53 protein-coding genes (2 of these 53 running past the window's edge) are annotated in these 57,117 nt (G+C 65.1%); 23 read left to right on the top strand and 30 right to left on the bottom strand.

Annotated elements, in window-relative coordinates; translation table 11 throughout:
* From J7355_RS06545 to J7355_RS06520, 6 genes are all read left to right on the top strand, one after another.
* Window positions 1-1,718 carry the 3' portion of a VTT domain-containing protein gene (locus J7355_RS06545; RefSeq protein ID WP_209061058.1) on the top strand. 364 nt of this gene lie to the left of the window's left edge, so 1,718 of the gene's 2,082 nt are visible here — the last part of the coding sequence; the start codon falls outside the window, past its left edge; the stop codon is at window positions 1,716-1,718.
* Window positions 1,719-1,778: 60 nt separating this feature from the next.
* Complete coding sequence (ftsY, locus tag J7355_RS06540; RefSeq protein ID WP_209061056.1) at window positions 1,779-2,744, top strand: signal recognition particle-docking protein FtsY; 966 nt, start codon at window positions 1,779-1,781, stop codon at window positions 2,742-2,744.
* An 18-nt stretch (window positions 2,745-2,762) separates the two neighbouring features.
* Window positions 2,763-3,428, top strand: coding sequence for a cell division ATP-binding protein FtsE (gene ftsE, locus J7355_RS06535; RefSeq protein ID WP_247739817.1), 666 nt, complete (start codon window positions 2,763-2,765; stop codon window positions 3,426-3,428).
* A gap of 4 nt (window positions 3,429-3,432) precedes the next feature.
* Window positions 3,433-4,428 carry a permease-like cell division protein FtsX gene (gene ftsX / locus J7355_RS06530; protein WP_209061054.1) on the top strand — a complete coding sequence of 332 codons (996 nt, stop codon included), beginning with the start codon at window positions 3,433-3,435 and terminating at the stop codon, window positions 4,426-4,428.
* Between the two features lie 117 nt (window positions 4,429-4,545).
* Window positions 4,546-5,421: an RNA polymerase sigma factor RpoH gene (rpoH, locus tag J7355_RS06525; RefSeq protein ID WP_209061047.1), complete on the top strand. Its 876-nt coding sequence runs from the start codon at window positions 4,546-4,548 to the stop codon at window positions 5,419-5,421.
* Between the two features lie 65 nt (window positions 5,422-5,486).
* On the top strand, window positions 5,487-7,070 hold the full coding sequence (locus J7355_RS06520; protein ID WP_209061045.1) for a glucan biosynthesis protein: 1,584 nt from the start codon (window positions 5,487-5,489) through the stop codon (window positions 7,068-7,070).
* A 27-nt stretch (window positions 7,071-7,097) separates the two neighbouring features.
* On the opposite strand, the gene J7355_RS06515 is transcribed toward J7355_RS06520, so the two are convergent.
* The 4 genes from J7355_RS06515 to J7355_RS06500 form a co-directional block, all read right to left on the bottom strand.
* A complete protein-coding gene (locus J7355_RS06515) occupies window positions 7,098-10,544 on the bottom strand; it encodes a mechanosensitive ion channel domain-containing protein (protein WP_209061043.1) in 3,447 nt (1,148 codons plus the stop codon).
* A 62-nt stretch (window positions 10,545-10,606) separates the two neighbouring features.
* Complete coding sequence (locus tag J7355_RS06510) at window positions 10,607-10,924, bottom strand: hypothetical protein (RefSeq protein ID WP_209061041.1); 318 nt, start codon at window positions 10,922-10,924, stop codon at window positions 10,607-10,609.
* Window positions 10,908-12,026: an acyl-CoA desaturase gene (locus J7355_RS06505; RefSeq protein ID WP_209061039.1), complete on the bottom strand. Its 1,119-nt coding sequence runs from the start codon at window positions 12,024-12,026 to the stop codon at window positions 10,908-10,910. Before J7355_RS06505 ends, J7355_RS06510 begins: the two co-directional genes overlap by 17 nt.
* Window positions 12,027-12,096: 70 nt before the next feature.
* Window positions 12,097-13,158, bottom strand: coding sequence for a ferredoxin reductase (locus J7355_RS06500; protein WP_209061037.1), 1,062 nt, complete (start codon window positions 13,156-13,158; stop codon window positions 12,097-12,099).
* 183 nt (window positions 13,159-13,341) lie between these two features.
* Between J7355_RS06500 and J7355_RS06495 the strand changes: the two genes are divergently transcribed.
* Window positions 13,342-14,037 (top strand): TetR family transcriptional regulator, encoded by a 696-nt coding sequence (locus J7355_RS06495; protein WP_247739815.1) that lies wholly within the window; start codon window positions 13,342-13,344, stop codon window positions 14,035-14,037.
* A gap of 147 nt (window positions 14,038-14,184) precedes the next feature.
* Here J7355_RS06495 and J7355_RS06490 read toward each other — a convergent pair whose 3' ends face one another.
* The 3 genes from J7355_RS06490 to J7355_RS06480 all read right to left on the bottom strand — a co-directional run bounded on the left by J7355_RS06490 (window position 14,185) and on the right by J7355_RS06480 (window position 18,407).
* Window positions 14,185-14,775, bottom strand: coding sequence for a DUF2059 domain-containing protein (locus J7355_RS06490; RefSeq protein WP_209061035.1), 591 nt, complete (start codon window positions 14,773-14,775; stop codon window positions 14,185-14,187).
* Window positions 14,744-16,495 (bottom strand): assimilatory sulfite reductase (NADPH) hemoprotein subunit, encoded by a 1,752-nt coding sequence (gene cysI, locus J7355_RS06485; RefSeq protein WP_209061034.1) that lies wholly within the window; start codon window positions 16,493-16,495, stop codon window positions 14,744-14,746. Before cysI ends, J7355_RS06490 begins: the two co-directional genes overlap by 32 nt.
* A gap of 70 nt (window positions 16,496-16,565) precedes the next feature.
* A complete protein-coding gene (locus tag J7355_RS06480; protein ID WP_209061033.1) occupies window positions 16,566-18,407 on the bottom strand; it encodes an assimilatory sulfite reductase (NADPH) flavoprotein subunit in 1,842 nt (613 codons plus the stop codon).
* A 211-nt stretch (window positions 18,408-18,618) separates the two neighbouring features.
* Here J7355_RS06480 and J7355_RS06475 point away from each other — a divergent pair, with 211 nt between their 5' ends.
* Together J7355_RS06475 and J7355_RS06470 are read left to right on the top strand one after the other, a co-directional pair.
* A complete protein-coding gene (locus J7355_RS06475; RefSeq protein WP_209061032.1) occupies window positions 18,619-19,224 on the top strand; it encodes a transglycosylase SLT domain-containing protein in 606 nt (201 codons plus the stop codon).
* 51 nt (window positions 19,225-19,275) lie between these two features.
* Window positions 19,276-19,620, top strand: a complete 345-nt coding sequence (locus J7355_RS06470; protein WP_209061031.1) for a YqcC family protein — start codon at window positions 19,276-19,278, stop codon at window positions 19,618-19,620.
* A 29-nt stretch (window positions 19,621-19,649) separates the two neighbouring features.
* Here J7355_RS06470 and cyoE read toward each other — a convergent pair whose 3' ends face one another.
* The 4 genes from cyoE to J7355_RS06450 are packed head-to-tail and all read right to left on the bottom strand — an operon-like array spanning window position 19,650 to window position 22,890.
* Complete coding sequence (cyoE, locus tag J7355_RS06465) at window positions 19,650-20,573, bottom strand: heme o synthase (protein ID WP_247739814.1); 924 nt, start codon at window positions 20,571-20,573, stop codon at window positions 19,650-19,652.
* Window positions 20,566-21,570 carry a COX15/CtaA family protein gene (locus tag J7355_RS06460; protein ID WP_209061029.1) on the bottom strand — a complete coding sequence of 335 codons (1,005 nt, stop codon included), beginning with the start codon at window positions 21,568-21,570 and terminating at the stop codon, window positions 20,566-20,568. Before J7355_RS06460 ends, cyoE begins: the two co-directional genes overlap by 8 nt.
* Window positions 21,571-21,580: 10 nt before the next feature.
* A complete protein-coding gene (locus tag J7355_RS06455; protein WP_209061028.1) occupies window positions 21,581-22,156 on the bottom strand; it encodes a hypothetical protein in 576 nt (191 codons plus the stop codon).
* Window positions 22,153-22,890, bottom strand: coding sequence for an SURF1 family protein (locus tag J7355_RS06450; protein WP_209061027.1), 738 nt, complete (start codon window positions 22,888-22,890; stop codon window positions 22,153-22,155). Before J7355_RS06450 ends, J7355_RS06455 begins: the two co-directional genes overlap by 4 nt.
* Before the next feature lie 3 nt (window positions 22,891-22,893).
* Here J7355_RS06450 and J7355_RS06445 point away from each other — a divergent pair, with 3 nt between their 5' ends.
* On the top strand, window positions 22,894-23,100 hold the full coding sequence (locus J7355_RS06445; RefSeq protein WP_209061025.1) for a twin transmembrane helix small protein: 207 nt from the start codon (window positions 22,894-22,896) through the stop codon (window positions 23,098-23,100).
* Window positions 23,101-23,166: 66 nt separating this feature from the next.
* On the opposite strand, the gene J7355_RS06440 is transcribed toward J7355_RS06445, so the two are convergent.
* From J7355_RS06440 to bioB, 8 genes are all read right to left on the bottom strand, one after another.
* A complete protein-coding gene (locus J7355_RS06440) occupies window positions 23,167-24,045 on the bottom strand; it encodes a cytochrome c oxidase subunit 3 (protein WP_209061023.1) in 879 nt (292 codons plus the stop codon).
* Window positions 24,046-24,311: 266 nt separating this feature from the next.
* Window positions 24,312-25,949 carry a cytochrome c oxidase subunit I gene (ctaD, locus tag J7355_RS06435; protein WP_209061020.1) on the bottom strand — a complete coding sequence of 546 codons (1,638 nt, stop codon included), beginning with the start codon at window positions 25,947-25,949 and terminating at the stop codon, window positions 24,312-24,314.
* Window positions 25,950-25,983: 34 nt separating this feature from the next.
* Window positions 25,984-27,486: a cytochrome c oxidase subunit II gene (coxB, locus tag J7355_RS06430; RefSeq protein ID WP_209061018.1), complete on the bottom strand. Its 1,503-nt coding sequence runs from the start codon at window positions 27,484-27,486 to the stop codon at window positions 25,984-25,986.
* 41 nt (window positions 27,487-27,527) lie between these two features.
* Complete coding sequence (locus tag J7355_RS06425; protein ID WP_209061016.1) at window positions 27,528-27,983, bottom strand: DUF2244 domain-containing protein; 456 nt, start codon at window positions 27,981-27,983, stop codon at window positions 27,528-27,530.
* A 94-nt stretch (window positions 27,984-28,077) separates the two neighbouring features.
* Window positions 28,078-28,761, bottom strand: a complete 684-nt coding sequence (gene bioD / locus J7355_RS06420) for a dethiobiotin synthase (RefSeq protein WP_209061015.1) — start codon at window positions 28,759-28,761, stop codon at window positions 28,078-28,080.
* Entirely contained in the window at window positions 28,758-29,540 is a 783-nt protein-coding gene (gene bioH / locus J7355_RS06415) for a pimeloyl-ACP methyl ester esterase BioH (RefSeq protein ID WP_209061014.1), read from the bottom strand. The genes bioD and bioH overlap by 4 nt, the downstream gene beginning before the upstream one ends.
* Window positions 29,537-30,760 (bottom strand): 8-amino-7-oxononanoate synthase, encoded by a 1,224-nt coding sequence (gene bioF / locus J7355_RS06410; RefSeq protein WP_348523003.1) that lies wholly within the window; start codon window positions 30,758-30,760, stop codon window positions 29,537-29,539. The genes bioH and bioF overlap by 4 nt, the downstream gene beginning before the upstream one ends.
* Window positions 30,757-31,830: a biotin synthase BioB gene (gene bioB / locus J7355_RS06405; protein ID WP_209061013.1), complete on the bottom strand. Its 1,074-nt coding sequence runs from the start codon at window positions 31,828-31,830 to the stop codon at window positions 30,757-30,759. Before bioB ends, bioF begins: the two co-directional genes overlap by 4 nt.
* Before the next feature lie 67 nt (window positions 31,831-31,897).
* On the opposite strand from bioB, the gene J7355_RS06400 reads away from it, so the two are divergent.
* A complete protein-coding gene (locus tag J7355_RS06400; protein ID WP_209061012.1) occupies window positions 31,898-32,602 on the top strand; it encodes a ComF family protein in 705 nt (234 codons plus the stop codon).
* Window positions 32,603-32,617: 15 nt separating this feature from the next.
* Here the strand turns inward: J7355_RS06400 and J7355_RS06395 are convergent, their stop codons facing one another.
* The 4 genes from J7355_RS06395 to J7355_RS06380 all read right to left on the bottom strand — a co-directional run bounded on the left by J7355_RS06395 (window position 32,618) and on the right by J7355_RS06380 (window position 39,346).
* Window positions 32,618-34,555 carry a hypothetical protein gene (locus J7355_RS06395; RefSeq protein WP_209061011.1) on the bottom strand — a complete coding sequence of 646 codons (1,938 nt, stop codon included), beginning with the start codon at window positions 34,553-34,555 and terminating at the stop codon, window positions 32,618-32,620.
* A 43-nt stretch (window positions 34,556-34,598) separates the two neighbouring features.
* Complete coding sequence (gene recG, locus J7355_RS06390) at window positions 34,599-36,731, bottom strand: ATP-dependent DNA helicase RecG (protein WP_209061010.1); 2,133 nt, start codon at window positions 36,729-36,731, stop codon at window positions 34,599-34,601.
* A complete protein-coding gene (locus J7355_RS06385; RefSeq protein ID WP_209061008.1) occupies window positions 36,709-37,104 on the bottom strand; it encodes a RidA family protein in 396 nt (131 codons plus the stop codon). The genes recG and J7355_RS06385 overlap by 23 nt, the downstream gene beginning before the upstream one ends.
* A 79-nt stretch (window positions 37,105-37,183) precedes the next feature.
* On the bottom strand, window positions 37,184-39,346 hold the full coding sequence (locus tag J7355_RS06380) for a bifunctional (p)ppGpp synthetase/guanosine-3',5'-bis(diphosphate) 3'-pyrophosphohydrolase (protein WP_209061007.1): 2,163 nt from the start codon (window positions 39,344-39,346) through the stop codon (window positions 37,184-37,186).
* 101 nt (window positions 39,347-39,447) lie between these two features.
* On the opposite strand from J7355_RS06380, the gene J7355_RS06375 reads away from it, so the two are divergent.
* Window positions 39,448-39,705 (top strand): hypothetical protein, encoded by a 258-nt coding sequence (locus J7355_RS06375; protein ID WP_209061006.1) that lies wholly within the window; start codon window positions 39,448-39,450, stop codon window positions 39,703-39,705.
* A gap of 229 nt (window positions 39,706-39,934) precedes the next feature.
* Here J7355_RS06375 and rpoZ read toward each other — a convergent pair whose 3' ends face one another.
* From rpoZ to J7355_RS06360, 3 genes are all read right to left on the bottom strand, one after another.
* On the bottom strand, window positions 39,935-40,264 hold the full coding sequence (gene rpoZ, locus J7355_RS06370; protein WP_209061004.1) for a DNA-directed RNA polymerase subunit omega: 330 nt from the start codon (window positions 40,262-40,264) through the stop codon (window positions 39,935-39,937).
* Window positions 40,265-40,325: 61 nt separating this feature from the next.
* A complete protein-coding gene (gene gmk / locus J7355_RS06365) occupies window positions 40,326-40,946 on the bottom strand; it encodes a guanylate kinase (protein WP_209061003.1) in 621 nt (206 codons plus the stop codon).
* An 8-nt stretch (window positions 40,947-40,954) separates the two neighbouring features.
* Window positions 40,955-41,818 carry a YicC/YloC family endoribonuclease gene (locus J7355_RS06360; RefSeq protein ID WP_209061000.1) on the bottom strand — a complete coding sequence of 288 codons (864 nt, stop codon included), beginning with the start codon at window positions 41,816-41,818 and terminating at the stop codon, window positions 40,955-40,957.
* A gap of 169 nt (window positions 41,819-41,987) precedes the next feature.
* Here J7355_RS06360 and rph point away from each other — a divergent pair, with 169 nt between their 5' ends.
* The 9 genes from rph (at window position 41,988) to J7355_RS06315 (ending at window position 51,036) form a co-directional block, all read left to right on the top strand.
* Window positions 41,988-42,710 (top strand): ribonuclease PH, encoded by a 723-nt coding sequence (gene rph, locus J7355_RS06355; protein ID WP_209060998.1) that lies wholly within the window; start codon window positions 41,988-41,990, stop codon window positions 42,708-42,710.
* A gap of 10 nt (window positions 42,711-42,720) precedes the next feature.
* Complete coding sequence (gene rdgB / locus J7355_RS06350) at window positions 42,721-43,332, top strand: RdgB/HAM1 family non-canonical purine NTP pyrophosphatase (RefSeq protein ID WP_209060996.1); 612 nt, start codon at window positions 42,721-42,723, stop codon at window positions 43,330-43,332.
* Complete coding sequence (gene hemW / locus J7355_RS06345; protein WP_209060994.1) at window positions 43,316-44,503, top strand: radical SAM family heme chaperone HemW; 1,188 nt, start codon at window positions 43,316-43,318, stop codon at window positions 44,501-44,503. Before rdgB ends, hemW begins: the two co-directional genes overlap by 17 nt.
* Window positions 44,504-44,526: 23 nt before the next feature.
* Window positions 44,527-44,715, top strand: coding sequence for a CPXCG motif-containing cysteine-rich protein (locus tag J7355_RS06340; protein WP_209060991.1), 189 nt, complete (start codon window positions 44,527-44,529; stop codon window positions 44,713-44,715).
* 128 nt (window positions 44,716-44,843) lie between these two features.
* Window positions 44,844-46,106 (top strand): malic enzyme-like NAD(P)-binding protein, encoded by a 1,263-nt coding sequence (locus tag J7355_RS06335; protein WP_209060990.1) that lies wholly within the window; start codon window positions 44,844-44,846, stop codon window positions 46,104-46,106.
* Window positions 46,107-46,151: 45 nt separating this feature from the next.
* Entirely contained in the window at window positions 46,152-47,447 is a 1,296-nt protein-coding gene (locus J7355_RS06330) for a citrate synthase (protein ID WP_209060989.1), read from the top strand.
* An 84-nt stretch (window positions 47,448-47,531) separates the two neighbouring features.
* On the top strand, window positions 47,532-48,797 hold the full coding sequence (locus J7355_RS06325) for a paraquat-inducible protein A (RefSeq protein WP_209060988.1): 1,266 nt from the start codon (window positions 47,532-47,534) through the stop codon (window positions 48,795-48,797).
* Entirely contained in the window at window positions 48,794-50,440 is a 1,647-nt protein-coding gene (gene pqiB, locus J7355_RS06320; protein ID WP_209060987.1) for an intermembrane transport protein PqiB, read from the top strand. The genes J7355_RS06325 and pqiB overlap by 4 nt, the downstream gene beginning before the upstream one ends.
* Window positions 50,437-51,036 (top strand): ABC-type transport auxiliary lipoprotein family protein, encoded by a 600-nt coding sequence (locus J7355_RS06315; protein WP_209060985.1) that lies wholly within the window; start codon window positions 50,437-50,439, stop codon window positions 51,034-51,036. Before pqiB ends, J7355_RS06315 begins: the two co-directional genes overlap by 4 nt.
* A gap of 97 nt (window positions 51,037-51,133) precedes the next feature.
* Here the strand turns inward: J7355_RS06315 and rho are convergent, their stop codons facing one another.
* Complete coding sequence (rho, locus tag J7355_RS06310; RefSeq protein ID WP_209061244.1) at window positions 51,134-52,390, bottom strand: transcription termination factor Rho; 1,257 nt, start codon at window positions 52,388-52,390, stop codon at window positions 51,134-51,136.
* A 359-nt stretch (window positions 52,391-52,749) separates the two neighbouring features.
* On the bottom strand, window positions 52,750-53,076 hold the full coding sequence (gene trxA, locus J7355_RS06305) for a thioredoxin TrxA (RefSeq protein ID WP_209060983.1): 327 nt from the start codon (window positions 53,074-53,076) through the stop codon (window positions 52,750-52,752).
* 353 nt (window positions 53,077-53,429) lie between these two features.
* On the opposite strand from trxA, the gene J7355_RS06300 reads away from it, so the two are divergent.
* Together J7355_RS06300 and cysQ are read left to right on the top strand one after the other, a co-directional pair.
* On the top strand, window positions 53,430-54,740 hold the full coding sequence (locus J7355_RS06300) for a DEAD/DEAH box helicase (RefSeq protein WP_209060981.1): 1,311 nt from the start codon (window positions 53,430-53,432) through the stop codon (window positions 54,738-54,740).
* A gap of 94 nt (window positions 54,741-54,834) precedes the next feature.
* Window positions 54,835-55,635 carry a 3'(2'),5'-bisphosphate nucleotidase CysQ gene (cysQ, locus tag J7355_RS06295; protein WP_209060980.1) on the top strand — a complete coding sequence of 267 codons (801 nt, stop codon included), beginning with the start codon at window positions 54,835-54,837 and terminating at the stop codon, window positions 55,633-55,635.
* A 19-nt stretch (window positions 55,636-55,654) separates the two neighbouring features.
* On the opposite strand, the gene J7355_RS06290 is transcribed toward cysQ, so the two are convergent.
* Both J7355_RS06290 and J7355_RS06285 read right to left on the bottom strand, forming a co-directional pair.
* On the bottom strand, window positions 55,655-56,119 hold the full coding sequence (locus tag J7355_RS06290; protein WP_209060979.1) for a universal stress protein: 465 nt from the start codon (window positions 56,117-56,119) through the stop codon (window positions 55,655-55,657).
* Window positions 56,085-57,117, bottom strand: partial view of a DHA2 family efflux MFS transporter permease subunit gene (locus tag J7355_RS06285; RefSeq protein ID WP_209060978.1) — the 3' portion only. Its footprint extends 437 nt past the window's final position; 1,033 of the gene's 1,470 nt are visible here — the last part of the coding sequence; the start codon falls outside the window, past its right edge; the stop codon is at window positions 56,085-56,087. The genes J7355_RS06290 and J7355_RS06285 overlap by 35 nt, the downstream gene beginning before the upstream one ends.

The following is a 57,117-nucleotide window of genomic DNA, read 5'->3' as shown; positions in this document are numbered from 1 at the left end:
TGATCGGCGCCCTGCGGCCGATCATGCCGACCGTGGCTGGCGCGGCCGGCCTGTCGGTGAGCCGTTTCATCGCCATGGATCTCGTGGCGACCGCGATCTGGGCCCCCTGCTATATCCTGCCCGGCGTGGTGTTCGGCGCGTCGCTGGATATCGCGGCCCAGGTCGCCACCCGTCTCGCGGTTCTGCTGCTCGCGGTGGTGGCGATTCTCTGGGCCACCACCGTTGGGGTGCGCTTTCTGCTGGCGGGCGGGCGTGTGGTGACGCGCCGCTATGCCGTGCGTCTGATGGCGTGGAGTCGTCGCCATCGCCGTCTGGGTCTGCTCGGCCCGGCACTGGCCGATCCGCGCCAGCCGGAAATACCCGCCCTCGCAGTAGGCGCCGGTCTGCTCATGCTCGCGACCGGGCTGGCCTACCTGCTCATGTGGGGCTGGCAACGGCCGGTTTTTCCCGGGCGCTTCGACGCACTGGCGTTCTATATCGTCCAGAGTCTGCAGACACCGATCTCGGACCACATCGCCTTCGCCATCGCCCAGATGGGCTCGCCGCTGATCTACCTGCCATTCGCGGCGGTGCTGGCCGGCGTGCTTGCGCTGATCGGCAACATGCGGGCCGCCGGGCACTGGATCGTCGCGCTGGGCTTCTCGGCGCTGGTCGCGCTGATCCTGCGCTGGTGGCTGGCGATTCCCGCACCGACAGGCTATTTCCACGGGGGTGTGACCGACCCGCTGTTTCTGGCCGGCGGCGGCCAGGATCTGTTGCTATGCGCCACGGTCTACGGCCTCGCCGGCATCATGATCGCGGCCGGGCGGCCACCGACCGAGCGCCCCTATTACCACTCGATCACCGTCGCGGGCGTGGTGCTCATCGCGCTCGCGCGGCTGTATCTCGGCCTCGACTGGGCCAGCGACCTGCTCATCGGCCTGGCCATCGCTTTCGTGTGGCTGAACATGCTGGTGATCAGCTACCGGCGTCAGCGCCCGAGCCCGGTACGCGGCGGGCCCGTGCTCGGCGTGCTGGCCGGTTTCGCGATGGTTGCCGTCGTCGCCGGCATTCTCCCGGACACCACCTATCGCGCCTGGGCCCGGGCCGAGGCCGCGCGCACGCCGCCGCTGGTACACGACTGGCCGGACACGGGCTATGCCGGCCTCGATCAACGCATCAAGGACATCGCGGGGCGCGAGAGCGCGCCGCTGAACGTGCAGGCGGTCGGCAGCCTGGCCGAGGTGCGTGCCGCGCTCGGGCGCGCCGGTTGGCTCGCCGCACCGAATCTCGGCGTGAGCCAGCCGTTGCGCTGGCTGGTGGCAGATACGGGTATCGACGAGCTCGCCGTACTGCCGCGAATTCACGACGGGCGCCAGCCGGGCATCACGCTCGTACACGAGATACCCGCACCGGGCGACGCCGGCGCAGACCGCACGCGCCGACGGGTGCTGCGACTGTGGCGCACCGATCGGCGGCGCGCCGAGGACGACCGGCCGCTCTGGGTCGGCAGTACCGATGTGCAGCGCGTAGAGCAGCGCCTGCAGCTGTTTGCCACCGCGACCGACCAGCGCCGCTATGGCGGGGCCCTGCAGGCACTGGCCGGCGATCTCGACGAGGCCGGCGTGATACATCGCCGGCGCGGCAAGCCTGACGAGCCCGTGCTCCTGATCGACGCGCTAGAGACCGAGGTCGATGCTAAAGTAGCGCCCGATCAGCGCCGCCTGCCCGCGCCGTGAACCCACGGCCGCGCCGGGCCGTTCGTTTCATTCAAATCCATCGCAGCCGACGCAGACTCAATGGCCAACGATCCGCAGCCGCGCAAGACCTCGAAGCTCAAGCAACCCGGCTTCTTCACCCGTATGCGAGCCAGCCTGAACAAGGGCGACTCGTGGCTGACCTATGACCTGCGCAACCTGCTGCCCGGCGAAACCGTCGACCAGGACGCGCTCGACGAACTCGAGACCCAGCTGCTGCTTGCCGATGTCGGCGTCGAAGCCACGGGCCAGGTGATGGCGCGCCTGCAGACGCTGTACGACGGCGGCCGCCTGCGCACCGGCAAGGATCTTGGCAAGTCGCTGCGCGAGCATCTGGGCGCGATCCTGACACCCTGCGAGGAACCGCTCGAGATCCCCGCGCATACCCGCCCCTATGTCATTCTCATGGTCGGCGTGAACGGTGTCGGCAAGACGACCACGATCGGCAAGCTGGCGAAGAAATTCCAGGATGCCGGTCAATCGGTGATGCTCGCCGCGGGCGATACCTTCCGTGCCGCCGCGGTCGAACAACTACAGGGCTGGGGCGAGCGCAACCACGTCCCCGTTGTCGCCCAGGGCAGCGGCTCCGACTCGGCGTCGGTGGTCTTCGACGCGTTCTCGAAAGCCAAGGCGCGCGGCATCGACGTGCTCATCGCGGATACAGCGGGGCGCCTGCATACGCAGGGCCATCTCATGGACGAACTCAAGAAGGTCAAGCGCGTGCTGGGCAAGCAGGACGAGTACGCGCCGCATGAAGTCATGCTCGTGGTAGATGCCACCACCGGCGGCAATGCGCTGCAGCAGGCCGTGGCCTTCCACGAGGCCGTCGGCCTGACCGGCATCACCATCACCAAGCTCGACGGGACCGCGTCGGGCGGCATCGTATTCGCGATCGCCAAGCGGCTCGGCCTGCCATTGCGCTTCATCGGCATCGGCGAGAAGGTCGAGGATCTGGGCGTGTTCGAGTCCGAGCACTTCATGGACGCCCTGTTCGATCGCAAGCAGTAACCGGCCAGCCGCACGCCCATGACCGATATCGTCGCCTTCAAGAACGTGATCAAGCGCTATCCCGGCGGCAAGATCGCGCTGGATGGCGTATCGCTGCATCTGCGGCGTGGCGAGATGGCTTTTCTGACGGGGCATTCCGGGGCCGGCAAATCGACCCTGATGAAACTGATCGGGCTGATCGAGCGCCCCACCCGCGGTCAGGTGGTGATCAACGGCACCAACCTTGGCGCGGTCAAGCGCAGCCAGATTCCCCGTTATCGCCAGCGGCTCGGGCTGATCTTCCAGAACTACAATCTGCTGTTCGATCGCACGGTGTTCGACAACGTCGCCCTGCCGCTGGTGATCCGCGGACTTGGCCATGCGGACATCGCGCGCCGGGTACGCGCGGCGCTCGACACCGTCGGCCTGCTCTCCCACGAGCGCAAGTTCCCGGTCACGCTGTCCGGCGGCGAGCAGCAGCGGGTCGGCATCGCCCGCGCGGTGGTCGATCGGCCGTATCTCATACTCGCCGATGAGCCCACCGGCAATCTCGACCCGGCGCTCTCGGCCGATATCATGCGCCTGTTCACGCGCCTGAACGAAGCCGGCACCAGCATCATGATCGCCACGCACGCCATCGATCTGGTCGAGCGGCTGGGCTACCGCCGTATCCGGCTCGATCACGGCCATCTGGAAAACGGCTGACGCCATGGCCCGCCGTAGTCAATCCCCGCAACGTGCCGCGGTGAATACCAGCCGCCGGCGGATCACGCCCAGCACCCTCGCCGCGCCGGCCCAGGGCTGGGCCAGCGCTCATGCGCGGTGCCTGATCGAAAGCCTGGGTCGGCTGCACCGGCGCTGGGTGGCGAGCCTGCTCACGACCTTTGTCATCGGTATCGCACTGGCTCTGCCGGCCGGCTTGTACGTGCTGATGACCAATCTGGACACCCTGTCGCAGAGCTGGCATCGCGCTGTCCAGGCATCGCTTTATCTCGAAGACAGCGTCGATACCGCAAGCGGCGAAGCGCTGGCCGAAAAGATCGCCGACCGCGACAGCGTCGCCGAGACGCGGTTCATATCTGCCCAGGCAGGCCTCGAACAGTTTCGCGAATCCTCCGGATTCGGGGCCGCGCTTGACGCCCTCGAAGACAACCCGCTACCGGCCGTCATCGTGGTCACGCCCCGGCCCGAGATGCCGCGCGCCGAAGTCGGCGAACTGCTGGTGGATCTAGAGTCGCAGGCGGGGGTCGCGCGTGCGGAACTGGATCAGGCCTGGCTGGCCCGGCTTTATGCCATCCTGTCGGTGATGGAACGCTCGGCCTGGGTGATCGGGCTGCTGCTGTCGGTAGCGGTGCTGTTCATCGTCGGCAACACCATCCGGCTGGACATCGAGAATCGTCGCGAGGAGATCGAGGTGATGAAGCTGCTCGGGGCCTCCGACGCATTCATTCGCCGCCCGTTTCTCTACAGCGGTTTCTGGTACGGGCTCGTGGGGGCGATTCTGGCGCTCCTTCTGCTGGGGGCGTGCTTCATCGCGCTGGCCGAGCCGCTCGGCGCGCTGACGCGATCCTACGATGGCGCGCTCGCCCTACATGGTCTGAGCTTCAAGGGCGTACTGGTCATGCTCGGCACGGGCGTCGGCCTCGGCTGGGCCGGCTGTGCACTGACCGTGAACCGGCGCCTGGCCGCGATTGAACCACGATAGGCGGAACCTAACGGCAACGTTGCGGTCATACCGTTGCGCCTATAATCGATCCCTCGTAATCCGCGATTTTTTGTTAGACTGGATGCAACTAGCAAAAGTCCCAAGGAGGCTTTGCACATGGCTAACGATATTTCTCTTTCGCCGTCCAAGATGAACCTGCCGACGCTTGCCTCGGGCAGCATCGACTCCTATCTGCAGGCGGTTTCGAATATCCCGGTTCTTGATGTCGACGACGAGCAGAAGCTCGCGCGCCAGCTGCGTGACGACGGCGATATCCAGGCGGCCCAGAAGCTGATTCTGTCCAACCTGCGTTTCGTGGTGCACGTTGCGCGCGGCTATTCGGGCTATGGCCTGCCGCTGGCCGATCTGGTCCAGGAAGGCAACATCGGCCTGATGAAGGCCGTCAAGCGCTTCGACCCCGACGTGGGCGTGCGCCTGATCTCGTTTGCGGTGCACTGGATTCGTGCCGAAATCCACGAGTTCATCCTGCGCAACTGGCGGATCGTGAAGGTCGCGACCACCAAGGCGCAGCGCAAGCTGTTCTTCAACCTGCGCAGCTCCAAGAAGCGTCTGGGCTGGATGAACGACAAGGAAGTCAACGCCGTGGCCGGCGATCTTGGCGTCAAGCCCGAGACCGTACTGCAGATGGAACGGCGCCTGTCCGGCGGCGACACCTCGTACAACGCCCTGCCCGGCGCTTCCGACGAGGAAAGCTATGCGCCGGAGGACTATCTGTCCGCCGACGAGGGTTATGATCCGGCCTCGGATATCGAGAACGGCGACTGGGAAACCTACCAGCACGCGAATCTTTCGCGCGCCATGACCCAGCTCGACGAGCGCAGCCGCGACATTCTCGAAAGCCGCTGGCTACGCGAAGACGGCAAGATCGGCCTGCAAGAGCTCGGCGACAAGTATCAGGTCTCGGCCGAGCGTATCCGCCAGCTTGAGGTCGCCGCGATCAAGAAGCTGCGTGGCGCCATGGTGCCTGCCTAGCCGATAGCCACTCGGCCTGACGGCCGGCGCCTATGGAAACAGACCTCGGTAGACGACGCCTGCTTGTGTCCACGACGGCACTTGCAGGCGTTTCTGCGTTGGGCGGCTGGAGCCGGCTCGCGCACGCGGCGCGCCCCGGCGATGGCCAGCCGTTCAGTTTCGACGCCCTCGTCGCCCATGCGCGTACGCTGGCCGGGCAACCCTATACGCCGCCATCCGACCACTACGAGAAATTGCTCGACGATCTGGGCTATGAATCCTTCATGGGGATCGATACCCGCAAGGAGGCCGCCCTCTGGTCGGATTCCGATACGCCGGTACGGCTCGAGTTCTTCCATCTCGACCAGAACGCGCGCGAACCCGTCGATATTCATGTCGTGGAAGACGGGCGCAGCCGGCATATCGCCTACGACGCCGACCTGTTCAGCTACGAGGACCCGGAACTCGCCGAACGGCTGCCGGACGATCTCGGCTTCGCAGGTTTTCGGCTCGTGGATCGCAGTGGTGACGAGCTGGAATGGCTGGCGTTCAAGGGCGCGAGTTATTTCCGCAGTCCTGGCGGGCTCAACCAGTACGGTCTGTCCGCGCGCGGAATATCGGTGGATACCGGCTACGGCGAACAGGAAGCGTTTCCGCGCTTTTCTGCCTACTGGCTGATCAAGCCTGCCCCGGGTGATCGTGAAATCACCATCTGCGCGCTGCTCGAGGGCGAAGCGCTGACCGGCGCCTATCGCCTGCGCGTGCGCCGCCCGGGCAACGTGATCATGGATATCGAGTCACGGCTTTTCCAGCGCAATGCCGTCCAGCGCCTGGGCATCGCCCCGCTGACCAGCATGTTCTGGTTCTCCGAGACGAACGCGCGCCGCGGCGTGGACTGGCGTCCCGAAATCCACGACAGCGACGGCCTGGCCATGACCACAGGCAAGGGCGAACGCCTCTGGCGCGCACTCAGCAACCCGCCGCGGGTACAGTACAGCGCCTTTCAGGACCAGGATCCGAAAGGCTTCGGCCTGCTCCAGCGCGATCGGGCGTTCGACCACTATCAGGACCCGGAAGTCGGGTTCGAGAAGCGCCCCAGCCTCTGGGTCGAGCCGCGCGGCGGCTGGGGCGCCGGCCATGTCGGTCTGCTCGAGCTGCCGACCGATGAAGAGGTCTACGACAACATCAACGTGTTCTGGGTCCCGCAGGACAAGACGGTCGCCGGGCAGGAATGGCGGTTCGATTATCGCCTGCACTGGTGCAGCGAAGAGCCCTACCCGCCCGAACTCGCACGCGTGGTCTCGACACGCACCGGCCGCGCCGGCGGGCCCGGCACCTACGAGGATCAATCGGTCCTTGCGCGCAAGTTCGTGATCGATTTCGCCGGCGACGCACTTAGCGGCCTCACGCCGGACGACGAACCCGAACCCGATGTCGCCACCACCCACGGACGAATCGACAATCCCTACGTGCAGCACGTGGAGGATACCGGCCGCTGGCGCGTGATCTTCGACTGGCAAGGCGAACTCCCGCCCGACGATAAGCCCGTCGAACTGCGCGCCACGCTCGGCCACGAGGGCCGCATACTCACCGAAACCTGGCTGTACGCCTACTATCCGCAGGCGCTACCGCGCCGGCTCACCGCCGACGAGGACGACGGCAAGGCATAGCACAACGCCCGCGGCGCGAATGCGCGCCTAGCGGGCCGGCGACGGCGTCGACGATCCGTCGCCCCCATCGTCCTGCGCGCCGCGCGCGTTTCGCTTCGCACCCAGCACCTCGCCGAACGACTCGTCGATCGAGCGCAGGTGGAGATCCTGTTGCGGAAACGACACCACCACGTCGTTGGCTCTGAACGCCGCGTGCATACGCTTGTAGATGGCGTGCTGCAACGGCAGCAGGTTGTACAGATCGTGATAGAAGATGCGCGCCTCGTAGATCAGCGCGCTGTCGTCGTAGCCGACGAAAAACACGGTCGGCGCCGGGTTGTCGAGCGCCACCGGCTCGTCGCGAATCACGTCCATGATCAGTTTTTCGGCGAGCTCGGTATCCGTGTCCAGCGCCAGATGCACGCGGATGATCAGGCGCGTGATGTCGTCGGTGAGCGTCCAGTTGATCACCGTTTCGGTAATGAACGTCTTGTTCGGGATCACCACTTCCTTGTTGTCCCAGTCGGTGACCGTGGTCGCGCGGATACGGATACGCGACACCGTGCCGGTGAGCGTGCCGACCGTGACCGTATCGCCCACCCGCACGGGGCGCTCGAACAGAATCACGATGCCGGAGACGAAATTGGCGAAGATCTCCTGCAGGCCGAAACCCAGACCCACGCCAACCGCGGCCACCAGCCACTGGATCGAGGACCAGCGAAAGCCGATCAGGGCCACCGCGCCCAGCAGACCGATGATCACGATGGCGTACTGGAACAGCGTGGCCATCGCGTAACGACTGCCGGCGTCCATCGAGAAACGCCGCAACACCGTGATCTCGAGAAAGCCCGGCAAGTTGCGACCGGCCAGTGCCGTGACCACGCCGAGCGCGAGCGCCAGAAGCAACGCGCCCAGGGTCACGCGCGTGAGCTGGGACTTGCCGTCGATCTCGGTCGCGTACTGCCAGAGCGTGACGTTGTCCAGCAGCTGCAGGGCGGGCAGCGTATCGGACCAGATGATCCACAACACCGCGACCGTGATCAGCGCGATTACGACCTTGATCAGCCCGCGCGTCTGCTCGCTGATCTGCATGAGATCGATCTCGAGCGTGTCGAGATTTTCCGGCGTGCTCTCGCCCGCGGCGGCGGCCGCATCACGCGTCGCGCGCGCCTCGCGTGCCTCCTCGCGCTTGCGCAGCGCGCGGGTGAGCGCGAGGCGGCGCTCGGCAACCGTCAGCCAGCGCACGATCAGCGCGTAGAGCACAAAACAGCCGCCCAGCAGACCGGCGGAATAGAAGAAACGGCTCTGCAGCTGCAGCGCGGTGTAGTAGTACCCCCAACCGGCCAGCCCGAACAGCAACAGGGGCACGCCGACCGCTATCGGCAGCCAGAGATAACCCAGCCGCCAGTGCGACTCGTCCTCGGCGTTGATCACGCCGGCAAGCTCGCCGCGCACCGGGTGCAGCAATCGCCACGAGAACACCGCGATCACCAGCGATCCGAACATGAACGCCCCGCGGCCGATGGTTTCGCGCTTGGCGTCGTCGTCGAACGCTTCCGTGAAGGTCACGAGAATCGTGGGTATGACGAGCATTGCAAGCAGCCAGCGCAGCATGCGGTGTAGACCGTGGCGCGCCTCGTCGCTCCACAGAAAATGGCTGTGTGCCAGGCCGAACTTGCGACAGACTTGCGCAAACGGCTCCAGAAACAGCGCCAGAATGGCGAGCTGGACAAAGACCTGGGACACGGCCTGGGTAAATACGCCGGCATCCCCCGGCGCGCGCGCCAGATAGCCGGCCAGCAGCAGCACCGCAACGATGGGGATGAACAGCAGCACGGTAATCAGTGCCGCGCGCAGGGTCAGCCACGCCGTGTCGCGGCGCACGTTGCCCACCGGCTCCGCCAGCTGGCGCAGACGATGGCGCAGCGGCCGCCGCACGCCAAGCAACGCGGCAATGAACAGCAGCACCGCCGAAGTGACGATCGGGCGCGTGCGCGCGCCTTCCACCACGCTCAGGAACGCCTTCTCCCAGGACTGGGGCTCGAAGGCCCAGGGCAGGTCCTGACCAGTACGCGCAAACCAGTCCAGCTGCATGGGGTTGAACGACGGCAGCCAGAACAGTCTTTCGTCGAGCAGACGGTTGAACGAGTCGACGGTCTCTTCATGCTGCTGCGAAAGCCCGCGCAGATCGCGGCCGATCTCGATGAAGCGGCCCTCGGCATCGATCAGCAGATCGAGAATATCGCGCCGCTGCTCAAGCAGCGCCCGCAGCGAGTCGATCTGGCCCGGCTCGAGCGTCTGCTCGGCCGCGTCGCGGATATCGCCGACACGCCGGGAGATATCCTCGAGTTCCACCCGCTGCTGCTGCAGCTGAAACCGCATGAGCTCGGCCGAGGCGATCTCCGGCTCCTCGGCACTCGATTCGCTGCGTGTTTCGAACAGCCTGGGTTTGGCCAGATCGCGCCGCTGCGCGCGCAGCACGTCACCCAGCGCAACCGACGAGCCACCGATCTCGAGCTGGCGCTGCACCAGATTCAGCCGTCGCTGGATATCCTCGACGCGCTTGCGCTCGCGCACCTGCCGGGTCGCCAGCGCTTCGCTTTCGCGGGTGACGTCGGTGAGCTGATTGGCCAGTTCGACATTGCGCTGCGCGGTCGAGGCGATCGGTTCGACCGCAGTGCGCAGCTCGCTAAGCTTGGCCTGGCTGGCGCTGCGCAGCTCGATCGCGGTTTCGTTCTGACGCTCGCCGAGGGCACGCTGCAGCGCGGCCAGAAGTTCGGTGTCGTGCGCCAGCCGTGCTTCGGCCAGCGCGCGACGCGCTTCGAGTTCACGCTGCCGCGGATCCTGGCTACCGAGCTCCTGTTGCAGCTTTTCGATCTCGGCCGTGAGCGCCTCGCGGCGTGCCAGGTTTTGCGTGCGCTGGGCCTCCAGCAGCAGGGACGACTGCCCGGTATCGTCTGCCGACGCCGTATCCAGGGCCTGCAGCGCGGTACGCGCATCCGCGAGTTCCTGGCGCGCGGCTTCCGGGCGCTGTGCCAGGCGCGTGAGCTGATCGCGCAGATCGGCAAGGCTGGATTGACTGTCCGCCAGCCTGGAACTGGTTGTATCCACCCGCGACGCCAGCGTGCCGCCGGACAGGGCACGCAGTTCGTCGATCGGCGGCGGCGCCTCGATCCCGGCAAGTTCGGCCTTGAGCTCGCGAATGCGGGACGGCGCCTCACCGGCCTCTTCCCGCAATTCACGCGTGCGCTGGCGTGCGTTGCGCGCCGCCTCGAGAGATGCGATGGCTTGCTGGTAGGTGTTGCGTACGCGCTCGCGTACCGCAGACTCGACATCGTCGCGCGCGCCAAGCGCATCCACACGCTTGCGCAGATCCGAGATCTGCGCCTCGGCGTCGCCGTTCGACAGCTGGGCGTGGGCTGTCGCTGCCACCGCGACGAGCAGCACGACCAGAGCCCAGGCCATGCTTCGACGTATGAAATCGGCTACCGCCATGCGCGCCCTAGTCGGCTGGATGCACAGCGATTCTACGCGCTCACGCAGGGTGACGGCGAGCGTCAGTCGCGCTTGTCCGGGTCACCCTCCTTGTCGACCGCGCGGCGCGCCCGCGCATCGTCGATGATCTCGAACACATCGGTGCCGAATTCGCCGATCTCGCGGTTCACGCCGCGCAGCACGTCGTAGATGGTGCTGTCCGCGTTTTGCGCAGGGCTATCGACGTTCGGTGGCGCGTCCGCCCTGGACCGCCCACGCAGCCTGCGCGCCTGGCTGCCGACATAACCGCTGATCAGGCGATGCACGTTCTCCACGCGCGAAGCGGCCGAGTCGACGGTCGACTCGGCCGAATCCTTGAGGGTTTCAAGCAGCTTCAGCATAGACCGGGGCATCCGTGGATGTCTCAAAGGTCAGCGTATTGCGTTTACGCCGATGCGGCAACGACATGCGCAGGATGCGCTTGACCACGCCGCCGAACTGCTTGGAGAGCGGGCCGGTGTTGTAGTTCAGGCCGTAGCGCTCGCAGATCTCCTGAATCTTCGGCGCCACTTCCCGATACCGGTGCGACGGCATGTCCGGGAACAGATGATGCTCGATCTGATAACTCAGATGGCCCGACAGGATATGGAACGGCACGCTGCCGGTCAGGTTCGACGAACCCAGCAGCTGGCGCAGATACCACTCGCCGCGCGTCTCGTCGGCGGTTTCCGATTCGTCGAACATCTCCACTTCGTCGGTGAAGTGGCCGCAGAAGATGATCAAAAACGACCACAGGTTGCGGTTGAGATTGGCGCTGAAGTTGCCGGCGAGCACGGGCGCGAACATCGGGCCGGCAAGGGCCGGGAACAGCAGATAGTCCTTGAGCACCTGCTTGCGCGCCTTGCCCCATATGTCGCGCAGCTGCACCGCTGCTTCCTTGAAGGTCTTGTCCTTGCCCAGGCGTTCGACCTCGAGGTCGTGCAGCGCCACACCCCACTGGAAGAACGCCGCCAGTGTGGCCGCCGTGAGCGGCTGGGCCAGATGCTGCGGACGCCAGTCCTGGTCCTCGCTCATGCGCAGGATGCCGTAGCCCACATCGCGATCGAGATCCACGATGTTGGTGAAGGTGTGGTGCATGTAGTTGTGCGAATGCTTCCACTGGTGCGCGGGGCAGGTGTTGTCCCACTCGTAGGTGGACGAGTCCAGCGCCGGATCGTTCATCCAGTCCCACTGCCCGTGCATGACGTTGTGTCCGATCTCCATGTTCTCGAGGATCTTGGACAACGACAGCAGACCGGTACCGGCCAGCCAGGCCGGCGGCAGAAAGCCGGCCATGAGCAGCGCCCGGCCCGCGACTTCGCTGTAGCGCTGCGTCTTGAGCACGTTGCGGATATAGCGCGCATCGCTCTCGCCGAGGTCGTTCATGACCTCGTCACGGATGGCGTCGAGTTCGCGGCCGAATTCGGCAATGTCGGCCTTGCTCAGATGTGTGGGCTTACCCATGTCTTCTACTCCCGGACGCCGCTGGGCGTCTGTGATGAATTTCGTTGATCGACCGGCTCGAGAACTGCGTCTAGAGCTCGACCGCCACGTCACCTGCGGCGGCGTGGATACAAAGCTGGATGTCGGTGTCGCGCACGTCGCGGACCCGGTTGGTGCGCAGATCGCGCACACTGCCCTCGGCAACCCGGCACTTGCAGGCATGGCAGATGCCCATGCGACAGCCGTAGTTCGGCTTGAGGCCGGCGCCTTCGGCGACTTCGAGCAGCGAACCGCTCTCGCCCGAGGCCGCGACATCACTGTTGAGAAAACGCACGGCGCCTTCACCATGGGCGGCTTCGCGACGCGTGGCGGCGAACTGCTCGCGGTGCAGGGTCTCGTTGCTGCGCGCGGCAATCAGCGGTTCGGCCGCGTCCATGAAGCCGGCCGGGCCACACAGCCACGTCGGCCGCTGCGCGAGATCCGGAACCAGCACGTCGAGCGTGGCATCGTCCAGACGACGACCGCCATCCGCGGTAAACACGGTCTCGACGCGCAGCCCGTCGTGGCGCTGGGCCATCGCTTCGAGTTCGGCGGCATAGATCATGTCGTCGCGGGTACGCGCATAGTGAACGAACACCACGTCGGCGACCTCGTCCCGAGCGATCCAGTGCCGCAACACGCTCATCACCGGGGTGATGCCGCTGCCCGCGCTGAGCAGCAGCGCCTTGCGCGGCGCCTCGGCATGCGGGTAGAAGTCGCCTTCGGCCGGGCTCAGGTGCACGAGCTGACCGCGCTCGGCGTGATCGACCAGGAAATTGCTGACCCGACCATCGCCGTTGCGTTTGATCGTGACCTCGATCATCGGCTCGTTGGGCGCGCTGACCACGGAAAAGCAGCGGCTGTGACGTACGCCGTCGAGGTCCACGCCCAGCAGCACGTGCTGACCCGGCCGGTGGCCTTGCCAGTTGTCGTTGGGCTCGATTTCCAGCGTGACGCTGTCCGACGTCTGGCGCACGACGTGGGTGACACGCCCGCGCGGTTCGCTCAGCGACAGGCGGCTGTCGATCAGCGATAAATAATCATCCACCGACAGCGGGCTGGCGAGCGCGCCGACAAAGGAGCTACCGAGCAGTTTCTTCACGACTGGCTTCATCGCCGCTTCCTCATGAATGTGAACACGTGTACACTTTAGGGGTATCGCAACGCCCAAGTCAACACTTGTTCACAAAGAATGTCTCGGCGCGCTGTGGGCGCAATGTGCGGCCGCCGGCCGCGCCACGTATTTTCTTCCGGCACACAAGCGGCTAAGGTCGCTACCCATGCCCGTGACACCCGAATGGCAGCACCCTCCACGCCCATGAGTTCTCGCGAGAGCAAGACGCGCGCCACACAGCGGCGCGGCGCCCCGCGGCGCGGCGAAGCACGCGAGGCCCTCATGCAGGCCGCGCTCGAGCTCGTGGCCAGCGAGGCGAACTTCTCCGCCATATCGCTGCGCCGCATCGCGCGCCAGGCCGGCGTGGTGCCGACTGCGTTCTATCGCCACTTCGAGGATCTGGACGCGCTGGGCCTGACGCTCATCGAGAACACGTTTCGCTCGCTGCGCCAGATTCTGAGCGATGCCTCGCTATCCGCGCTGCCGCTCAAGGGCCTGGTCCGCTATTCCGTGGAACTGTTCGCCCACTACGTGCGCGACAACCGGCTGCTGTTTCAGTTCGTGGTCAAGGAACGCTTTTCGGGCACGGTAGCCATGCGCGAGGCGATCCATAACGAGATCCTGCTCGTGACCGATGCCCTGGCGGCGGACCTCGCCCGTTTCGACGAGTTCTCGCACATCTCGCACGACGACCTGCGCACCATCTCGGATCTGGTGGTCAACACCGTCATCACGCTCTCCGAGCGCATTCTGGACGTGGACCCGGATAACGCCGAGGACGACGCGCTCATGCTGCGCGCGGAGAAACAGCTGCGCCTGATCTTCATGGGTGTGGGGCGCTGGGAAAGCCGCCCCGCCGATGCCGATACGACGGCATAGACCGGTCCAGATCAGCCACGAGCGAAAAACGCCGCTGGCGCCGCGTTCGATCAAGTCGACCGGCAGGTTCATCGCTCGGGTGAAAGGCCCAGGCACGATAAGGCCCGACAGGGCCTGAGGAAGCCCAAGCGTCGCGGCGATGGCGCGCTAGTTCGTCGCGTTGAGACGTGTCTGCACCCGCTCCATGATCTCGGGCACGAGCGACAGCCCCCATTCGCGCCCGAGTGCGAGCGACTCGGTCAGCAGTTCCGGCGACACCCGCACCAGCTTCTGGCCGACCGGCGACTGGTAGAACTCGACCAGCTGGTTGAGCTCGAAGATATTGAAGTGCTTCTCGTAGACGGGATAGAGCACCGAATACAACGCGTCGCCGGACTCGATCCGCTCGCGAATCACGGACGTGGCTTCCTGGCGGATCACGCGCATGGTCTGCGGGTCGAGATCGGGCCGAAACAGCGCCACGGCATTGGCCACGCGATCGATGAACTGACGCGAGAAGATCGCCTCCAGCTGTTCCGCGTCGGTGAGCGCGATCAACTCGCGAATCACGTCGTCCTTGCGCGCGGCGTTCGTGTTCGCCTGACGGGTAGCCGCCGCGCCCTGCCCCGCGGCGGGCGTGGCCTGGGTCTGGCCGAGCGGTGGCCAAGTCAGCAAAGAGGAGGCCAGCAGCGCGAGGCCCAACCCCGCGCCGTTTCTATTCAGGCAATCAAGCCGCTTCGGGCGAACCGACGTTTTCATGGAAGTATCGTCCTTCGGTGGTTTCGGCAATGATACCGGCCCGAATGACGAAATCGCCGAACGGTTCACTCTTGTTCCGCTCAGCGGCGTACTGCTCGATGATCGGCGTGAGTTCGGCCAGAATCTCCTCCTCGCCGATGTTCTCGCGATAGAGCTTGTTCAGCCGCGCCCCGTCGAAACCGGCGCCCAGATACAGGTTGTACTTGCCCGGCGCCTTGCCGACGAACCCGATCTCGCCCAGGAACGGCCGCGCGCAGCCGTTCGGGCAGCCGGTCATGCGGATCACGATCGGCTGATTCTCGATGCCGGCGTCGGTGACGATCTTCTCGATCTTGGTCACCAGCTCCGGCAGATAGCGCTCGGACTCGGCCATCGCCAGCCCGCAGGTGGGGAACGCCACGCAGGCCATGGCCGAGTGCCGCAGCGTCGAATACTTGTTGCCGTCGTCGAGACCATAATGCTCGACCAGTTCCTCGACCTTGGCCTTGTCCTCGGGCTTGACGTTGGCAACGATCACGTTGTGGTTGCCGGTGAGCCGGAACTCGCCGGTATGAATCTTGGCGAGTTCGCGCAGGCCGGTCATCAGCTTGTAGCCGGCCGGGCCGTGGTACTGGCCGTAGTGCGCAGTGCCGTTGTCGTCGAAATCGGCAATGCGCCCGTTCTCGATGAACAACGTCAGGTGCCAGTTGCCGTTATCGCCCTCGACCCAGCCCAGCGGATCGCCGTTGCGCTCGAACTTGTATTCGCGCGCCGGCTTGAGCTTGATACCGGCACGTTCCTCGAGCTGTTCGTGAATCCAGCCCAGGCCGTGGTCGTCGATGGTGTACTTGAAGCGCGCATGCTTGCGGTTCGCGCGATCACCATGATCGCGCTGGATTTTGACCAGCTCCTCGACCGCCTCGAGCGTGTTCTCGGGCGTGGCGAAGCCGATCACGCTGCCCAGGCGCGGATAGGTCGCTTCGTCGCCATGGGTCGAGCCCATGCCGCCGCCGATGGCGATATTGAAGCCGACCAGCTTGTCGTTTTCGACGATCGCGATCAGGCCGATGTCGTTGGCGAAAACATCGACATCGTTCTCCGGCGGAATGGCGATGGCGATCTTGAACTTGCGCGGCAGATAGGTCTTGCCGTAGATCGGCTCGTGATCCTCGCCCTGCGGCTTCTGCTCGAGAAAGATTTCCTCGTAGGCGCGCGATTTCCACGCCAGATGCTCGGAGATCTTGATCGACCAGTCGTGAACTTCCTGGTGCAGCGCGGACAGATCGGGATTGGCCGTGGCCATCACGTTGCGGTTGACGTCGCCACAGGCGCCGCGGGCGTCGACGCCGACCTGGTAGGCGTCCTGCAGCAGCGGGCGCAGATGCTTCTTCAGCACGCCGTGGTACTGGAACGTCTGACGCGTGGTCAGGCGCAACGTACCGTTGGCGTACTGGTGGGCCAGTTCGTCGATCTTGAGCCACTGCTCGCCGGTGACCACGCCCGCCGGCAGGCGCAGGCGCAGCATGAACTGGTAATGCGGCTCCAGCTTCGAGGTCTTGCGCTCGGAGCGCAGGTCACGGTCGTCCTGCTGGTAGAAGCCGTAGAACTTGGTCAGCTGGGTGTCGTCCTCGGCGATCGAACCGGTGAGTTCGTCGGCCAGCCCGTCGGCGATCGTGCCGCGCAGATAGTTGCTGGCGATCTTGATGTGTTCGACCGGGGAAAGTTCTTTGTCGTCGCTCATGGCTCTGGCTCGAAATCGTTGTTTGAGCAGCGTGCGCTGTCTATGAATCTGGCGTTGCGATGGCCCGCAATCAATAGACGTCGCGCTGGTAACGCTTTTCCTTCTGCAGATTCTTCAGGTACCCGGCGGCGCCCTCTGCGTCGAGGCCGGCGTGTTCGCCGATCAGCTCGAGCAGCGCTTCGTGAACGTCGTGGGCCATGGCATTGGCATCACCGCAGACATACACCGTCGCGCCGCGCTCGATCCAGTCGAACAGTTCCTTGCCGGCCGCCCGGATCTTGTCCTGTACGTAAACCTTCTCTTCCTGGTCGCGCGAGAACGCCACGTCCATGCGCGTGAGCAGGCCGTCCTTGCGCCAGCGCAGCCAGTCGGTCTGGTAATAGAAGTCGGTCAGGAAGTGCTGGGCACCGAAGAACAGCCAGTTGTCGCCGCTGGCCTCGCGCTCCTCGCGTTCTTCGAGGAAGGCGCGAAACGGCGCGACGCCGGTCCCGGGGCCGACCATGATGATCGGCGCCTCGTCGTTCTCGGGCAGCTTGAAGTTCTTGTTGTGGTCGATATAGATCGGCAGCTTCACGTCCTCGCTGCGATCGGCGAGCTGGATCGACGCCACGCCGTGGCGTGCCCGGCCCTGGCTTTCATAGCGCACGGCCGCCACGGTGAGATGAATCTCGTCCGGGTTGGCAGCATGGCTGGAGGCGATCGAGTACAGCCGCGGCGGCAGCTTGCGCAGCAGCCGCACGAAGTCCTGACCGGTGATGCCCTGGATCGGATAGTCCTCGACCACGTCGATGATGAAACGCCCGTGCATGTAATCCGCGAGGGCTTCGCGCTGGTCTTCGGAGAGCAGCTTGTCGAGCGCCTCGTTCTGGGCCTGCACGGCATACTTCTCGATCAGCGGCCGCGTCAGCGTGGTGATCTCGTACTGATGGGTCAGCGCATGCTGGAGGGTGACCTCGCCGTCGATACCGGTGACCTTTTCCTCCGGCGACAGGCCGAGTGCGGCGATGAGTTCCTCGACTACCGACGGATCGTTCTCGGGGATGATGCCCAGCGAATCGCCCGGCTCCCAGACGAGCCCCGATTCCTCGGTGTCCATCTCGATATGGTGGACTTCCTTGTCGGAGCCGCGACCGTTGAGCACGATGTTCTCGAGCACCTCGGCTTCATAGGGGTTCTTGCGCGAGTAGGCCTCGGCCGCCGGCGCGGCTGCACCGCCTGCGCTGGGCATGGCGGTGACGGTCGGATGCGGCTGGTCGCCGCCGCCGAGTTCGTCCTTGTAGGTGTCGATAACGGCCTCGATCCAGGCCTCGGCCGCCTCGTCGAAATCCACATCCAGATCGACACGATCGGTCAGGCGCTTGCCGCCGAGCTTTTCCAGCTGCGCGTCGAAATCCTTGCCGGTCTGGCAGAAATGCTCATAGCTGGTGTCACCGAAGGCAAGCACCGAGAACTTCATACCGTCGAGCTTGGGCGCCTTCTTGCCGTAGATGAAGGCATGCAGCTCCTCGGCGTTGTCCGGCGGATCGCCCTCCCCGTGCGTGGACACACAGACGATGACGTTCTTTTCCTTTTTGAGATCCTTCGGCTTGTAGTCGAGCATGTCGTGCGCGGTGGCATTCAGCCCCGCGGCTTCGGCACGCTCGCGCAGCGTCTCCGCGATATCCTCGGCGTTGCCGGTCTGCGAACCGTAGAGAATGGTCAACGGTTCACTGGCCTCGCTCTGCGCCGCGGGCGCGGCCGCCTGTGCCGGCGCGGCCACTTCGCCGGTCGCCGCCGACGCATTGATGCCCGACAGATAGCCGCTGATCCATGTCACCTGCATGGGGGTGAGCGTCTCGATCAGCGCCGTGAGCTGCTGCGCCTGCTGCGCATTCAGCGGGCTCGTATGTTCTTGGATGGGGGTCGCCTTCATCAACAATCCGCAAAAGGTTGGTTCGCCAGACCGTCGGCCTGCGACGGCGCAGGTTATCGGGCGGTTACCTGCGTGAAAACGTCTGTTTTTTTCTTTTATTATAACTTTTTTACATATCCTGGCGGATATGGAGGCGACGTACCTCGGTGCCCGGGCGGCGCATTATACCCTGCACGGGCGTTTCGGTTTCAGCCTCTGCTAGTCTTTACCCATGCACCGCTTCGTACTGCTTGTCCTCGCAGCCTTTATCGGCGGCTGCGCCACGGCGCCGCCGCGCGCAACCAGCAATGTCTGCGACATCTTCTACGAAAAGGACGGCTGGTTCGATGCCGCGGACGCTGCCTATGATCGCTGGGGCGCGCCCATTCATGTGCAGATGGCGATCATCTATCAGGAATCGCGCTTCGTCGGCGATGCGCGCCCACCGCGCAAACGCCTGCTGTGGTTCATCCCGTGGACCCATATCACCTCGGCCTATGGCTATACCCAGGCGCTGGACAGCACCTGGGACTGGTACAAGCGAGACAGCGGCAACGGCTGGGCGGATCGCGACGATTTCGACGACGCCACGGATTTCGTCGGCTGGTATGTGGCCAAGAGCAACGCCATGCTGGGCATCTCGAAATGGGATGCCTACAGTCAGTATCTGGCCTATCACGAGGGTCAGACCGGCTATAAGCGCGGCACGTACAAGCGCAAGGCCTGGCTGCGCCGCACGGCCGGCAAGGTGAATGCACGTGCCGGCCGCTACGCGACCCAGCTACAGGGGTGTCGTGTCGATCTGGAACATCCAAACCCCTGGTGGTGGCCGTTCTAGGGCTCGCCGCGCCGCTGTTCATCACCCATCCGACGCATCAAACGGGATCTCATGTCGCCGACACACGCGCAACTGCACGCCCTGGCCGATCTTCTGCTTGCAATCGAGCAGGCCATGCGCGAGGCCGATTTCTGGCACGCCCAGGTGCCCTCGCCGGCCGCGATGGCAAGCCGGACACCGTTCTGCGCCGACACACTCGCGTTCAGCGAGTGGCTGCAGTTCGTGTTCATTCCGCGGATGCGCGCGCTGATCGAGGACAACGCCACGTTGCCGGGCGCGAGCGCGATCGCGCCGTTGGCCGAGGAAGCGCTGGACGAGCGCCGCGGCAAGCAAACGCTGGTCGATCACCTGCGCCGGTTCGACCGCATGATTGCCGACGGCGAAGCGCCGAGCTAGCGACCGGCTGCTAGCGCCCGGCCCAGCGGTCAGCTACCGAAGACCGCCGGCACGTAGTGGTCCACGAGCAGTGCCGTGAACAGTGCCATGAGGTAGAGAATCGAGTAGCCGAAAGTGCGCATCGCCAGGCCCGGCTTCGGCGCATATTTCAGGCGAATCGCGTAGATCAGAAACCAGCCCGACAACCCGATCGCGCTGATCAGGTACAGCGGGCCGCTCATGCCGGTCGCGAACGGCAACAGCGACACGATGAACAGCAGCACCGTGTAGAGCAGCACCTGGGTGCGGGTGTACTCCAGGCCATGCGTGACCGGCAGCATCGGAATATCGACTTCGGCGTATTCGCGATGACGCTCGATGGCCAGAGCCCAGAAATGCGGCGGTGTCCAGATGAAGATAATCAGGAACAGGATCAGCGCGTGGGCGTCGACCGTGCCGGTCACCGCGGCCCAGCCGAGCACTGGCGGCGCGGCACCCGCGGCGCCGCCGATGACAATGTTCTGGGGCGTGGCACGCTTGAGATAAACGGTATACACGCCGGCATAGCCGACAAGCGTAACCAGCGTAAGCCAAGCGGTGAGCGGGTTGACCAGCCAGAGCAGGATCGCCATGCCGATCAGGCCGATAGCGGCCGCAAAGCGCGCCGACTGCATCATGTCCAGATGACCGGTCACCAGCGGCCGCTTGCGGGTGCGGGCCATGCGCTGATCGGCCTTGCGGTCGAGCATCTGGTTAACCGCAGCGGCAGACGCCGCCATCAGGCCGATGCCGAGCGTGCCGAACAGCAGCGCATCGATCGGCACCATGCCCGGCGTGGCCAGAAACATGCCCACCATGGCGGTGAACACGATCAGCAGCACCACGCGCGGCTTGCAGAGCTCGTAGTAATCGGTCAGACGCTGTGACAGCGTCGGCCGATCGAGCGCCGCGCTCGAGCCGTGCCCGCTAGACATGGTCGCTAGCGCTCCAGACTGCATGGTTGATCGCCATAAGCGCCAATAATAACAGGGCGGCGCCCCCGTTGTGGGCAACGGCCACCGGCAGCGGCAGGTGGAATACGACCACCGAAATACCGATCGACACCTGTAGCGCGAGAGCCGCCAGCAGCGCCACCGCAAGCCCGCGCCACCGCCGGTCGACCCCGGACTGGCGCCAGAGAACCGCGGCGAGGCCCGCCAGCGCGAGCGTGACCACGATCGCGCCGAGGCGGTGTGTCCAGTGAATGGTCGCGCGGGGAATGCTGTCGAGAATGCCGTATTCGTAGTTGATCCCCAGCCCGTGCCAAAGCGTGAACGCGGTGCTGAAGTCGGTGGGCGGCCACCAGTAGGTCTGGCAGGTCGGGAAGTCCGGACAGGCCAGCGCGGCGTAGTTGGTCGAGGTCCATGCGCCGAGGAATATCTGCCCGATCAGCAGGACGAGCGCCGCACCGGCCGCCAGCCGCAACGCGCCGCGCTTTACCGCCTGATAACCGCGGAACAGTCCGCCTTCGCGAAACAGACACCAGCCCAGCAGCGCGAAGGTGGCCATGCCGCCGAGCAGGTGCGCGGTCACGATCAGCGGCTTGAGCAGCAGCGTGACCGTCCACATGCCGAGCAACGCCTGGAATATCACGAGCACGACGAGCACCCAGGGCAAAACCCGTTGCTGATTCGGGTCGCTGGTGCGCCGGATCGAAACCAGTGCCATGGCCAGAATCAGCAGCCCCAGAGCGCCGGCCGCATAGCGGTGGATCATCTCCTTCCAGGCCTTGGGCACCTCCACCGGCCGATGCGCGAAACGCTCGTTGGCAGCGGCCACATCGGCTTCCGCCGTGGGCACATCGAGATGCCCATAACAGCCAGGCCAGTCCGGGCAGCCCAGACCGGCGTCGGACAGCCGCACGAAAGCGCCGAGCGTGATCACCACGAACGCGAGGCAGATCGTCAACAGGTTCAATCGGAAACGAGTCACGGCGCAGTCCTCAACCGATATGCGACAGCTTGAGCAGGTGCTTGACGTCCTTGAACAACGCCCCGCCGTCACCGCCAGGCGGATAGTAGAGCATCCAGTTGCCCAGAGGATCCACGAGATAGATCATCCCCGGCGCCGTCGCGCCCTGACTTTCGAAAATCTCGTCGATCGGGGCCAGCGGCGCACGATAGATCGCGAGGTCCGGCTGGCGCTCGATCTGCGGGTGCGCGCTATCGATGTCGGTCAACAACACCCGCTGTACGCGCGCAGCACGACGATGCAACAGCGCACGGATCTGGCGCGTCTCTTCCAGACTCTGGATACAGGCCTCGCCACAGCCATCGGGAGCGACCTGCAGGATCGTCCACTTCTGCTCGAACAGCGCGCCACTCGGGCGTGTTTCGCCCTGTGCATCCGTAAGCGCGATATCGGGCAGACGCATGGCCGGGTCCACCAGCTCGCCGCCATTGGTACCGGCGCCACCGTAGGACAAGCCGTAGTAGAGCAGATAGGCCAGCGCCAGTGGCCCCACGAAAATCATGAACACGCCCACCAGCTTGAGGCGGGCGCGAGTCTGTGTCTTCATCGAATTCGCCTGAGGTTGATCACGAGAAAAATTACCGCCACGGCCACCGCCATGGCGAACCACTGCAGGGCGTAGCCGAAATGACGCACCGGCGGCATACGAACGAGCTGCTGGTTCCAGTCACGCACGAAGCCACGCGCGTCGGCCGCGTCGAGCAGCAGCAGCCCGTTTATCACCCGCCCGGCGTACTGGCAGCGCAGCTGTTCGATCGTCGGGTAGTTCAACACGCGGGGCCAGCCTTGCGTATCGCAAGCCGCGGTGTCGCCAAGGCGCATGCCTGGACGCGGCAGATCCCGCCAAAGCCCCGTCATGGTCACCTCGCCCTGCGGTGCCGACGGCTCGGGCGGCTCGGTACGGCCCTGCGGGCCAAGTGGCACCCAGCCACGGTCGACAAGCACGCGCCGGCCGTCGTCCAGCACCACAGGCGTCCAGACGCGGTAACCGATCCGCTCGTCATGCACCTGGTTGTCGAAAAGTATCTGGCGGTCTGCATCCATGCGCCCGCTAACCGTGTATCGCTGACCATAGGCGGGCGTCGCATTGGTCGGGTCGTTTGCGCTGGCGAAATCCTTCGGGGCGCTTTTGCTCGCAGCCTGGCGCTGCGCTAGCATCACCTGCTTGCTTTCACCCCGCTGGATCTGCCAAAGGCCCAGACCGGCCATCGAGCCGATGGTCACCAGCGCAAGCACCACACCCCACAACGGGGGCGCGAACCGATAGCGCCCTAAGCGCATATGATGCTCAAGATCTTCATCGTCGTGTTTCTGATCGCCATTATCGCCGCCCTGGGGTCAGGACTCGTGTTTCTCGTACGCGATACCGGCGATACGCGACGCACGGTAAAGGCGCTGACATGGCGGATCAGTCTGTCGCTGCTATTGATCGCCCTGCTGGTGATCGGCTATCTGACCGGAATTGTGCAGCCGCACAATCTCGGGCAGTAGCGCGAGGAGATGTCCGGCTTTTAACGCCCGAAACGGCGCGGCCGGGCTAGAACCCGGCCGCCAGCGTCACAGAATGTAGACGAAGATAAACAGGCCGAGCCAGACCACGTCCACGAAGTGCCAGTACCAGGCCACGGCCTCGAAGCCGAAGTGGTCGTGGGAGCTGAAGTGGCCTTTCAGACAACGCAGCAGGATGATGATCAACATCAGTGTGCCGAGCGTCACATGCATGCCATGGAAGCCGGTGAGCAGGAAGAACGTGGAGCCGTAGATACCCGAACCCAGGGTCAGGCCCAGATGCTCATAGGCTTCGACATACTCCACCGCCTGCCAGTACAGGAAGAACGCACCCAATGCGGCCGTGGCCGCGAGCCCCAGGCAGAGCTTCCAGCGGTTGTCCTCCTTGAGGCCCCAGTGTGCCCAGGTGATGGTGACCGAGGAAGTCAGCAGCAGAAGTGTGTTGATCAGCGGCAGATGCCAGGCATTGACCGTTTCGAAGTCGCCGCCTATACCGCCGGGCCCGTTGGTCGGCCAAGCGCCCTCATACTGCGGCCACAGATAGACGTTCGTGAAGAATTTCTCGCCTTCACCGTTGAGCCAGGGCAGCGCGATCATGCGCGTGTAGTACAGCGCACCGAAGAACGCGGCGAAGAACATCACCTCGGAGAAGATGAACCACATCATCGCGTAGCGATAGGTGCGGTCCTCCTGCACACCGTAGGCGCCGGTGCGGTTCTCGTGCACCACGTCGCGAAACCAGATGAACACCATCACCAGCACCATGGCGAGACCGATCGCCGAGATATACGGTGCGACCGTGGTGCTGCCGTTCAGCCAGAAGCCCGCGCTACCCAGCATGAGGAACAGGGCCACCGTGAGCATGAACGGCCATGGCGACGGTTCCGGTACGTAATACTTGTGGTGTTCGCTGGTATGCGTGGCCATAACACTCGTTCCTTGCTTTTACTTTCGCTGCTTCACGCCCGCGTCGGCAGGCGATCCGGCGTCGTGACACGCAGTGCGCGCCCCTGTACCCCTACGCGTCCGGACGGTAGCGCTCGCACACCCCAAGCATGCGAGCGCCACTCGGCCGGCTATCTGGCCGCCATCTCGAAAAAGAAGGCGACATAGACGCCGACTGCTATGCCCGCGAGGGCGAGCGCAAGCAGCGTGTTCTTTCGTTTCGGCGACATCTGAACCTGTGCTCCAGCTTACGCCAGTTCACGCGGGTCGATCTTCGGCGGCGTTTCGAAGGTGTGATACGGCGCCGGCGAGGCCACCGTCCACTCCAGACCGCGTGCGCCTTCCCATACCCGGCCTGTCGCCTTCTTACCCGAGCGGCGCATGCACATGATCATGTTGTAGATGAACACGAACTGCCCGAGGAAGAACATCAGCGCGCCGACCGAGGAAATCATGTTGAAGTCGGTGAACTGGACGGCGTAGTCCGGGATACGACGTGGCATGCCGGCCAGACCGAGGAAGTGCTGCGGGAAGAACAGCACGTTGATCCAGACCGCGCTCCACCAGAAGTGAAACTGGCCGAGCTTCTCGTTGTACATCACGCCGGTCCACTTGGGGATCCAGTAGTAGATCGCGGCGATGATCGAGAAGATCGCGCCCGGAACCAGCACGTAGTGGAAGTGCGCGACCACGAAATAGGAATCGTGATACTGGAAGTCGACCGGGGTCAGCGCCAGCATCAGGCCCGAGAACCCGCCGATGGTGAACAGCACCACGAAGCCGAGCGCGAACAGCATCGGCGTCTCGAAGGTCATGGAGCCGCGCCACATGGTCGCGACCCAGTTGAACACCTTCACGCCCGTCGGCACGGCGATGAGCATGGTGGCGAACATGAAGAACAGTTCCGCCGAGACCGGCATGCCCACGGTGAACATGTGATGGGCCCATACGATGAAGCTCAAAAAGGCGATGGACGCCACGGCGTAGACCATCGAGTCATGCCCGAACAGCGCCTTGCGCGCGAAGGTCGGGATGATGGTCGACACGATGCCGAACGCCGGCAGGATCATGATGTAGACCTCGGGGTGCCCGAAGAACCAGAAGATATGCTGGAACAGCACCGGGTCACCGCCACCGGCCGCGTCGAAGAACGTGGTACCGAAGAAGTGGTCGGTCAGGATCATGGTGACCGCACCGGCGAGTACCGGCATGACCGCGATCAGCAAATAGGCGGTGATCAACCACGTCCAGACGAACAGCGGCATCTTGAGCAGCGGCATGTCCGGCGCGCGCATGTTCAGAATGGTGACCACGATATTGATCGCGCCCGTGATCGACGAGATACCGGCCAGATGGAGCGCAAACACCATCAGCGGCAGCGCGTTACCCGTCTGCATGACCAGTGGCGGATACATCGTCCAGCCCGAAGCCGGCCCGCCGCCCGACAGGAGCAGCGTGCCCAGCAGCATAGTGAAGGCGAACGGCAGGATCCAGAAACCCCAGTTGTTGACACGGGGTAGCGCCAGATCGGAGCAGCCGATCATCATCGGCACCATCCAGTTGGCCAGACCCACGAACGCGGGCATGACGCCGCCAAAGATCATCACCAGCGCGTGCAGCGTGATCATCTCGTTGTAAAAGCCCGGGTCGACGAACTGAATACCCGGCGCGAACAGCTCGGCGCGGATCACCAGCGACATCAGACCGCCGATAAACAGCATGACGAACGAAAAGATCAGGTACAGCGTACCCAGATCCTTGTGGTTCGTGGTGCCGATCCAGCGTTTCATCCACGGCCACACGCCGTCGGCCAGCGTCACCGGACCGTGGTGGTGATCGTCGTGACCGTGATGGTCGTGGGAATGGGTCGGATTGACAGTGCTCATCACAAACTCCTGGGGCGCCCGTCAGGCGGCCTACTTATCGCTGCTCGGCAACCTGGGAAGGCTGTACCACGTCGCCGGTCTCGTTGCCGAACGCGTTGCGTTCGTACGTGACCACGGCGGCAATCTGCTTGTCGTCCAGAGTCCCCTTGTACGGCGGCATCGCGCCCTTGCCGTTGAGGATCTGGCTGATATGCGTCGAGACATCGCCGGTGGCAACCGCGCTACCCTTCATCGCGGGGAAACCGGCGGCGGGCATACCGCTGCCATCTGGCTGGTGGCAGGCCGCGCAGAGGTTGCCGTAGACCTCCTCGCCCTGGCTCATCAGTTCGTCCTTGGACATCTCGCCACCGGCGCTGTCGTCCGCGGCCTGATCGCCACCAGCCGGCGAGTCGTTCTGACTGTCGCCCTGCTGCTCTGCGTTGTCGGCGCCGTCGCCGGAATCCGAGCCGTCCTCGGCGTCGGACTCGACGGACTCGTCCTCGACCTTGGGCGAACCGCGATCGGACGACGCCTGCGCCGCATCGGTGTCCCGCTGATCGTCGGGCGAGCCACCCTGGTTGTTCTCTTCGCCTTCGCCGACGAGCGTCTCGCTCGTCTCGTCGGGCTCGACTTCGCTGCCGTCCTCGGTGCGACCCTCGGTGGCGTTACCCGCCGTCGGGCTGCTGTCGGCCTCGGTCTGGGCCTGGGCGTTGGCGGCATCCGTGCTCGGCTGGCCCTGTGCCAGCTGCGAGTCGGCGCCGGCGTCGCCGCCCTGGTCGGTGACCCACTGGTCGTACTCGTCCTGCGATACGACCTTCACCACGATCGGCATGAACGCATGGCCACGACCGCACAGCTCGGCACACTGACCGCGATAGGTGCCGGTCTCGTTGGCCTTGAACCACATGTCGTTGATGTAACCGGGGATGGCGTCCTTCTTGCCACCCAGATCCGGCACCCACCAGGAGTGGATCACGTCGCCGGAGCTCAGCAGCAGACGCACTTTCTTGTCGACCGGCACGACCATCGCCTTGTCCACGTTGCGCAGATAGTGCTCGACGGTATTGGGGTCGATCCCGGAGTTCTGCTGGCGTGCCTTGTCGCTGTCGCGGTCGAGGCGGCTGAAGAAATGCACGCCCTGGTCGACATAGTCGTATTCCCAGAGCCACTGGTGGCCGGTCACGCGGATCGTCATGTCCGGATCGCTGGAATCCTCGATCTGGAGCAGCGTGCCGGCGGCCGGGATCGCCACCACGATCAGAATGATGAACGGCACGGCTGTCCAGGCGATCTCGACGACCGTGGACTCATGAAAATGCGAGGCTTCGAACCCGCGGGACTTGCGGTGCACGATCACCGAATACAGCATCGCGCCGAATACGCCGATGCCGATGACCACACAGATCCAGAAAATCAGCATGTGAAGGCCGAAGACTTCACTCGTCAGATCGGTGACGCCCTCGTTCATGTTGAGCGTCCATTCGGCGTAGGCCGGCGACACAAAAAGTGCCCCCAGCGCCACCAGGCCCGATCGAGACAGAATGCTGATTTTATTCATAGTCACTCTCTATAAAACACGTTGCCGGCCGTCGCGCGCTGTCACGACAGTTCCGGCGCGGTCACCCAGGCCTTGAGGCGTTCGGCGACCTTCTCACGCTCTTCCTCGGTCAGGCAGCGGCCCAGCTCGCAGCCGCGACCGTGGCGGGTCAGCAGCAGGCGTGACGGGCTGTTCCGATAGACCCCCGGACTCAGCCGAACCTGGGTCAGCAGACGCGGAAACTCCCAACGACGCTGCGGTTCATTGAGACCGGCCTCGACCTCGATTCGATCTTCGTAAACCGATATGACCTCGCGGTAACCGTTATCGCGAAGGCTCAGGTAGAGACCGGCTCCGAGCGCAGCCATTTCCAGCCCTGCAAAAGGCCAGACGAGCCATAGCCCGAACACGGTCATGAACCCCGCAATCCCGAACGACACGGCACACATGCCGACGAAGAACCACTGTGCCTGCGCGACCGACAGCGACCCGTTCGGGGCGATGACCAGTCGACGCATGTGTTCGGTAGTTTCGTGTCGGCTCGACATCCCGCCGTGTCCTCCGGCCGAGAGTTTATGCGAAGCACTAATGCGCTGGCAAACAGTTAAGCCCTCATTCACGAGGCTTTATACGCGCCACCCACGGCTCGGGATTCAGGGCCAGATCGGCCGGCGGGTCGCAGTCGACCCGCGCGCATAGCGGCGCATCGATCATGCGTTCGAGACAGGACAGATTCTCTTCCAGGCGCGGCTGGACGGGCGGCAGCGTGTTCGCGACCCAGCCCACCAACGCCGTTCTCGCAGCGATCGCACGGGCGCTGAGTACCGCGTGATTCACGCACCCCAGCCGCATGCCGACGACGAGGAGCGTCGGCCAGCCGTGGGCACCGGCCCAGTCGGCGAAATCGGCCTCGTCGGAAAGCGGCACATGCCACCCGCCGGCGCCTTCCACAACGACCCAGTCGCTGGCCGCGGCGAGCCGCGCATGGCCGGCGTCTAGCACGCCGGTATCGATGGCGACCCCGGCATCGGCCGCCGCGATATGCGGCGCGATCGGGTCGACCAGCGCGATCGGATTGATGTCGTCGTAACCCCAGCCCGGCGTACTGGCGCGCCAGAGCGCCAGCGCGTCTTCATTGCGCAACCCGTCGGGCGTGGTTTCGCAACCACTGGCCACGGGCTTGTAGCCCACCGCGCGATGGCCCGCCGCGCGCAGCCCGTGCAGCAGGGCCACGGCGATGCGTGTCTTGCCAATACCGGTGTCGGTCCCGGTAACGAACAGCGTTTTTGCCGTCATTCTGCTGCTCCCGCAACGCGATGCGTGATGAATTCGCGCAGACGCGCGGCAAACGGTTTTTCATGCGAGATGAACGGCGCGTGCGCCGCCCGGTCGATACGCCATAAATCGGCCTGCGGCATGCGCTCGGCCATGGCCGCCATGCCGTCGGGGTGTGCAATGCGATCACGCGCCCCGGCGACCGCCAGACAGGGCACATGGACGGCGGCGAGCTGACCACGGAAATCGGCTTCGAACAGGATGTCCAGCCCGCGTTCCAGCCCTTCCCGGGCCGGCGGCTGATCGATCAGGTCGTTGCGCAGGCTGCGCACCGCCTTCGCGGCCCCGGGCTCGCCAAGCACCTGCTGCATGAGAAATTCGCTCAGCGTGGTCGAAAAATCGCCGGCCAGACCGGCGCGGGTGGCCTCGATCGCATTCGCTTTCATGCCGTAGTCGTTGCCGGCCTCGCGGATGAAACGCGCCAGCATCGCGACCAGCACCAACCCCCGAACCTGGTCCGGATGACGCCGCGCGGCCCCCAGCGCGACGAGCCCGCCGAGCGACCAGCCGATATAGATCGCCGGCCGACCGATCGCGGTCACCACTTCGTCGACCCAGTTGTTGAGCCCCGCCGCGCCGGGCGCGCTTTCGCCATGCCCGGGCAAATCCACCAGGTGACAGCAAAAATCCTGTTTCAGGCGCGACGCCAGCGGCTCCCAGATGCGCCCGGACAGCCCCCAGCCATGCAGGAAAACCAGATCCGGGCCCTGCTCGCCGACGCGACGCACATGCAGCGTCATGCCGAGCACCGGGCGGCAAGGTCATGCCGGATGGGCGCAACCACCGCACCGAGCGCGTCCAGGAGGCCGTCCACCTGGCACTCGTCGTGGCCCGCCGTAATCGTGACGCGAAGGCGTGCCGTACCCGGCGCGACCGTGGGCGGACGGATCGCACCGACCAGGTAACCGCGCTCCAGAAGCCCCTCGCTGGCCCGGAGCGCCGCGCTCTCGGCCCCGAGCACGAGCGGCTGGATGGGGCTGTCGGAGTCGGTGACCGGCAGGCCCAGCGCCCGCGCGCCTTCTCGAAACCGTTCGATCAGGCGCATGAGATGACGGCGCCGGTCATCGCCCGCACGCGCCAGGGCGACGCCCCGCCGTGCCGCCGCCGCCACGGCGGGCGGCGGCGCGGTGGAAAAGATCAGCGAGCGCGCGCTTTGCAGAATGACCTCGATCACGTCGGCATCGCCGGCGACGAACGCGCCGGCCGCGCCGACCGACTTGCCCAGTGTGGCCATGAGCAAGGGCACCTCGGCGCTGCCCAGGCCCGCCTCGGCGACACGCCCCGCGCCTTGTGGGCCGAATACACCAAGGCTGTGCGCGTCGTCCACGGCAAGCCAGGCGGCGGGTTCCGCGTTGCGGGCCCCGGCCAGCTTGGCTAGCGTGGCCAGATCGGCCAGCGGCGCGGTATCGCCGTCCATGGAGAACACACTGTCGGTGACCAGCAGCCGATTGCCATGGCCGCAGCCGGCGAGTTTTTCCGCGGCATCAACGGCGTCGGCATGGGCATAAACATGCTTGCGCGCACCGGAAAGGCGCGCGCCATCGATCAGCGAGGCATGATTGAGCGCGTCGGATACGACATCGTCGCCCTTGCCCATCAGCGCGCTGATCACGCCGACGTTGGCCGCATACCCGGTGGCAAACACCAGCGCCCGCTCGCGCCCGACCCAGTCGGCCAGTTCTGCCTCCAGCGCGGCATGTTCCGCGTTATGGCCGGTGACCAGCTGGGAGGCGGCACTGCCCGTACCCACGTCGGCCGCAGCACTGGCAAGCCGATCAGACAGATCCGGGTCGGATGCGAGACCGAGATAGTCGTTGCTGCAGAAATTCACGCAGCGCTGGCCGTCGGCCGTGACCACAGGGCCATGCGCCCCTTCGATGACTCGCCGACGGCGAAAGCGGTCCGCCGCGCGCACCGCCGCCAGCCGGTCGCGACAATGGGCGGCCAGCGACCGCGTCACGAAGCGCCAGCGGCTGCCGTATTCCGGCCGCACCGGCTCGAGCGCGCCTGGGGCGCAGCCTCGGGGCTGGGCGCGGCTGCCGGCTCCAGATCGCTGTATTTCGGCGAGGCTTCCGGCGCCATGCCGAGTTTTTCCAGCAGGGCCAGATCCTTGAGATGGGCGGGATTGGCCGTGGTCAGCAGCTGATCGCCATAGAAGATCGAGTTCGCGCCGGCGAGAAAGCACAGCGTCTGCACCGCTTCCGACATTTCCTCGCGGCCGGCCGAGAGGCGCACATACGACGCCGGCATCATGATCTTGGCAACCGCAATGGTGCGCACGAAATCCAGCGGGTCGATCGGATCGACACCGTGCAGCGGCGTGCCTTCGACCTGAACGAGATTGTTGATCGGCACGCTTTGCGGATGCTCGGGCAGATTCGCCAGCTGGCGCAGCAGTTCGGCCCGATCCATCGGCGACTCGCCCATGCCGACGATACCGCCGCAGCAGACCTTGATGCCGGCGTCGCGCACGTGCTCCAGCGTGTCCAGCCGGTCGTCATAGGTGCGCGTGGTGATGATGTCTTCGTAATATTCGGGCGAGGTGTCGAGGTTGTGGTTGTAGTAGTCCAGCCCGGCTTCCTTGAGTTTTTTCGCCTGCTGGGTCTTGAGCATGCCCAGCGTCACGCAGGTCTCCAGCCCTTCGTCGCGCACGGCCTGGACCATGTCGATGACCTTTTTCAGGTCGCGGTCCTTGGGGCTGCGCCAGGCCGCGCCCATGCAGAACCGCGTCGCACCCGCGGCGCGCGCGCGCTGGGCGGCATCGCGCACCTGCTCCAGCGGCAGCAGCGCTTCGCGCTCGAGGCCGGTATCGAAACGCACGCTTTGCGGGCAGTAGGCGCAGTCCTCCGGACAGGCGCCGGTCTTGATCGACATCAGCGTGGACAGCTGTACCGCGTTGGCATCGAAGTGGGCTCGATGCGCGCTCTGGGCACGAAAAATCAGGTCGGCAAAGGGCAGCGCAAAGAGTTCGGCGACTTCTTCGGCGCGCCAGTCGTGACGCAGCGGCGCGGCACCGATGGATTCGGTCATGGCAGTATCGGCTTGGAATTCGAACCCCAAGCTTTGGTCAGCCCCGACCCGCTGTCAAGGTGAAAACGTGTCTGTTCTTGACGGATGGTTAAAAAGTGCGCAACACGCCCTGCTCGGGCCCCGTTGCCTGCTGTGTGCCGCCCCGGCACCGCTGCGCCGCGAACTGTGCGACGCCTGTCTTGCCGACCTGCCCTGGCTCGAAGCGGCCTGTCGTCATTGCGCGTTGCCCCTGAGCAACGACGCGAGCAGCCGCGCATGCAGCGACTGTCGCCGGCGCGCCCGTTTTGATCGCGCGGTCGCGGTATTCCACTACGCGCCGCCGATCGACTGGCTGGTCACGCGACTGAAGTTCCAGGGTCGGCTCAACCATGCCCGGCTACTCGGCGATCTGCTGGCCACGCGTGTCCATGCCGCCGATCTTGACCTACCCGACATGCTGGTTCCGGTGCCGTTGCACCCGGCAGGCTATCGCCGCCGTGGCTTCAACCAGGCCGAGCGTATCGCCGCGCGCCTGGCGGGCTCGATCGGCAGCCCCGTCGCCAGCAACCTGCTGCGACGTACGCGCGACACTGCGCCACAGAGCACCCTGGCGGCCAACCGGCGCGCCGCCAACGTCCGCGATGCGTTTACTGTGCGCGCACCGCTGGCCGGCGAGCATGTCGCCATCGTCGACGATGTGGTGACGACCGCCCATACGGCCACCGCGGTCGCTCGGACACTGCTGGGCGCGGGCGCGGGACGTGTCGATCTCTATTGCGTAGCGCGGGCCTGATCCGACGCGCCGCACTCAGCCGATGGCCAGCACCACGAGTTCGTCGCGGGCCGATAACGCGATCGGGGCCCACTTGTCCTCGGGATTGAGTAACAGCCGCGGCATCGACTCGTCGCTGCGATGCAGTGTTCCCAGAAGCACCTCGCCGTGAGCGGCGCGCGCACGACGCAGCGTATCGAAACTTTCGGACGTGTCGGCCAGACCCAGCCGGTCGACGTGGCGGAACTCGATCTCGGCACCGCCGGCACTGAACAGTTCCTCAAGCACCCAGTGAAGTTCGCGGCGCAGCGCCACCTGGGTCAGCATGCTGGCCTGCAGATCCGGCGATACCAGGCGTTCCACGTTGGCCTGATCGAACAGATTGGCGTTATCCGTGGACATCGATTCGACCACCACAGCAGGCTTGGTCTCGACGTTCTCGAGCACCTGCGACAACACCAGGTAACCGAGCAGCATGCGCGCATCGGCCGCGTCGGCGGAACCGAGCCAATCGCTGGCGACGAGCACGATGCTGTCGTAGCCGGACACGTCCAGCCGCGTCATTTCGTAATGCGAGGTCAGATCGCCCTCGATATGGCGGACCCGGGCGTGATTCAGCATGACGCCCTTGCGACGCAGGATGGTCTCGCGCTCGTCGACCGCCAGGAGCGAGAACACATCGACCTCGACACGCTCGCGGGTATAGGCATCGAACTCCGCCAGCAGGGACGGAACCTTCTGGTTCCAACCGAGCACGAGCACGCGCCGACGACGCGCCTCGACCTCGGCGTCGGACGCCGCATGGATACGCCCGGAGGCGTTGCTTTCGGGTTCTCGCGTGGGCGTGCAGTCCTCGAACTCGCGGGCGATGAAGGCCAGCCGGTCGGCGGCAGCCACGGTTTGTTCATTATCCGCATACAGCGCATCGAGGCGGCCATCGTGGGTGACACCGAGCAGCACGGCCTGGTCGAAACAGGCCGCGATATCGACCAGGCGCCGACCCTCCAGGCTCGGGCATTCGCGCACATAGATCTGCTGGCCCGCCCCGCTGAGCAGCTCGTTGTATACCGACGATAGCCCGCGATGCCGCGTGTTCTGGGCCAGCAGGCGACTGATGATCTGCGGCGTACCGATGAACTCGGCCGGGCCGGGATAGGCGCGGCGGGCGGTTTCGAGCCGGTCGGCGTCGAAGATTTCCGCCACCACGAGGGGCATGTCGGCCGCCTCGATGTCGTCGTCGGGATGCGCCGCGCTCATCAGCGTCTTGATGGTGAGCTCGTCGGGCGCGCTGCCGGCCTCGAATTCGCGCGTAGGCAGCAGAATCACCGCCGCGTGCTGATAGTCGACCCGGCGCAAGTGGTCGAGCCGCAGCGGCGTGCCGGAACGCAAGGTGATGCGGCGCATGTCGAAACCACGACCGAGCTTGTCGCGAATTTCCTGCGCGAGCGCGGGCGTGACCCGTTCAGCCAGGATCACGATATGCAGGCTGCGCCCACCGTGACGGCTGAGAAATCGTGCCACCCGCCCTTCGGACTGGACCAGATCCTCCACCATCGCGGCGGTGCGGTTGTTCCAGCCCAGAATGAGCACGTGGTTGTTCTTGGCGATCGGCGTATAGCCGGCTTCCAGCGTCTCGATGGTGTCGTTAAGCCACTGCGTCATGGTCGCGATCAGCGCGCCGACAAACAGCACCACGCCGGCGACCGTGAGCAACGTCGAGACCACCCGCAGCACGCTGCCTTCGTCGTCGCCGAGATAGCCCGAGTCGGTCAGGCGCAAGAAGGCCCACCAGATCGCCGACCAGGGGTCGTCGTAGTCCTGACCGGTCGGCGCGTTGTAGACCAGCAGCCCCGCGCCGAGTGCGATCAGCGCCATGGCCAGCGCGATCACCATCAGGCGCGACAGCGGCCCGCGCAGGATGAACTGCTCGAGCTGAAACTGAACGAGATTGCGGATACGGGCCAGAAGCTTCATGCAGGTCTCCTAGGAGCGCAGGGAATACGCGAACCGCGACGCGCTAGACGCCGGCATAACCGCCGCCGCCACCGGCCCAGCGTTCCACGAGCAGCTCCGCCTCGCGCGGGTGATAGGCCAGTACGTCGTCGGCCACGGCAAGCGCTCTTTCCACCCATACGCCGTCGCGCACAAGATCGGCGATACGAAAGCTGGCCGCGCCGGTCTGGCGCGTGCCCAGCACTTCGCCGGGCCCGCGCAGCTCGAGATCGGCGCGGGCGATGGCGAAACCGTCGCCGGTATCGCGCAATACCGACAGCCGGCGGCGCGCGGTCTCCGAAAGCGGCGGTTGATAAAGTAGCACGCAGTGGCTTTCCACCGAGCCGCGCCCCACCCGGCCGCGCAACTGGTGCAACTGGGCCAGACCAAGCCGCTCGGCGTTCTCGATGATCATCAGCGATGCGTTGGGCACATCGACGCCCACCTCGATCACCGTCGTGGCGACCAGCACGTCGATATGGCCCGCCTTGAAGGCATTCATCGCCTTTTGCTTGGCGGCCGGCTTCATGCGGCCGTGGGCCAGCGTGACCTGGACATCGGGCAGCGCGACCGATAGCGCTTCGGCCGCGGCCTCGGCGGCCTGGGCCTCGAGCTTGTCGCTCGTCTCGATCAGGGTGCACACCCAGTAGACCTGCCGCCCCCCGGCCACCGCCCGCCCGATACGCGCGATGACCTCGTCGCGACGGGTGTTGGGTACCGCGACCGTGACCACCGGTGTGCGCCCGGGCGGCAATTCGTCGATGACCGATGTATCCAGATCCGCATAGGCACTCATCGCCAGCGTGCGCGGGATAGGCGTCGCGGTCATGATCAGCTGGTGCGCGCTCAGGCCATGCCGCGCCGCCTTGTTACGCAGCGCCAGACGCTGATCGACGCCGAACCGGTGCTGTTCGTCGATGACGCACAGGCCCAGACGACCGAAATCCAGCGATTCCTGAAACAGCGCGTGCGTGCCGACCACCACGGCCGGTGTTCCATCGCGAATCGGTGCGAGCACGGCATCGTCACGCCGGCGCCGGCCGGTCACCAGCAGCACCGAGATCCCAAGCGGCTCGAGCCAGCCGGCGAGATTGGCATGATGCTGCTCGGCCAGCAGTTCGGTCGGCGCCATGAACGCGGCCTGCCAGCCGTTCTCGATCGCGGTGAGCACGGCCGCGGCCGCTACCACCGTCTTGCCCGAGCCCACGTCGCCCTGGATCAACCGCAGCATGGGGTGGCGCGTCGCCATGTCGGCCAGAATCTCGCCGATAACCCGTCGCTGGGCGTTCGTCGGCGAAAAACCCAGCTGCTCGAACAATGGCGCCAGACCCTGACCGGCATCGCCCAGCGCGGGCGCTCGTTCGGTCTTGATCCGCCGCCGCCGGCTGCGCAGGCCGAGCTGGTGGCCGAGCAGCTCCTCGAAGGCGAGACGCGTGACGGCGGGATGGCTGCCGTCGATCAGCGCGGCCAGGTCCACGTTCGGGCCGGGCCGGTGGATCATCCGCAGGGCCGCATCGACAGCCATCACGGGCCCGCCCGCGGACAGCTCGGCAGCGATATCCGGCGGCAGTGCGTCGGGCCAGAAATCGGGCATCTCCAGCATGGCAAGGGCCTGGGCGGCCATGTCGCGCAGACGATTCTGCGTTACACCGGATGTCGCCGGGTACACCGCGCGCAGTTCGGGCACGAAATCGTGCCCCGCCGCGGCGTCGGCGACCACCTGATACTCGGGGTGGACGATCTCGGTGCCATACACACCGCCGCGCGGCTCGCCGAACACGCGCAACCAGGCACCCGGCGCGAACTTCGCCTGCTGGGCCGGGGCAAAGTGAAAGAAGCGCAGCCACAAACGACCACCCCCGTCACTGGTGCTGACCAGCAGGCTGCGCCGCCGGCCGTGCCGCACCTCGGCGGCATCGACACGCACCACGGCAATAACCGGCATCCCGTGCGGAATGATCTCGGCCACCGGCGTGACCCGGCTGCGGTCTTCGTAACGTAGGGGGCGATGCAGCAGCACATCGCCGATCGACTCGATGCCGAGCGTGGCCAGCTTGTCGGCCAGTTTCGGGCCGACGCCCTCGAGACGCCGGCAGGAATCGCCGGCCCGGCGACGTTCGCGCCTGGGGGCCGCCTTAGCCGAGCGCGAGGATGGCATCGGCCTCCACGCCTGCGCCTTTCGGAAGGGCGGCCACGCCGACCGCGGCACGCGCCGGGTACGGCTTGGCGAGCTTGCGCTCCATGACCTTGTTCACGACCGCGAAGTTATCCATGTCGGTCAGATAGATCGTGAACTTGACCGCATGCGTGAGCGTGCCGCCTGCCGCGCGCGCCACCGCATCCAGATTGTCAAACACGCGCTCGATCTGGGCCTCGATGTCGCCGTCGATGAGGGTGCCGGTTTCCGGATCGAGCGGAATCTGCCCGGAGATATACACGGTGTTCCCGGCCTGCACGGCCTGGGAGTAGGCGCCGATCGCATCCGGCGCTTCCTTGGTGTTGATGATCTGATGGCTGGCGGGCTGGATCATGATATCGATGCCGTTGAAAGGGTTGGCGGCATTGTCACACAGCGCGGCCCGGCCATGGCAGAGGCCGCGTACCCGTTTTTCAGCAGCGTTCGACGCGCTCCACAGCGCTGATGCGACGCAGGCGGCGGATCACGTTCGCCAGATGATGACGATCGCGCACGTCGATGAGAAACCGGATGGTGATCAACGCGCCGCTGCTTTCGGGGAAGGTGATGTTCTCGATATTGCAGTCGGCGTCGGCAAATTTCGCGGTGAGCGTCGCCAGCAGGCCGCGCTTGTTGCTGGCCGTCACCCGCAGTTCGACATCGTAGTCGCCGGTGACGTTGTCAGCCCAGGTCAGTTCGACCCGATCCGCCGAGGCGCCCTTGCGGGTCGAGTACGCACAGCCAAACCGGTGCACGACCAGCCCGCGCCCCAGGCTCGCCTGGCCGTGGATGGCGTCGCCCGGCACCGGGTGACAGCACTTGGCGAACTCGACCACCAGCCCTTCGGTACCCTCCACCGCCAGCGGCTTGGCGCGACGCCCCTTGGCAACCGGCGCATCGCTTTCCAGGAAATGGCGGGCGACCAGCGGCGCCAGCCGACGCCCGAGGCCGATGGCGGTATACAGATCCGGCAGACTCGGCTCTTCCATCTCGGCCAGGCCACGCTCGATATCCGAGCGCGACAAGCGCCGCAGCGACATGCCGAGGTCGCTCAGCGACTTGTCGAGAAGCCGCTCGCCCAGACGCTGGGCCTTGTCCTCGCGCTGATTCTTGAGGAAGTTGCGCACGCCCGTACGTGCTTTCGCGGTCTTGAGGAAATGCAGCCAGGCAGCGTTCGGCCGCGCGTGCTTGGCGGTGATGATCTCCACCGTCTGGCCAGATTCGAGCTGGCTGTTCAGCGGCGCCAGATGGCCATCCACACGGGCCGCCACGCAGCGATCCCCCAGTTCGGTATGCACGGCATAGGCAAAGTCGACACAGGTCGCGCCCTTGGCCAGCCGGATGATCTGGCCCTTGGGCGTGAACACGTAGACCTCGTCGGGAAACAGGTCCATCCGCAGGTTGTCGACGAAACGCAACGAATCGCGCTCGCCCTCGTGCATCTCGGCCAGATGACCGAGCCATTCATCGGCATCGAGATTGCCGAGCTTGCCGGCCTTTTCCCCGAGCTTGTACTGCCAGTGCGCCGCGATGCCGGACTCCGCGATCTGGTCCATCTCGCGGGTCCGGATCTGCACCTCGAACTTGATCCCGCCGCGCGCCATCACCGTGGTATGCAGCGACTGATAGCCGTTGAGCTTGGGATTGGCGATGAAATCGTTGAACTGCTCGGTGATCGGCCGATAGCGGTGATGCACAATGCCCAGGCCGCGATAGCACTCGTCCACGGCATCGACGATCACGCGCACGCCATACAGATCGAACACGTCGAGAAAACGCCGATGCTTTTCGCGCATCTTGCGGTAGATGCTGTACAGATTCTTGCGCCGGCCCTTGACCATCGCGCCGATGCCCTCGGCCGCCAGCGCGCGCGAGAGTGTTTCCTCGATTTCACGCAACAGGCTGCGCCGGTCGCCGGTCACAGACTGGCTGGCGCGGCGCAACACCTCGTAGCGACGCGGGTAGAGGTTCGCGAAGCCGAGTTCCTCGAGCTCCTGGCGCATGCTGTTGATACCCAGCCGCCGCGCGATCGGCGCATAGATCTCGAGGGTTTCGCGCGCGATCGCGGCGCGTTTTTTCGCGGTCATGCCCTCGAGCGTGCGCATGTTGTGGAGGCGGTCGGCCAGCTTGACCAGGATGACGCGAATATCGTGCGTCATCGCCAGCATCAGTTTGCGAAAGCTCTCGGCAGTGGCCTGCTCACGGCTGTGGAACTGGGCCTTGTCGAGTTTGCTTACGCCGTCGACGAGATAGGCCACCTCCTTGCCAAAGCGCTTGGCGACCTCTTCACGCGCGGCGTCGGTATCCTCGATGACGTCGTGCAGGATGGCCGCGATCAGCGTGGTCGCATCCAGGCGCATCTCGGCCAGGATTCGTGCCACCGCGAGCGGATGGTAGATATAGGGTTCGCCGGTCTTGCGGAACTGCCCACGGTGCTGGTGTTCACCGAATTCGTAGGCTGCGCGCACGCGCGCGATCGCCGGCTCCGGCAGATAACTCTCCAGATGCTCGGCGAGCGTATCGATACCGAACTCGCGCGAAATACGCGAGGTCCGGATACGCGTCTGTAGTCGGTTGATGCCGCTGGTCAGTTCCATGGCTCAAGCGTACTGCGAAAACACGGCCTTGACGACATGGACGACCGAATCGTCCCCCGGTCGGCCGGGCGTTCGAGCTCGCCCCTGGAAATCGTCCGCAAATGAGAAGACAGATAAAGAAGGAAACAGACGCGAACGAGACTGAATATATTGAGTCGCTGGATTTACTGTCGCACGCGAGGCGGTTAATGGCTTGCGGCTATATCGCTACAGCACCGCATTCAGCCAGTGCCAAGGCCCCATTGGCCCGCAAACGAAACGCGAAGACGACAGAAGACGGAAAATCCGGCGACAGCGTCATTGCATTTGGCTCACGCGAAGGCGCCAAGAAGACAGTCATTTTCTACTTTGCGCCTTGACGCCTTTGCGCGAGGCGTTTTTTAGTGGCTAATTGCCATTCATAAAGAGGAGCGATGATCCTGCCGCAAGACCGCTGCGGCCAAACCGCCCTCACCCTATATCTGTCTTATATTCGCGTTCATTCGCGGAAGACGGCCTTGAAGGATTTTACGACGCGCACAAAAAAGCCGCTGTCGCCAGCGGCTTTTCGCGGTCACAACGCCAGCCGAACAGGCCGATAACGTGCCGTTATTCGTCGGTGTCGGCGTCCGCGTCGGCGGCCGGCTTGGCGGCTTTCTTCTCGCCCTCGGCTTCCAGCTCTTCCTCGCTCGGCTCGGCCGGCTGGGGCGCGTCCATGCCGGTGCTCACCGGCGGCAGATCCGGCTCTTCGAGAATGGAGATGTCGACTTCGCCGGCCGCGATTTCGCGCAGGGCCATCACCGTGGGCTTGTCGTCCTCCCAAGCCAAGCGGGCGTTGGCCCCGCGAGCCAGCTGGCGCGCGCGCTTGGCCGCGATCGTGGCGAGCTCGAACTTGTTGTTTACGTGCTCAAGGCAGTCTTCGACGGTAACTCGGGCCATGGCGGTACTCTCGCGACGAGGTTGGCAAACCGCGCAGTATAACGACTACATGCGCGCCCGGCTAGGCCTGTGAGCGCGGCGCCGACGGCCCTTGTGCGGCCGACAGAAAGATCCGCTCCAGCGCGTCCAGTGCATCGTCGAAATGATCGTTGATGATCTGATGATCGTATTCGTCGGCACGGGCGAGCTCGTCGTCGGCTTCGGCCAGGCGGCGCGCAATCTGCGCCTCATCGTCGGAAGCGCGCGCACGCAGCCGCCGCTCGAGTTCGTCGCGCGACGGCGGACGGATGAAGATGCTGATCACCCCTGCCGCGCGTTCGCGCACCTGACGCGCGCCCTGCCAGTCGATGTCGAGCACCACGTCCTGGCCGTGTGCGAGCCAGCGCTCGGTTTCGGCAGCGGACGTGCCGTAATAGCGATCGAAGACCCGCGCATGTTCGAGAAAGGCGCCGTCCTCGATCATGGTCTCGAACTCGGCGACAGGCACGAAATGGTAATCCTCGCCGTCGACCTCTCCGGGGCGCGCGTCACGCGTGGTGTAGGACACGGAAAAGCGCGCCTTGCGGCCATGACGGGCGAGGCGTTCGATCAGGGCATGGGTCAGACTCGTCTTGCCGGCCCCGGAAGGCGCGGATATGACGTAGAGCTGACCGCGGGATGATGGACAAGCGGAATCGTTCACGCGCGTCGCTACTCGATGTTCTGAACCTGTTCGCGCATCTGTTCGATGAGCACCTTCATTTCCACTGCGTGGGCGGTGAGCTCGGCATCCTGGGACTTGGAGCCGAGCGTGTTCGCCTCGCGGTTGAACTCCTGCATGAGGAAATCCAGCCGCCGGCCGATGGGCTCGCTTTTCTCGAGCGCGCTTTCCAGTGCCGCGACGTGGCTGTGCAGGCGGTCGATTTCCTCCGCAACGTCCATGCGCTGGGCGGTAAATATTAGCTCCTGTTCGAGCCGGGCCGGATCGGTTTCGGTGTCCAGCTCGTCGAGCCGGCTGCGCATCTTGGCATGCCAACTGTCGCGCACCTGCGGTACGCGCGCGGCCGCGGCATCGGCATGCTCGCCAATATGGCGTGCCCGCTCCACGAGCATCTGGGCCAGTCGGCTGCCCTCGTCGTCGCGCATGGATTGCAGCTGACCGAGCGCATCGTTCAACGCCGTCAACGCATCGCGATGAATGGCGTCCATGTCGGGCTCGACCTCACGCTGCACGCCAGGATAGCTGAGCAAACGCAGCGCATCCGGCGCCTGACAGTCGATCACCGTGGCGCGCACCTGAGACAGCGCATCGGCGAGCGCCGTGAGCCGCTGCTCGTCGATCTCGATGGTCTGGGTATTGTCCGCCGTCTGCAGTTTGGCCGCGACGTCGACCTTGCCCCGCGACAGCACGCGGGAAATCGCGTCGCGGATTGCCGGCTCGAGCGCGCGCAGCGGCTCGGGCAGACGCAGATGGATATCCAGATAGCGGTGGTTGACGCTGCGCAGTTCCCACACGAGCTCGCCCCAGTCGCCTTGGGTCTGGCTGCGCGCGAAACCGGTCATGCTGCGGGTCATCGGCTGAGTCCGTTACGTTGTATGGCACCGGGCTTGGCGGCGCAGTATCGCACAGGCACGGGTGGATCAGGCCAGGCCGAACCGAACAGCGCGGGTGGCGGCAGATCGGCTGGCGGGCCGCTGTTACACTCTGCGGCCTCATACACTCGACGATGAAAGGCCAGAAACCTTGACCACGCGACCCAGCGGACGAGCTGCCGATCAACTGCGCGACGTGCGCTTCGAACGCAATTTCACCAAACACGCCGCCGGCTCCGTGCTGGTGAGCTTCGGCGATACGCGCGTGATCTGTACCGCCAGCGTGGAGGAACGTGTGCCGCCGTGGCTGCGCGGCCAGAACACCGGCTGGCTGACGGCCGAATACGGCATGCTTCCCGGCTCCACCGGCAGCCGCAACGGGCGCGAGGCTGCGCGCGGCAAGCAAGGGGGTCGCACCGTCGAGATCCAGCGCTTGATCGGGCGCAGCCTGCGTGCGGTCGTCGACATGAACGCGCTGGGCAGCCGCACGGTAACCGTCGACTGCGACGTGATTCAGGCCGACGGCGGCACCCGCACCGCCTCCATCACCGGCGGCTATATCGCGCTGGTGGACGCCATGGACACCCTGGTCAAGGCCGGCAAGCTCAAGTCCAACCCCATCCACGGCCAGATCGCGGCGGTTTCGGTCGGCATCTACGACGGCACGCCGGTGCTCGATCTCGACTATGCCGAGGACTCGCAGGCCGAAACCGACATGAATGTCGTCATGAACGAGGCCGGCGGCTTTGTCGAGATTCAGGGCACGGCCGAAGGTCATGCGTTTGCGCGCAGCGAACTGGATGCCCTGCTCGGCCACGCCGAGAAAGGCGTTGGCGAGCTGATCGCCCTTCAGCGGGCCGCCCGCGAAAGCTAGGCGCGTGGGCATGTCGTCACGACGCTGGGTCCTGGCTTCCGGCAATGCGGGCAAGCTCGCCGAAATGCGCAGCCTGCTGGCCGGCCTGGACATCGAACTCGTTGCCCAGAACGAATTCGACGTCCCCGCCGCCGAGGAGACCGGCATCGGCTTCGTCGACAACGCGCTGATCAAAGCGCGCCACGCCGCCGCCCATACCGGCCTGCCCGCGATCGCTGACGATTCCGGGCTTGCCGTCGATGCCCTGGCGGGCGCCCCCGGGGTCCACTCGGCGCGCTATGCCGGCACGCACGGCGACGACAACGCCAACAACGACAAGCTGCTCGCCGCGCTTGAAGGCCTGCCGGCCGAACAGCGCGGCGCCGCCTTCCACTGCTGCCTGGTCGCCACCCGCGGCGCCGAGGATCCGGTGCCGGTGATTGCACACGGCGTCTGGCGCGGGTGGATTCTCGACGCAGTGCGCGGCGACGGCGGTTTCGGCTACGACCCGCTGTTCTGGGTCGACAGCGAGAACGCCAGTGCCGCCGAGCTGACCGCAACGCGCAAGAACGAAATCAGCCACCGGGGCCGGGCGATGCAGCAGCTCGTCGAACAATTGCGTGCCCATGGCCACGGCGACTGACAACGCCACCCCGGCCCCGGCGGTCGCACGCCGCGAAGCCGTACCGCTATCGGCCTACGTGCACTTGCCCTGGTGCGTGCGCAAATGTCCCTATTGCGATTTCAATTCGCATCGGGCGCCGACCGATCTGCCGGAAGAGGCCTATATAGACGCGCTGCTCGCGGATTGGGCTCTGGCGTGCACACAGGAAAACCGCACCGTGGACACGGTGTTCTTCGGCGGCGGCACGCCGAGTCTGTTCTCGGCCGCCGCGATCGGCCGCATTCTGACCGCGATCGATGATCGCCTCGGGCTCGCCGCCGACTGCGAAATCACCCTGGAAGCCAACCCCGGCACCACCGAACACGCGCGTTTCGCCGATCTGCGTGCGGTCGGCGTGAACCGGCTGTCGCTGGGCATTCAAAGTCTCGACGAGGATTGCCTGCGCACACTCGGGCGCATTCACGGCGCGGCCGAAGCACTCGCCGCGATCGACGACGCGCGCGCCGGCGGCTTCGACGCGCTCAACTGTGACCTGATGTTCGGGCTGCCCGGACAAGACGTCGAGCGCGCGATGCGGGATCTCGACCCGATCATCGCGCGCGATCCCGGCCATATCTCCTATTACCAGCTGACGCTGGAACCGAACACGCCCTTCTATCGCCACCCCCCGGCCCTGCCCGACGAGGACACGGTAGTCGAGATTTTCGAGCAGGCCGGCAAGCGTCTGGTTGCTGCCGGCTATGCACAGTACGAAGTGTCGGCCTGGGCGAAAGGCGGCGCGACGTGTCGACACAACGACAACTACTGGCGCTTCGGCGACTATCTGGGCATTGGCGCGGGCGCGCACGGCAAGCGCACTCGCGCCGACGGGCGTATCGAACGCACGGCGCGTCAGCGCTGGCCCACGGGCTATATGAGCGTGGCCGGCCGGCCTGCGTCGATCACGGAAACACGCGTGCTCACCGCCGACGACGCGCGTTTCGAATACCTGCTCAACGGCCTGCGCCGGCGGGCGGGCGTATCGCGCGAGGAATACGAACAACGCAGCGGCCTGTGCTGGGCCGAACTGGGCGACGCCCTGGCCACGCCGATCGCCCGGGGACTGGTGGCGTTCGATGCGCGAGGGCTGCGCGCGACGGATCGTGGCTGGCGTTTTCTCGATACCATTCTCGCCGAACTGCTGCCCTGAACCACCGCCCGAACGAAACGCGCATGCTCGAAGAAGCGACAGTGACCTGCCCCTACTGCGGCGAACCGATCACCCTGCTCATCGACTGCTCGGCGGGCGATCAAAGCTATATCGAGGACTGTTTCGTGTGCTGCCAACCGATCGCGGTCAGCGTCGAGACCGATCCGGACGGCGCGCTGCTCGGGGTCGACGCACAGCCGGAAAACAGCTGAGCCACACAGGCATCGCTAGTCGCAAGGCGAGACCGCCGGTATACTCGGGTATTCGTTGATAATCGCCCTAGCGCCGCGAACCGCGCGCTGACGGGCCCCTCTGCCGGAACGCAAAGCCGCAAAACTGCATGGCCGATTACTCGCGCAAACAGGAAGCTCTGGACTACCACGCAAAGCCCAAGCCGGGGAAACTTGCGATTTCGGTCACCAAGCCCTTTACCACGTACGAAGAGCTGTCGCTGGCCTACACGCCGGGTGTGGCCGAACCGGTCAAGGCGATCCAGAACGACCCCGAGGACGCCTTTCGCTATACCTCCAAGGGCAATCTGGTCGCGGTGATCTCCAACGGCACCGCAGTGCTCGGCCTCGGCGATACCGGCGCGCTGGCCAGCAAGCCGGTGATGGAGGGCAAGGCGGTGCTTTTCAAGAAGTTTGCCGACGTGAACGTCTTCGATATCGAAGTCGACGCCGACGACCCGAAGGACTTCATCGATACGGTGATGCGCATCGCGCCGACGTTCGGCGGGATCAATCTCGAGGACATCGCAGCGCCGCACTGTTTCGAGATCGAACAGACGCTTATCGAACGTCTCGATATTCCCGTCTTTCACGACGACCAGCACGGTACCGCGATCATCGTCGCGGCCGGCCTGATCAACGCGCTCGAACTGCAGGGCAAGCAGCTCGCCGATGCGAAGATCGTGTGCATGGGCGCGGGCGCGGCAGGCGTCGCGTCGATGAACCTGCTGCTGGAGATGGGCGCGCAGCTCGAGAATGTGTTCATGTGCGATCGCAAAGGCGTGATCCACGCCGATCGCGACGACCTGTCCGAGCAGAAGGCGCAGTTCGCGACCAAGACCGACCTGCGCACCGTCGACGACGCCATGAAGCAGGCAGACGTGTTTATCGGCCTGTCCGGCCCGGAGACGGTATCCAAGGAACAGATCGGCATGATGCCGGCCAAGCCGGTGGTGTTCGCGCTGTCCAACCCCACGCCCGAGATCACGCCCGAGGACGCCAAGAGCGTGCGCGACGATCTCATCATGGCGACCGGCCGCAGCGACTATCCGAACCAGATCAACAACGTACTGGGCTTCCCCTATATCTTTCGCGGCGCGCTCGATGTGCGCGCGCGGCGCATCAACATGACCATGTGCGTCGCCGCAGCCCGCGCCATGGGCGAACTCGCCCGCCAGCCGGTGCCCAACAGCGTGCTGGAAGCCCACGATCAGGACGCCATGTCGTTCGGCCCGGACTACATCATTCCGAGCCCGTTCGACCCGCGCCTGATCGATTTCATTCCGCCCGCCGTGGCCCAGGCTGCCGTGGAAACCGGCGTGGCACGTACCGAATACCCTTCGCATTATCCGCAACCGGTGATCGAGGTCTGACAGGCCTGATACCGGACATGACGGACTAAACCCGGGAGATCGTAGATGACGAGCGAAGCTTTCAAGATCAGCAATCCGCAGGGCGACAGCAGCACCGAGCTGCCGGTCGTCGACGGCACCCTCGGTACGCCGGGCGTGGACGTACGCGGCCTGAACACGAAACAGGGCGTATTCACCTACGATCCCGCGTTCACCGCGACCTGCAGCTGCAAGTCGGATATCACCTTCATCGACGGTGAGAACGGCATCCTGATGTATCGCGGCTACCCCGTCGATCAGCTGGCCGAGCACTCGAGCTATCTCGAGGTGTGCTACCTGCTGCTCAACGGCGAACTGCCGAACGCCACCGAGATGGAAGACTTCCGCCACGCGATCACGCATCACACGATGCTCAACGAGTCGCTGGTGAAGTTCTATGACGGCTTCCATTACGACGCCCACCCGATGGCCATTCTCACCGGCATCGTGGGTTCGCTTTCGGCCTTCTATCACGACACCACCGACATCCGGGATCCGGAGCATCGCGCGATCTTCGCTCATCGCATGATCGCCAAGATGCCGACGATCGCGGCAGCGGCCTACAAGCACTCCATTGGCCAGCCGAAGATCGGCCCGAAGAATCATCTCGACTACGCCGCCAACTTCCTGCGCATGTGCTTTGCCGTGCCGGCCGAGGAATACGAAGTCGATCCGGTGGCCGCCAAGGCGCTGGACGTGCTGTTCATCCTGCACGCGGACCACGAACAGAACGCCTCGACCTCGACCGTGCGCATGGCCGGTTCCACCGGCGCCAACCCCTACGCCGCGATCTCTTCGGGCATCGCCGCGCTGTGGGGGCCGGCCCACGGCGGGGCCAACGAGGCGGTGCTGAACATGCTCGGCCAGATCGGCGACGTCTCGCAGGTGCCGAAGTACCTCGAAAAGGCCAAGGACAAGAACGACCCGTTCCGTCTGATGGGCTTCGGCCACCGCGTGTACAAGAACTTCGACCCGCGCGCCAAGATCATTCGCGGCTACTGCCACGAGATCCTCGAGCACTACGGGATGCAGAACAACAAGCTCTTCGAACTCGCACTCGAGCTCGAGCGCATCGCTCTCGAAGACGACTACTTCGTCGAGCGCAAGCTGTATCCGAACGTCGACTTCTACTCCGGCATCATCTACCAGGCGCTGGGCATTCCGGTGAACATGTTCACGCCCATGTTCGCCATCGCGCGCACGGTCGGCTGGGCGGCGCACTGGTCGGAAATGATGGCCGATCCGGGCATGCGCATCGCGCGTCCGCGTCAGGTCTATACCGGCTACCAGCTGCGCGACTACGTCGACATCAACAACCGCTAGCACGCGGCGGCGAAAAAGCGGGCTGCGGCCCGCTTTTTTTTGCCCGGTGCACCTGTAACCGCCTGTCCGCGCTATGGCACCACGATGAACGCCCGACCCCACGCAAGCACCGATCGTATCGCGCTATGTCGCGAGTGCGACTGGGTGATGCGTGTGCCGCCGCGTGCCGAGGGCGAATCCGCGCACTGCCCGCGCTGCCACCACCACGTGGCGGCGCCCGCGCAGCGCGATATGCAGCGCCCGCTGGCGTGGGCGCTGAGCACGCTGATCATGCTCGGGCTGGTCTTCGCCTTCGATTTCCTGAGCTTCTCGACCCAGGGCATAGGGCATACGATGTCGTTCGTGGACGCTGCCGGCGCACTCGCCGGTTACGCGTATCCGAGCCTGGCAACGTTGCTGCTGCTGACCACGGTCGGTCTGCCGGGCGCTTACCTGCTCGCACTCGTGTATCTGTGCGCTGTGGCCGCGCGCGGCGAAGGCGGGCATCGCCTCGCGATCCAGCTGGCGCGGCGACTCAAGCCGCTGGAACCCTGGATGATGTCGGACGTGTTCATCGTCGGCGTGCTGGTCAGCCTGATCAAGATCGTCACCCTCGCCGATGTACACATCGGCCTGTCGTTCGTCGCGTTCTGTGTCTACGCGCTATTGCTGTTGCGCACCTTGACGCTGGTGGACTGGTCGAGCCTCTGGGACCGGCTCGCGCCCGTGCCGGCAGCCGCGCCCGCCATACAGACCGGCCGTACCGGCGCGAGTCAGCAACTGGTCGTCTGTCGCGGCTGCGACACGCCCTTTCGCGCCAACCGTCGCCACCACTGTCCGCGCTGCGGCCGACGCCACGCGCATTACGGCGTCGACAGGCTGCAGCTGACCTGGGCGCTGCTCGTCACCGCCACGATCCTGTATATTCCGGCCAATCTCTACCCGATCATGTCGACGACGAGTCTCGGCAGCACCGAACCGCAGACCATCATCGGCGGCGTTCTGCACCTCGTGCACACCGGGTCGTGGCCGATCGCGCTGGTCATATTCGTGGCGAGCGTGGTGGTCCCGATCAGCAAGATCGTCGCTCTGGGCTGGCTCTGCCTGGCCGCGCGCCATGGCTGGCACGACGATTCGCAGGCACAGATGCGGCTCTATCGCGTGACCGAAAAGCTCGGGCGCTGGTCGATGATCGACGTGTTCGTGGTCGCGGTGCTGGCGGCGCTGGTCCGGGCCGGCGCGCTGATGGCCATCGAACCGGGCCCGGCAGCGCTGGCGTTCGCGGCCGTGGTCGTGGTGACCATGGTCGCCGCCCTGACCTTCGACACGCGACGCCTCTGGGGCGACACCTTCAACGCGGATAGTGCATGAGTAATGACCCGAACACCGCCGTGACCGCCCGCCCGGGCCCCTGGCGCCCGTCGCCCGTATGGCTGATTCCGCTCGGCGCCGCGCTCATCGGCCTGTGGCTCATCTACCAGAACGTGATGTCGCACGGCCCGGAAATCACGCTGGCCGTCGATACGGCGGAAGGCCTCGAAGCCGGCAAGACCCTGGTGAAGGTGCGCAGCGTTGAGGTCGGGCATGTGGTGAACGTGCGGCTCGCCGACGACTACAACGGCGCGGTCGCGACCGTGCAGATGAATCCCGATACGGCCGATCTGCTCGTGAAGGACAGCCGTTTCTGGGTCGTGAAACCGCGCGTGGGACGCCAGGGCATCAGCGGGCTCGGCACGATCCTGTCCGGGGCCTACATCCAGCTGCAACCCGGCCAGGCCGAGACCTCGCGGCGCGAGTTCGCGGTGCAGGATACGCCGCCGGCACGCTCGCCCGACGAACCCGGCGTGGTGATCACGCTCAATAGCGATGCCGACAATTCGCTGGCCGTGGGCGACCCGATCATCTACCAGGGCCAGACCGTGGGCCAGATCGAGTCCAGCGAGTTCGCCGTCGACGCGCAGCGCATGGAATATCGCGTGTTCGTGCGCGAACCGTTCTCGCGTCTGGTCACGCGCACGACCCAGTTCTGGCTGCGTTCCGGCATCGATTTCCATCTCGGCTCGGACGGCGTGGATGTCCAGACTGGCTCGTTGCAGAGCATTCTTGCCGGCGGCGTGACCTTCGGCCTGCCCGCCGGCGTGGAACCGGGCGCCGCGGTCGAGGCCGGACACGGCTTCAAGCTGTATCCGACCCGCAACGCCGCCGCCCAGGATCGCTTCGACGACAAGATCGAGTACGTCATTCTCCTCGACGACTCGGTGCGCGGCCTGAATAACGGTGCGCCCGTCGAATACCGCGGCCTGCGCATCGGCACGGTCGAGCAGGTGCCCTACTTCCGCGACGACTTCGACTTCGGCCAGTTCTCGGACTTCAAGATTCCGGTCCTGATCTCGGTCGAGCCCCAGCGTCCGGCCAACAGCTGGACCGACTGGAGCGACGCGCAATGGCGCGAGAACAACCGGCGCTTCTTCGCCAACGGCCTGCGTGCCACTATCAAGTCCGGCAACCTGTTAACCGGTTCGACGTTCATCAACCTGCAGTTCGAGAACAACGCGCAGGACTACGCCCCGAAAACCATCGGCCAGTACGAGGTCTTTCCGAGCGTGCCCAGCAGCATCACGAGCATCCAGACGCAGCTGTCGGACCTGATGGACAAGCTCAACGCGCTCGATATCCGGCCGATCGCGAACGACCTGAAACACACGTTGGAAACCTCGAACGCCACGCTCGACCAGCTGCACCGCGCGACACGCAACATCAACCGGCTGCTCGAATCCGAGGATACGCGTGAACTACCGCGCACCCTGCGCGTGACGCTCGGCGAGCTGCAGCAGACGCTGGACGGTTTCCAGCAGGGCGCACCCGCCTACGGTGAATTCAACCGCTCGCTGGACCGCCTCAACCGCGTGCTTGATGACGTGGCACCGCTGGCGCGCACACTGCGCAACGATCCCAACGCCCTCATCTTCGGCCCCGCCGAAGGCAAGGACCCGATCCCCAAGGCTGCCCGATGAAATCGATTCGTCTACTCGCGTTATGTGCCGTGCTGGCCACGACCGGCTGTGCCAGCAGCGCCAATGCACCGGCCATGTTCCTGCTCGACCGGGATCGTCCGGCCGAACCCGCTTCTGCAGACCGCTCGCAGGGCGTGCTGGTCATCGCGCCGGTCCGGCTCTCGCCCTATCTCGACGAGAGCGGCATCGTGTACCAGACGAGCGCCCACCGCGTGGCCATCGCCAACAACAACCGCTGGGCAGCACCACTGGCCGGACAACTGCGTGAAGCGCTGGAGGCCGAATTGACCGCTGCGCTGCCGCGGCTGCAAGTGCAGTTACAGGCAGACGCCGCCGAGACGTCGCGGCCCGTTCTGAGACTGGCGACACGCGTCGATGCCTTCATGGGCCATTACGACGGGCATGCACATATCGCCGGGCAGTGGCGAATTGTCGATGCCCAGGGCAATACCGTCGTGCGCGAGCGCTTCGAGCGCCGCGAGCCGCTGGCCAACGACGGCTACGATGCATTGGTCGAAAGCCTGTCGAACGCATGGCGGGCCAGTGCGCGCGACCTGGCCCCTCGCATTCAGGCCGCCGCCCGCGAGGCGCGGTAGCGAACGCACCGGCGCCGGCGTCACGTCGCTCGGTTGCGAGCGGACACAAAAAAGCGGGCCGAAGCCCGCTTTTTCATGCCTGGCACCGTGGCCGGGCCTAGCGCTTCATGGATTCGAAGAACTGGGCGTTGGTCTTGGTCTGCTTCATGCGATCGATGAGCAGCTCCATGGCCGCCAGGTCGTCCATACCGTGCAGGAGCTTGCGCAGCACCCACATGCGCTGCAGTTCGTCCTGCGGCACCAGTTTTTCCTCGCGGCGCGTGCCGGAGCGGTTGACGTGGATCGCCGGGTAGATGCGCTTTTCGGCGATTCGGCGGTCCATATGGACCTCCATGTTGCCCGTGCCCTTGAACTCCTCGTAGATGACTTCGTCCATCTTCGAGCCGGTCTCGATGAGCGCGGTCGCCAGAATCGTGAGGCTGCCGCCTTCTTCCACGTTACGGGCCGCACCGAAGAAGCGCTTCGGCTTCTGCAGCGCGTTCGCGTCGACACCGCCGGTCAGCACCTTGCCCGAGGAGGGGGCGGTGGTGTTGTAGGCGCGCGCCAGACGGGTCAGCGAATCGAGCAGGATCACCACGTCCTTCTTGTGCTCGACCAGCCGCTTGGCTTTCTCGATCACCATGTCGGCGACCTGCACGTGGCGGGAGGCCGGCTCGTCGAACGTCGACGAGACCACTTCGCCGCGCACGCTGCGCTCCATCTCGGTGACCTCCTCGGGCCGCTCGTCGATGAGCAGCACGATGAGGTGACAATCCGGATGATTGGTCGCGATCGACTGGGCGATGTTCTGCATCATCATCGTCTTGCCGGCCTTGGGCGGCGAGACGATCAGGCCACGCTGGCCCTTGCCGAAGGGCGCGACCAGGTCGATGGTGCGCGCGGTGATGTCTTCCGTGGAGCCGTTGCCCAGCTCCATGTGCAGCCGCTCGGTCGGGAACAGCGGCGTGAGGTTCTCGAACAGGACCTTGCCCTTGGATTTCTCGGGCGGGTCCTCGTTGATCTTGTCGACCTTGAGCAGCGCGAAATAACGCTCGGATTCCTTGGGCGGACGGATACGGCCTTCGATATTGTCGCCGGTCCGCAGCGAGAAGCGCCGAATCTGGCTGGGCGACACATAGATGTCGTCCGGGCCGGCCATGTACGACGACTCGTTCGAGCGCAGGAAACCGAAGCCGTCCGACAGGATCTCGAGTACGCCGTCGCCGTAGATGCGCTCGCCCGATTTCGCGTGCCCCTTGAGCATGGCGAAGATCAGGTCCTGCTTGCGCATGCGCGAGAGGTTCTCGAGCTGCATGTCCTGCGCCATTTCCATGAGCTCGGCAGCGGTCTTCTGCTTGAGCTCACTCAGGTTCAGGATCGGACCATCGCCGGCAACGCCGGCATAGGCCTCGAATTCGGCCTCATCGATGTCTTCGTTAGGCGGGTTGTTGCCACCCTTGTTCGGGCCGCCGCCCTTGCCGCGATTGCCGTTGTTGTTGCGCGGCTTGTTCGGGCCATTCGAATTCTTGCGACGCCGACCGCGGCGGTTGTTGCCACCGTTGCCGCCGTTGTTGTTCGAATCCTTGGACTGGCGTTCGTCGACTGTTTCTTCAGACACGGCTATCTATGAGTTGCAGCGAAAGCGTCATGACAGAGGTTTCGCAGTGGGCGGGCGCTTGATCCGTTGCAGATCAAACGAAAGCCGCCGGCTTCGAGCCGGCGGCGGTATCGGGATCAGATGTGCTGATCGACGAATTCGGTCAGCTGCGTCTTGGACACGGAACCGACCTTGGTTCCGGCCACTTCGCCGTCCTTGAACAGCATCAGGGTCGGAATGCCACGGATGCCATAACGCGGCGGCGTGTTCGGGTTATCGTCGATATTGAGTTTGGCGACCGTCAGCCGGCCGTCGTACTCATCGGCGATTTCGTCCAGCACCGGCGCGATCATCTTGCACGGGCCGCACCACTCTGCCCAGTAATCGACCAGCACGGGGCCGGAAGCCGACAGCACTTCGTTGTCGAAGCTGTCATCACTGACTTTGATGATGTTTTCACTCATTGGGCGTCCTCGGAAATGAAACGGGACAAATGAAATTCGCGCCTGTCCGCGGGGGAGCAAAGCGCTACTGAGCTGGTAATTAAGGGCGCGAAAAGATGTTTGCAAGCTGCGCGAAAGGTCGCGGCCCGACAACCGTGAAGATCACAAGCTGTTATAGTGCGGGCTGCAAAAAACAGTGCCGGAATGCGAGTCGACCCGACTCGGGCAGTGCAGCGAATATCCGTATTCGCAACGTTAGCGGCTATTGGAGCCTATCTCGGCGCGTTTTTCAACCCCTGCGTATCGGGCCGCCAATCGACCTGGTCGACGACGTACCTGTTGACGACATCGCTCACTCAATTCCAAAGGCCAACATGACCGAAACCGCCCCCGCCACCGAACCTGCCCAGCAGAATCTGCTTACCGACACGCGGCTGGATGCACTCGGTCTGCACGAGACCATTCTGGCCGGTCTGACCGAGCGGGGCTTCTCGCACGCCACGCCCATCCAGGCCGAGACCCTGCCATTGGCACTCAAGGGCACGGACATTGCCGGCCAGGCGCACACCGGCACCGGCAAGACCGCGGCCTTCCTCCTGGCCACCCTGCATCGGTTGCTCACGGACAGTCCCGAACCGAGCGAACACGCGCCGGCCCAGGCCAGCCAGCCGCGCGCGCTCATTCTCGCGCCGACGCGCGAACTCGCCGACCAGATCTACAAGGACGCCTTGCCGCTGGCATCGGGCACCGGCCTGAAATGTGTCGTCTGCTACGGCGGCACGGGTTATGAAGAGCAGCGACAGGCCATTCAGGACGGCGTCGATATTCTCATCGGCACCCCGGGCCGGCTGATCGACTATTACAAGCAGAAGGTCTACACCCTCAAGGCTATCGAAGTGGCAGTGCTCGACGAGGCCGATCGCATGTTCGATCTGGGCTTCATCGACGACATTCGCTACATGTTCCGCAAGATGCCCCGCCCCGAGAACCGCCAGAACCTGCTGTTCTCGGCGACGCTCAGCCATCGTGTGCTCGAGCTCGCCTACGAGCACATGAACAGTCCGACGCTGATCCGCACCGATACCGAGACGGTTAACATCGGCGCGATCACGCAAAAGCTCTACCACGTGTCCAAGGACGACAAGCTCGCGCTTCTGGTGGGCACGCTGCGCCGTATCGACAACGGCCGGACGCTGATCTTCATCAACACCAAGCGCACGGCCGAGTTCATCGAGGACGGCCTCAATGCCAACGGCTTTACCGCCGCGACGCTGTCCGGCGACGTGGCCCAGAACAAGCGCCTGCGTCTGCTCGAGGACTTCAAGCAGGGCAAGTTGCCAATCATGGTGGCCACCGACGTGGCCGCCCGTGGACTGCACATTCCCGACGTGACCCACGTCATCAACTACGATCTGCCGCAGGACGCGCAGGATTACGTGCATCGCATCGGCCGTACCGCGCGCGCCGGCAACACCGGCGACGCCATCTCCTTCGCCTGCGAGGAGTATGTGTACTCGCTGCCCGATATCGAGGCCTATATCGAGCACAAGATCGAAGCCGAGATGCCGCACGGCGAGGCGTTTGCCGACGACGTGGTGATCCCGGCCCGGCGCCCGCGCAAGCCGCGCGGCGGCCGACGCAAGGGAGGCGGCGGCAACCGCAAGCCGCGCTCGCGCCGCGCCTAGCTGCAGCGAATCCGCGCCTGAAACGCGGCGGTGGGCAACGCAGCACGCCGACGACGGGTATGATGCGCGGCGCGAATCCCAACCACCGAACGCCATGGAACTGACCCGCGAACTGCTCGACCAGGTCTGCGAAATCGCTGTTGCCGCCGGCCAGAAGACGCTGCCGATCTATTACAGCGACTTCGACGTCGAAACCAAGTCCGACGACAGCCCGCTGACCCAGGCCGACCTGGCTGCTCATCGCAGCATCCAGGCGGCGCTGTCCGCGCTCACGCCGGATACGCCGCAGCTGTCGGAAGAAGGCGCCGATATCGACTTCGGTACGCGCAGCCAGTGGTCGACCTACTGGCTGATCGACCCGCTTGATGGCACCAAGGAATTCGTCAACAAGAACGACCAGTTCACGATCAACATCGCGCTCGTGGTCGACCATGAACCCGTGCTCGGGGTGGTCTACGCGCCGGTGCTGGAAACACTCTGGTCTGCGGCACGCGAAATCGGCGCCTTCCGCCAGCAGGGTCACAACGAGCCGCAGCGGATCTCGACCGTCGGTGTCAACGCAGGCAAGCCGCGCGTTCTGGTCTCGCGCTCGCATCGTACCGCGGCGATCGACGCCCTGCTCGAACGCATGCCCGACTTCGAGCCGGTGACCATGGGTTCGTCACTCAAGTTCTGCGTGATTGCCGACGGCGGTGCCGACTTCTATCCGCGCCTGGGTCCGACCAGCGAATGGGATACCGCGGCCGGCCACGCGGTGCTGGCCGTCGCCGGCGGCCAGGTCACCGATCTGGACGGACGGCCGCTACGTTATAACGAGACGGAAAGCGTGCTGAACACGCATTTCCTGGCCTTCGGCGATACCGCGCACGACTGGCGCGCCTATCTTCCTGAATAGCCGACCCAAGGGCATGCGCTCAGGGGGCAGCGACATCGTCGCCGTCTCCGGGCGCCTGGACGACGAGCAGACTGCAGCTCAGACGGTCGAGCAGCGACGCACCGACCGACCCTTGCCACCAGCGCGCGAGTACGCCCCGGCGCTGGTGGCCGACCACCACCAGGTTCACGGCGAGGTCGTCGGCGAGCTTGGCGATCTGGTGCGCGGGCTCGCCGGCGCGCAGATGCCCCTCGGCGTCCACGCCGCGGTCCTTGAGCAGGTTCACCCCTTCGGCAAGAATCTGTTCGATCCGCTCGCGCTCGGCCTCGTACATGCTCTCGGTATAGAAGCCTTCCGCGGCCGCCACCGCGCCGGTCAGCGGCACGACCGCCAGCAGATGCACTTCGACTTCCCCGGACCCGAGCAGCGGTAGTGTGCGTCGCAGCGCGATGCGCCCGCACTCGCTGCCGTCATAGGCGAGCAGAATCTTCTCGAAGTTTTCCATGCAGTACCCCCATCCAGGCTGCGAAAGCGGTGGCCACAACGAACACCATACCGAGTACCATGAAGGTCTCGCGAAAGCCCGATGTCAAGGCCTCTCGCGACGCGGCATCGGCGCTTGCGCCATCGTAGAACCGGTGCAGGTCGACAGCGCTGCCCAGGTGCGCGCCCACGCGCCATTCCAGCAGCAGCGCGAACAGATTCACGCCAAAGGCACCGCCGAGCTGACGCGCGAAGTTGATCACGCCCGAGCCCTGATGCGTCAGCGATTGCGGCAGACTGCGGAGCCCGCCGATATTGAGCGCGGGCATCATGACGCCGAGCGCCATACGGCCGAAGGCGATCCAGCAAGCCAGCGTGACGAAGGCCGTCGCCGGATCGCTCAGCGCGAGGCCGGCCATGCCCAGCGCGAACCCGATACAGCCGAGTAGCAGCAACCGGTGCGCCGGCATCCGGTCGGCCAGCCGCCCGGCGACCGGAAAGACCACCGTCAGCGCCAGCCCCGCGGGCATCATGATCAGCCCGGTCGCGGTGGCCGAAAACTGCTGTACGCCCTGCGCAAGCAAGGGCACCAGATAGGTCGACCCGTACAGGCCGGCGCCGTAAGCCATGGCCAGTACGCTGGCCAGCGCGAACTGCGGATGCGCCAGAACGGCAAGGTCGATGAGCGGCGTTGCAATCCGCGCAGAGCGCCTAAGGAAAACCGCGAGCAGCAGTAGCCCGCCCAGAATGCCCGCCGCCGCCCAGCCGCTGGCATGAGCCAGCTCGGCCAGGCCGGCAAGCAGACACGCCAGTCCGGCCGACAGCCACACCATGCCGAGCCAATCGAAAACCACGGGCGTGCCGCTGCGCTGGTTATCGAGACAACGGCGCGCGCCGATCAGCGCGAGCAGACCAAACGGAATGCCCGGCAGATAGACCGCGCGCCACGAGAGCCAGTCGATCAGCACACCGCCCACCGCGGGACCGAGCGCGGGCGCGAGCACCACGCCCATGCCGTAG

The sequence above is a fragment of the Endozoicomonas sp. G2_2 genome, assembly GCF_017744135.1.
In the GTDB taxonomy this organism is placed as follows: domain Bacteria; phylum Pseudomonadota; class Gammaproteobacteria; order Nevskiales; family Salinisphaeraceae; genus Salinisphaera.
The sequence above is the reverse complement of the archived record's forward strand: the minus strand, read 5'-3'. Positions and strand labels throughout refer to the sequence as shown.

Coding starts and splice junctions, on each gene's coding strand:
- J7355_RS06455 (WP_209061028.1), bottom strand. CDS start 22,156: ATGAAGACACAGACTCGCGCCCGCCTCAAGCTGGTGGGCGTGTTCATG.
- recG (WP_209061010.1), bottom strand. CDS start 36,731: ATGCCATCCTCGCGCTCGGCTAAGGCGGCCCCCAGGCGCGAACGTCGC.
- cysI (WP_209061034.1), bottom strand. CDS start 16,495: ATGAGCGACGACAAAGAACTTTCCCCGGTCGAACACATCAAGATCGCC.
- bioB (WP_209061013.1), bottom strand. CDS start 31,830: ATGACCGAATCCATCGGTGCCGCGCCGCTGCGTCACGACTGGCGCGCC.
- ftsE (WP_247739817.1), top strand. CDS start 2,763: ATGACCGATATCGTCGCCTTCAAGAACGTGATCAAGCGCTATCCCGGC.
- J7355_RS06315 (WP_209060985.1), top strand. CDS start 50,437: ATGAAATCGATTCGTCTACTCGCGTTATGTGCCGTGCTGGCCACGACC.
- J7355_RS06495 (WP_247739815.1), top strand. CDS start 13,342: ATGGCAGCACCCTCCACGCCCATGAGTTCTCGCGAGAGCAAGACGCGC.
- J7355_RS06330 (WP_209060989.1), top strand. CDS start 46,152: ATGACGAGCGAAGCTTTCAAGATCAGCAATCCGCAGGGCGACAGCAGC.
- J7355_RS06385 (WP_209061008.1), bottom strand. CDS start 37,104: ATGATCCAGCCCGCCAGCCATCAGATCATCAACACCAAGGAAGCGCCG.
- ftsX (WP_209061054.1), top strand. CDS start 3,433: ATGGCCCGCCGTAGTCAATCCCCGCAACGTGCCGCGGTGAATACCAGC.
- J7355_RS06300 (WP_209060981.1), top strand. CDS start 53,430: ATGACCGAAACCGCCCCCGCCACCGAACCTGCCCAGCAGAATCTGCTT.
- J7355_RS06375 (WP_209061006.1), top strand. CDS start 39,448: ATGAGAAGACAGATAAAGAAGGAAACAGACGCGAACGAGACTGAATAT.
- J7355_RS06440 (WP_209061023.1), bottom strand. CDS start 24,045: ATGGCCACGCATACCAGCGAACACCACAAGTATTACGTACCGGAACCG.
- rpoZ (WP_209061004.1), bottom strand. CDS start 40,264: ATGGCCCGAGTTACCGTCGAAGACTGCCTTGAGCACGTAAACAACAAG.
- cyoE (WP_247739814.1), bottom strand. CDS start 20,573: ATGTCTAGCGGGCACGGCTCGAGCGCGGCGCTCGATCGGCCGACGCTG.
- J7355_RS06360 (WP_209061000.1), bottom strand. CDS start 41,818: ATGACCCGCAGCATGACCGGTTTCGCGCGCAGCCAGACCCAAGGCGAC.
- cysQ (WP_209060980.1), top strand. CDS start 54,835: ATGGAACTGACCCGCGAACTGCTCGACCAGGTCTGCGAAATCGCTGTT.
- J7355_RS06425 (WP_209061016.1), bottom strand. CDS start 27,983: ATGCGTCGACTGGTCATCGCCCCGAACGGGTCGCTGTCGGTCGCGCAG.
- J7355_RS06480 (WP_209061033.1), bottom strand. CDS start 18,407: ATGAAGGCGACCCCCATCCAAGAACATACGAGCCCGCTGAATGCGCAG.
- J7355_RS06500 (WP_209061037.1), bottom strand. CDS start 13,158: ATGAAGCCAGTCGTGAAGAAACTGCTCGGTAGCTCCTTTGTCGGCGCG.
- J7355_RS06445 (WP_209061025.1), top strand. CDS start 22,894: ATGCTCAAGATCTTCATCGTCGTGTTTCTGATCGCCATTATCGCCGCC.
- trxA (WP_209060983.1), bottom strand. CDS start 53,076: ATGAGTGAAAACATCATCAAAGTCAGTGATGACAGCTTCGACAACGAA.
- J7355_RS06395 (WP_209061011.1), bottom strand. CDS start 34,555: ATGAAGCTTCTGGCCCGTATCCGCAATCTCGTTCAGTTTCAGCTCGAG.
- J7355_RS06515 (WP_209061043.1), bottom strand. CDS start 10,544: ATGGCGGTAGCCGATTTCATACGTCGAAGCATGGCCTGGGCTCTGGTC.
- J7355_RS06290 (WP_209060979.1), bottom strand. CDS start 56,119: ATGGAAAACTTCGAGAAGATTCTGCTCGCCTATGACGGCAGCGAGTGC.
- J7355_RS06340 (WP_209060991.1), top strand. CDS start 44,527: ATGCTCGAAGAAGCGACAGTGACCTGCCCCTACTGCGGCGAACCGATC.
- bioD (WP_209061015.1), bottom strand. CDS start 28,761: ATGACGGCAAAAACGCTGTTCGTTACCGGGACCGACACCGGTATTGGC.
- J7355_RS06505 (WP_209061039.1), bottom strand. CDS start 12,026: ATGGGTAAGCCCACACATCTGAGCAAGGCCGACATTGCCGAATTCGGC.
- J7355_RS06475 (WP_209061032.1), top strand. CDS start 18,619: ATGCACCGCTTCGTACTGCTTGTCCTCGCAGCCTTTATCGGCGGCTGC.
- J7355_RS06335 (WP_209060990.1), top strand. CDS start 44,844: ATGGCCGATTACTCGCGCAAACAGGAAGCTCTGGACTACCACGCAAAG.
- ftsY (WP_209061056.1), top strand. CDS start 1,779: ATGGCCAACGATCCGCAGCCGCGCAAGACCTCGAAGCTCAAGCAACCC.
- bioH (WP_209061014.1), bottom strand. CDS start 29,540: ATGACGCTGCATGTGCGTCGCGTCGGCGAGCAGGGCCCGGATCTGGTT.
- hemW (WP_209060994.1), top strand. CDS start 43,316: ATGGCCACGGCGACTGACAACGCCACCCCGGCCCCGGCGGTCGCACGC.
- ctaD (WP_209061020.1), bottom strand. CDS start 25,949: ATGAGCACTGTCAATCCGACCCATTCCCACGACCATCACGGTCACGAC.
- J7355_RS06380 (WP_209061007.1), bottom strand. CDS start 39,346: ATGGAACTGACCAGCGGCATCAACCGACTACAGACGCGTATCCGGACC.
- pqiB (WP_209060987.1), top strand. CDS start 48,794: ATGAGTAATGACCCGAACACCGCCGTGACCGCCCGCCCGGGCCCCTGG.
- rdgB (WP_209060996.1), top strand. CDS start 42,721: ATGTCGTCACGACGCTGGGTCCTGGCTTCCGGCAATGCGGGCAAGCTC.
- J7355_RS06450 (WP_209061027.1), bottom strand. CDS start 22,890: ATGCGCTTAGGGCGCTATCGGTTCGCGCCCCCGTTGTGGGGTGTGGTG.
- coxB (WP_209061018.1), bottom strand. CDS start 27,486: ATGAATAAAATCAGCATTCTGTCTCGATCGGGCCTGGTGGCGCTGGGG.
- J7355_RS06490 (WP_209061035.1), bottom strand. CDS start 14,775: ATGAAAACGTCGGTTCGCCCGAAGCGGCTTGATTGCCTGAATAGAAAC.
- J7355_RS06325 (WP_209060988.1), top strand. CDS start 47,532: ATGAACGCCCGACCCCACGCAAGCACCGATCGTATCGCGCTATGTCGC.
- rpoH (WP_209061047.1), top strand. CDS start 4,546: ATGGCTAACGATATTTCTCTTTCGCCGTCCAAGATGAACCTGCCGACG.
- J7355_RS06470 (WP_209061031.1), top strand. CDS start 19,276: ATGTCGCCGACACACGCGCAACTGCACGCCCTGGCCGATCTTCTGCTT.
- J7355_RS06510 (WP_209061041.1), bottom strand. CDS start 10,924: ATGCTGAAGCTGCTTGAAACCCTCAAGGATTCGGCCGAGTCGACCGTC.